The sequence below is a fragment of the Kitasatospora sp. NPDC059747 genome (assembly GCF_042732955.1).
Classification (GTDB): Bacteria; Actinomycetota; Actinomycetes; order Streptomycetales; family Streptomycetaceae; genus Kitasatospora.
Map to the genome: position 1 here is coordinate 30,406 of NZ_JBHWGV010000011.1, position 55,351 is coordinate 85,756.

A 55,351-nucleotide genomic window follows, 5' to 3' on the forward strand; every position below is an offset into this window, starting at 1 on the left:
CACCCCCGGCCCCCGTCTCTACGCAACACCGGCCCCCGGGGCGGCGGATGCGAGGGCTCGGAGGTGATCGTCCTGGCAGCTGCGACGGGCCGCCAGAAGGACCGTCAAACCCGGCCTGACCTGCGGTTTTCCGATCGGTAAGGTGGGGATTGGACACGGCCGGAAACTCCCCCGCCCCCGCCCGGGGGGCACGATCGGAAGGCACCCCTCATGAGCCTCAGCATCCGCAACCAGCTGCCCGGCACCGTCAGCTCCGTCACGACCGGCGAGGTGATGGCCACCGTCAAGGTCCGCCTCGACTCCGGCCAGGAGCTCACCGCCGCGGTCACCGTGGACGCCGTCAAGGACCTCGGGCTGGGTGCGGGCAGCTCCGTCCAGGCCCTCGTGAAGTCCACCGAGGTCGCCCTGGCCACCGGTCCGGTCGCCGGACTGAGCATCCGCAACCAGATCCCCGGCACGGTCACCGAGGTCGCCACCGGCGGCGCGATGGCCGGGGTCAAGGTCGACGTCGCGGGCGGCGCGCTGACCGCCGCGATCACCGCCGACGCCGCCGCCGACCTGGGCCTCGCGGCCGGCTCGTCGGTCGTGGCCCTGATCAAGTCGACCGAGATCTCGCTCGCGACCGCCTGAGCGGCCGCCACCCGGGGCAACCGTCCGGCGCTTCCTCAGGACGCGGACTCGCCCAGCGGGCCCAGCCAGACGTCGGTGACCCCGCTGACGTAGCGGGCTCCGCAGTGGTCGTCCGGGACGACCAGCTGCGGGCCCGCGGCGTCCAGCGGGGCGCCGTCCATGCTGGTGGCCAGCAGGATCTCCTGGCCGCCGAAGTCCGGGTCGATCTCGGCCCACGAGACGACCGCCCGGTGCCCGTCCGCGCCGCCGACCGACAGCAGGAAGCGCAGCCGCTGCTTGCGGCCGCTGAAGTCGATCCGGGGCCGGGCCGCGCGCAGCACGTCCCACAGGGCCGGGCCCTCGTAGCCGTGGCGCTGCTCGCCCTCCGTCCGGCAGTCGAAGCTCACCTCGACGCGGTGCGCGGGGAGGGTGCGCAGCTCGTCGACGGTCAGCTCGGCGGGCCGGTCCAGGTGCCCGTGCAGCCGGACGGTGGGTCTCGCCGGGGTCATGTGCTCGCCCTCCTCCCGGGCCGCGCCGCCGCAGCCCGGGTGGAGGATTACCCGAACGGGATCCGTGGCATTCGCACATGCGGCGATGAAAGGAACCTTTCAGCCGCATCTGCGATGGATGATGCGCCTCAGGGCCAGCAACTGCAATCGTCCGGACGGCCGGTTCCACACCCTGCCGCCACCGCCCGCACTGGATGATCCCACGAGAAGAACCACCCCTCCGCCACTTGCATTTACGATGCCCATGCGAATGTGAACCTTGCACATGCGAGAGGCGGCGAAAAATGATCGTCGGTGACCTGCTGCACCTCGACAACCTCGACATCCGGCTGGCCTGGGGCACGCCGGACCTCCTCGACCGCCCGGTCACCGGCATCAGCTCCACCGACCTCCAGGACCCGGCCCGCTACCTCCAGCCCGGCGAGCTCGTGCTCACCGGCCTGGTCTGGTGGCGACCCGCCGATGCCACCGGCGCGCTGCGCTTCGCGACCGCGCTGCGCAGCGCCGGCGTGGCCGCCCTGCTGGCCGGCGAGGGCACCCACGGCAGCATCCCCGACAGCCTCGCCGAGGCCTGCCGCACGCACGGCATCCCGCTGCTCGCGGTGCCCGCGGGGACCAGCTTCCGCGCCGTCACCGACCGCGTCTACCTGCGGCTCTGGGGCGACCTGCGGGCCGGCTCGCAGGACACCGCGGCCATCCCGGAGACCGTCCGGCACGACCTGCTCGACCTCATCCACGCGGGCGCCGAACCCGGCGAGGTGCTGGCGCACGCGGTCGGCCGGCTCGGCGTGCCGGACTGCTCGATCGCCACCGCGGGCGGCCGGCCCGTCGCCGCCACCGCCACCCCGGTGCCGTCCGTCGTGCGCGGCGACGCCGGACTGCCGGTCGGCCCGCAGGACGGCTCGCCGTTCGACGGCTGGCGGCTGCGCCCGCACACCCGGGCCGCGGCGGCCGAACCGATGCTGCGCGCGCTGGCCGACCTGCTCGCCCCGCTCGCCGTGCGCGACCGCGCCGCCGCCGACGCCCGGCACAGGGCCGCCGGACGGCTGCTGGACGCCCTCGCCGGGGACGGCGGCCTCGCCGAGCCGCTCGCGGCCTGCGAGCTGGGCGACGCCCGGGCGCTGGTGACGGTCACCGCCCGCATCGACGACGCACGGGCCGAACCGGACGGCGACGGCAGCGCACCGGCCGCCTGGGCCGCACACGCGCTGGCCGAGGCGCTGCACCCGCTCGGCGTGCCGTTCGCGGCCGGGACGGACCGGGCCGGCCGGGCCGCCGCGCTGGTGGCCGCGCCGGCCGAGCGGGTCGCCGAGCGGCTGCGCCGGGCCCGGCCGGGCCTCCAGGCCCGGCTCACCGGGCGGCGCGCCCTGCGGGTCGGGGTCGGCCCGGCCGCGCCGCCCGACCCCGCGGCCCTGCGGGCGGCCCTGGTGCAGGCCCGCTACGTGCTGGAGGGCTCGGCCGGACCGGTCGCCAGCGCGGTCGAGCTCGATTCGCTGGCCGGGCTGCTGCGCGGCATCCCGGCGGAGGTGACGGCGGCCTTCCACACCCGGCTGCTGGCGCCGCTGGCCGCCCACGACCGGGAGAACGGCGTCTCCCTGCTGGGCACGCTCGCGGTGTTCCTGGACCACGACGGCTCGTGGGCGCGGACGGCGGAACAGCTCCACATCCACGTGAACACCGTCCACTACCGGATCCGCCGGATCGAGGAGCTGACCGGGCGCAATCTGGCCCGCCTCCACGACCGGCTCGACCTGCGGGCGGCGCTGCTGTGCGCCCCGGAGCCGGCCACGGTCCCGGCACAGGGATCGGGGACGGGGTCAGGGGCGGGGACTGCCGTGGGCGCGGGTGCCGGCACGGGTGCCGGCGCCGGCGCGGCCCGGGGCTCCGGTCCGGTGGTTACGGGACGTCGTCGAGCCGCAGCCGGGCGCTGACCTCGCCCAGCCCCTCGGCGAGGACGGCGAGCTGCTCGTGGGTGAGCACGTCGATCAGCAGCTCGCGGACCAGGGCGACGTGTCCGGGTGCGGCCTGGCGGACCGCCTCGCGCCCCCGGTCGGTGAGTTCGGCCATCACGCCGCGCACGTCGCTCGGGCAGGAGCGGCGGCCGACCAGGTCCATCCGCTCCAGCTGGGTGACCTGGTAGGTGAGGCCGCTCTTGGAGGTGACCAGCTTCTCGGCCAGCTCGGTCATCCGCAGCGAGCCGGCCGGGGCGGCGGAGAGGTGCACCAGGATCTCGTACTGGGTGTGCGAGAGACCGGAGTCCTCCTTGAGCTGGCGCTCCAGCCGGCGGTTGAGCAGGTTGCTCGCGACGACGAAACCCCGCCAGGCGGCCATCTCGTGCTCGTCGAGCCAGCGGGGCTCACGGGGTGCGGACATGGGGCTCAGCCTACTCCCGTTGTTCAAATTCGAACGAAGGTGTACCGTCGGTCGGTAGAGGTTCAAATTTGAACTATCCCGGATCGAGCCGGATCGAGGAAGAGGAAGTCGCCATGAGCACCGCGGCCCCCGAGCGCATGCCCGCCCTGTACCTCTCGCACGGCGCGCCGCCGCTCGCCGACGACCCGGTCTGGCCCGGCCAGCTCGCCGCCTGGTCGGCCGACCTCCCCCGCCCCGAGGCGATCCTGATGGTCTCCGCGCACTGGGAGGAGGCCCCGCTCGCGCTCGGCGCCGTCGACACCGTGCCGCTGGTCTACGACTTCTGGGGGTTCCCCGAGCACTACTACCGGGTCCAGTACGCCGCGCCCGGCGCGCCGAAGCTCGCCGAGCGCGTGCGCAAGCTGCTGCGCACCCCCGGCACGCCCGTCCAGGACATCCCGGACCGCGGCCTCGACCACGGCGCCTACGTCCCGCTCGTCGAGATGTACCCCGAGGCGGACGTCCCCGTCCTCCAGGTCTCCCTGCCCACGCTCGACCCGCAGCGGCTGATGGAGATCGGCCGCCGGCTCGCCCCGCTGCGCGACGAGGGCGTGCTGATCGTCGGCAGCGGCTTCTTCACCCACAACCTGCGGGCGCTCAGCAGCGACGGACGGATCAGCTCGGTCATGGCCGAGTTCGACGACTGGGGCCGGCGCGCGCTCGCCGCGCACGACCTCGACGCGCTGCTCGACTTCGAGCACAAGGCCCCGGCCGGGAAGCTGGCGCACCCGCGCACCGAGCACTTCGCGCCGCTGTTCGTCACGCTCGGCGCCGGCGAGGCCGACCTCGACAGCCAGCGCAGCGTGATCGACGGCTTCTGGATGGGGCTCGCGAAGCGCTCGATCCAGCTCGGGTAGTCGCCGGGGTCTCACAGCGCGCAGCAGGTGAAGCGCTCGCCGATGTGCTCGGGCTGCTCGATCTCGTCGACCAGGGCGACCGCGTAGTCCGGCACCGAGATCCGGCTGCGGCCGGCCGCGTCGGCGAGCAGTTGCTCCAGGCCCGTCCGGTAGCGGCCGGTCCGCTCCCCCGGGCCGATCTCGGCGGCCGGGCTGAGCACCGTCCAGCGGACGTCGGAGACCGTCCGGTAGTAGTCCAGGGCCTCGCCGTGCGCGTGCATGATCTGCAGGACCGGCCCCGGCAGGCCCGGAGCGTCCCAGACCCGCACGCCCGGCGCGGTCTCCAGGCTGCCCGCCCCGCCGACCGCGATCAGCCGCGGCGCGGCGCCGCCGAGCGCGCGCAGGCCCTCGACCAGCGACCGGGCGGCGGGCTCGATCAGCGCGGCGTGCCCCGGCCCGTCGCCGCCGCCCACGGCGCTCACCAGGACGTCCCGGCCGGCCGCGACCCGGGCCACGTCCGCCGGGTCCAGTACGTCGCCGCGCTCGACGGCCGTCACGTCGCCCCGGTACCGGCCCGGATCGCGCACCACCGCCGCGACCTCGTGCCCGCGCGCCCGCGCCTCCGCGACGACGGCGCTGCCGATGGTGCCGTTCGCGCCGATCACGGCGATTGTGGCCATGGGGTACCTGCCTGTCCGTTCGGTGGCGGTGTGCGGTGTCCTGACATTCCGTCAAGCACCGGCGATTATCGGCCAACCGGTCGCCGGGGAGCGTCGCGACAGCCCGGGCGGAGGCCGGAATTCCGCCGCGGACCCGAACCCGGCCGGGCGGTCGGTAAAGACTTCGGATGACTCCAGGCCAATACGTCGACCACTGTCGAAATTAACCGACCGGTCGGCCGGTCGGCGCCCTTCCACCGGGCCGGACGCGACGCCGCACGGGAACTCCCCGCCGCCTTGCGGGCTTTCGGCCAACCCCGCCGCAAGGCCTGGTCCGCACGGACGTGACGGCGCACGATCGAAGGGACCGGAGCGACGCGACAACGCTCCTGTTACCCATGCGACTTGTGCGACTGAGGAGACTCGACATGCAGAAGAAGTGGGCACTTCGTGCGGCTACCCTCACCATCGGCGCCGGCGCCGCGCTCGGCCTCGCGGTCGGCACGGCCAACGCCGCGTCCCTGATCCAGTGGGGCTCCACCGGTCAGCCGGTGGTGTGCGTCCAGCAGGCCATGAACTACCTCGACAACGCCGGCCTGTCGGTCGACGGCCAGTTCGGCCAGAACACCTACAACGCGGTGTACGCGTACCAGGGCTCGAAGAGCAACCTGCAGCAGGACGGCCAGGTCGGCCCGCTGACCGGCGGCGACATCAAGGCCGACATCTACAACTCCTACCGTGCGGCGCACGGCTCGGGCGACTACAACACCCAGCAGGTCCTGGGCTCGTGGATGAGCAACTGCAACAGCCAGATCCCCGGCTGACCGTCGCCACTTCCCCGGCGATGAGCGGCTGACCGAGGCTGGTTCCGCACCGTGCGCACGGTGCGGAACCAGCCTCGACCGGCATCTCGACCGGTATCAGGCCTCGCCGGTGGCGACGCGCTGGGCCTGGCTGCGCTCGACGCAGAACTCGTTGCCCTCGGGGTCGGACAGGACGGCCCAGCCGCGCCCGTCCGCCGTGCGGCGGTCGTCGACCATCCGCGCGCCCAGGGCCAGCAGTCGCTCGACCTCCTCCTCCCGGGAGCGGTCCTGCGGCTGGAGGTCGAAGTGGATCCGGTTCTTCACCGACTTGCCGTCCGGCACCTGGATGAACAGCAGCGCAGCCCCCGCGGACTCCACCAGCACCTCCGGGTCCCCGGGGTTGTCGTCCTTGCCGAGGGTGCCGTCCAGCACCTCGGCCCAGAAGCCCGCCAGAGCGTACGGGTCAGCACAATCGATCGTCACGTGTCGTACCAGAGAAGCCATGCCCCCTACTCTGGCCCCGGCCGTTCGAATCCGTCCAGCCGATTCCTGGAGTGCCGGTGGCCGTCGAGCGGGAACTCCGGGGGCAGAGCCGTCAGCACCTCCCGGAACGCGTACCCGCTCTTCTCCGCCACGCGGCACGAGGCGGCGTTGTCCACCTGGTGCAGCAGGTCGATCCGGGCCAGGCCCTCGTCGGCGAACGCGGCGAACGCCCAGGCCGTCAGCGCCTCCACCGCACGCGGTGCGACGCCCCGGCCGCGGGCGGCGGCGGCCGTCCAGTAGCCGACCTCCGCCCCCTCGCCGCCCGGGGTGCCGCGCTTGAGCACCACGTTGGCGACCAGGTCGGCCCCGTCCGCGTCCAGGACCGCGAAGCTGTAGCGGGTGCCCTCCGACCAGCCGCGGAGCTGCAGCTCCAGCCAGCGCGCGGCCTGGTCGGCGTCGTCCACCGGGACGCGGGTGAAGCGGCGCAGCGTCTCGTCCCGGTAGGCCTCGACCAGCGCGGGGGCGTCCCCGTCCTCGAAGGGGCGCAGCAGCAGGCCGCCCGCCGCCGGGAGGGCGGTGGGGGCGAGGGTCACCGCAGTCCCTCCCAGCCCCAGCGGGGCGTCGGGCCCGGGTCGCCGAGGTCGGTGCCGGCCGGAGAGGCCGAGACGTCCTCGGCGATCCTCGTGCCCCAGTCGAAGTACTCCAGCACCCGCCGGCGCAGCAGTTCGTCGTCCGGGAGCTCCTTGCCGACGGCGGCGGCCATCAGCTCCATCCAGCGCAGGCGCTGCTCCTCGGTGATGGCGAGGCCGAGGTGGGCGCGGAGCAGCGACTGGTGGCCGCCGAGCTCCTCGGTGTAGCGGACCGGGCCGCCGAAGACCTCCGCCAGCCACACGGCGACGTGCTCGATGTGCGTGGTGGTGAAGTGCTCGAAGACGGGTGCGAGGAGGGGGTCGGCGAGGACCCCCTCGTAGAAGGTGTTGCTGAGTCTGCGCAGCGCTTCGATGCCGCCGACGGCCTCGTAGAGGCTGTCGGGCCGCTGGTCGTCGCTCATTGGTGCTCCCCGTTGTGGTGGTGACCGTGCGTCGGGACTTTCCTAGCAGGTCCGGCACAACTCCTCGGCGGTTCTCCGCATTCCGCGCTTGACGTTGTCGTTGGCGTCAGGGTCGGAGGGTGGGCGCATGAACACCGAAGAGGAAGCAGTGGAGCGGCGCGTCGTCCTCGTCACCGGGGCCGGAACGGGGATCGGACGGGAGACGGCGCGGGCGTTCGCCGCCCGGGGCGCGCGGGTGGTGGCGGTCGGACGGCGGCCGGAGCCGCTCGCCGGGACCGCCGCGACCCACCCCGGGCTGATCCGGCCGCTGGCCGCCGACATCACCGGCCCGGACGCGCCGGAGGCGATCGTCGCGGAGACGGTGGAGCGGTACGGTCGGCTGGACGTCCTGGTCAACAACGCCGGGATCGTGCGCGCCGGGCAGGCCGTCGGCGACCACGACAGGGCGGGCGTCGAGGCGCTGCTCGCCACCAACCTCGTCGCCCCCGTCCTGCTCGGGCGGGCCGCGGTGCCGGCGCTGGCGGCGAGCCGGGGCGTCGTGGTCAACGTCAGCACCGCCGTCGGGCAGCGCGGGTGGCCGTCCAACGCGGTGTACGCGGCGAGCAAGGCCGCACTGGAGACGGTGACCCGAAGCTGGGCGGTCGAACTGGCGCCGCGCGGCATCCGGGTCGTGGCGGTGGCGCCCGGGGCGATCGACACGCCGATCGGCGAGCACGCGGCGTTCGGCCCCGAGCAGCGCGCCGCCGTCCGCGCGTGGCAGATCGCGCACACCCCGCTGGGCCGGATCGGCCGGCCGGCGGAGGTGGCCTGGGCGATCGTTCAACTGGCCGAGCCGCAGGCGTCGTTCGTCACCGGAGTAGTGTTGTCGGTCGACGGGGGCGCGCTCGTGGCATGACGCGCGACGGGCGGAGCCATCGGGGGCGGTGCGTGGTGCGGATCGGGGAACTGGCCGAGCTGACCGGCACGACGGCCCGCGCGCTGCGGCACTACGAACAGGCCGGGCTGCTCACCGCCGGGCGCGCGCCGAACGGCTACCGCGAGTACGGGGAGGCCGACGCCGTCCGGGTGCACAACATCCGCGCACTGCTCGGCGCCGGGCTCACCCTGGACGACCTCCGGCCCCTCCTGGGCTGCCTGGACGGCGACGTCATGGCACAGCCGCCGTCCGCGCGGGTCCTCGGGATCGCCCGCGACCGGCTGGCCGTCCTGGAACGGCGGATCGCCGCCCAGACCGAGGCCAGGGACCGGCTGCTCGCCGCGCTGGCGGCGGCGGGGAACGCGGTGGCGGGCAAGGCGGTCACGGGGAACGCGGTGACGGGCAACGCAGTCACGGGGAACACGGCCGTCGGCGCCACGGCCGTCAGCACCGCGGCCGCGGGGCCGCGTTCGGACGGGTGACACCCCCGATCGGGGGTGTGCAGGGAACGGTCCGGAGAGGACAGTGGGCGCATGCAGATTCCACTCTCCGTGATGGACTTCCTCGACCGGGCCGAGCTCGTCTACGGCGACCGGGTCGGGATCGTCGACGAACCCGTGCAGCCGGCCGCCCCCTGGGGCGAGCTCGACTACCGCCGGATCGCCGAGCTGGCCCGGGCCCAGGCCGCCGGGCTGGACCGGCTCGGCGTCGGGCCGGGCGAGCGGGTCGCGATCGTGTCCCACAACTCCGCCCGGCTGCTCACCTCCTTCTTCGGGGTGAGCGGGTACGGCCGGGTACTGGTGCCGGTGAACTTCCGGCTCAAGGCCGAGGAGGTGGCGTACATCGTCGAGCAGAGCGGCGCCTCCGTCCTGCTCGTCGACCCCGAACTCGCCGACGCGCTGCACGGGGTGGTGGCCAAGCACAAGTTCGTGATCGGGGCCGACAGCGACGCCGTCCTCTACGACTTCGACAACTCCCCCCGCCGGTACGCGATCTCCGAGAACGACACCGCCACCATCAACTACACCAGCGGAACCACCGCCCGCCCCAAGGGCGTTCAGCTCACCCACCGCAACATCTGGCTCAACGCGACGACCATGGGCCTGCACTACGGCGCGAGCGACCGCGACGTCTACCTCCACACCCTGCCGATGTTCCACGCCAACGGCTGGGGGCTGCCGTTCGCCCTCACCGGCCTGGGCGCGCAGCACATCGTGCTCCGCAAGGTCGACGGCGCCGAGATCCTGCGCCGCATCGACCGGCACGGCGTGACCTTCCTGTGCGGCGCGCCCGCGGTCGTCCAGATGGTGCTGGACGCGGCGGCCGACTGGGACGGCCCGGTGCCCGGACGCGACCGGGTGCGGATGATCGTGGCCGGCGCCCCGCCGCCCACCTCCGTCGTCCAGCGTGTCGAGGCCGAACTGGGCTGGGAGTTCATGCAGCTCTACGGCCTGACCGAGACCTCCCCGGTGGTCACCGTCAACCGCACCCGCGCCGAGTGGGACGCCCTGCCCGCCGCCGAACGGGCGGAGAAGCTCGTGCAGGCCGGCGCCCCCTCCCTCGGCACCCAGCTGCGGGTCGACCCGTCCGGCGAGGTGCTCGTCCGCTCCAACACCGTCCTGGACGGCTACTGGCAGCAGCCCGAGGCGACCGCCGAGGCCCTGCGGGACGAGTGGTTCCACACCGGCGACGGCGGCTTCCTCACCGACGGCTACCTCACCATCTCCGACCGCAAGAAGGACGTCATCATCAGCGGCGGGGAGAACGTCTCCTCGATCGAGGTGGAGGACTGCCTCTACGCCCACCCGGCGGTGGCCGAGGCCGCGGTGATCGGCGTGCCGGACGAGAAGTGGGGCGAGACCGTCAAGGCGCTGGTGGTGCTCCGGGAGGGGCACGGCGGCGTCACCGCGGCCGAGCTGATCGCGCACTGCAAGCAGCGGCTGGCCGGCTACAAGTCGCCCACCTCCGTGGAGTTCCGGGACGAACTGCCGCGCACCGCCACCGGGAAGCTGCAGAAGTTCCGGCTGCGCGAGCCGTACTGGAGCGGGCAGGAGCGGCAGGTCAACTGAGCGGCAGGTCGACTGAGCAGGCAGGTCGACCGAGTCGGCGGGGCCGCGGGCGGTCCGGGTCAGCCGAGCAGTCCCGACTCCCTGGCCGCCACGGCGAGTTCGGTCCGGTTGCGGACGCCGAGCTTGTGCATGGCGGACTTCAGGTAGCCGGTCACGGTGTTGCAGGTCAGCCCCAGCCGGGCGGCGATCTCCGGGTTCGTCCGGCCGGTCGCCGCCCAGCGCAGCACCTCGTGCTCGCGCGGGGTCAGGGGTCGCGCGGGGGCGGCGGCCCGGCCCTTCCCGGCGGGGCCGGGCTCCGCGCGGCCCCAGGCGGCGGCGCCGGCGAGTGCCCGGGTGGCGGTCGCCGCCAGCTCGCCGACGGCCGCGATCCTGACGTCCCCGAACGGCACGACGGCGCGCAGCGACGCGTACACCACGCCGTGCACGGTGCCGCCGTGCAGCAGGGGCACCGTGAGCATCGCGTACAGGCCCTCGGCGCTGACGGCCGCGTCGTGGTGGTGCGAAATGGTGGTGGCGGCCCGGTAGTCGGGCACCCAGCTGGGAGCCCGCTCGGCGAGCGCGCGCCCGCCCAGTCCGGTGCCGGCCGGGACGGGACGGTCGTGCAGCAGGTCCGCCCTGGTGCCGGCCCAGTGCCGCAGCACCAGTCCGTCCTCGCCCGCCCGGTGCCCCGGCAGCGCCACCGGCAACGGCTCCGGCACGCCCACCAGGCCGACGTCGGCGCCGCACTCCGCCACCACCCGGCGGGCGAGGTCGCCGAGCACGGCGTCCCTGACCAACTCGGCGGCGCGCGCGCCGAGCCCGGGGTCGTCCGGGGGCGCGGCGGTGAGGGTCTCCGCGGCCCCTGTCATCGCGAGACTGCCCTTCGCATCGCGTGCATCGCGAGATTGTCACACGCGGCACGGGCGCTGGCGAGGGTTCCGGTGTGCGGGTCCGGCAGCGTTGATTCGGCGGAGTGGCGGGCGTGGCGGCCGCGCCCGGCGTAGGGTGCGGCCGTGGCCGTGGATTACCGGCGGGTAATGCGCCGGGACCGGAGGAAGGGGAACCGATGACGGATCCGAACGCCCCGCAGGATGCCTCGAAGGACGCCCCGCAGGACGCCCCGCAGGACGGCCCGCAGGACGGCCCGCAGGACGTCCTGCGCGGCCTGCTCGCCGACCTCGGCGCCGAGAGCGCCGTCCTGGACGCGCTGGTGGCCGACCTCCCCGCGGCCGACTGGGCCCGCCCCACACCCGCCGAGGGCTGGACGGTCGCGCACCAGATCGCCCACCTGGCCTGGACCGACGACTGGACGGTCCGCGCCGCCCGCGACGGCGAGGCCTTCACCGCGGCCGCCGGCGCCGCCTTCGGCGACCTCCGCGCGGCCGGCCGCGACCCGGTCGACGAGGGCGCGGTCGCGGGCGCCGCCGAGGAGCCCGCCGCCCTGCTCGCCCGCTGGCGCACCGGACGCGACGCGGTGCACACCGCGCTCGCCGGCACCCCGGCCGACGTCAAGCTGCCCTGGTTCGGCCCGCCGATGAAGCCCGCCTCGATGGCCACCGCCCGCCTGATGGAGACCTGGGCGCACGGCCAGGACGTCGCCGACGCCCTCGGGGTGACCCGCGAGCCCTCGGCCCGCCTGCGGCACATCGCCCACCTGGGCCTGCGCACGCTCGGCTTCGCCTTCACCCTGCACGGCCGCCCCGCCCCGCAGAGCCCGGTCCGCCTCGAACTGACCGCCCCCGACGGCACGTCGTGGACCTTCGGCCCGGCCGACGCCACCGACGTGGTGCGCGGCCCGGCACTGGACTTCTGCCTCCTGGTCACCCAGCGCCGCCACCACGACGACCTCGCCCTCACCGCCACCGGCCCGACCGCCACCGCCTGGCTCCCCATCGCCCAGGTCTTCGCCGGCCCACCTGGCAAGGGACGCGGGCCGGCCTCCGGCGCCTGAACGGCCCGGGGTGGTTTCGCGCATAGACTGCGAGGCCGCCGAACGCACCTACCGGAGGAGGCACCATGAGCTTCTACGAGCGGCACCGCGAATTCGTCGAGGAGGTGCTGCGCACGGCCCCCGACGGCGTCCGCGTCGAATGGTCCGGCGACACGCTGATCATGCAGGCGGCTCCGCCCAACATTCACCAGCTGAGCATCATGCTCGTCCAGCGGCAGTTCGAGCGCCACGTCCCGGACGACTACGGTTTCAGCGGCTACACCACGCTGACCACCCCCGACATGACGAAGGGACGCAGCCCTGATCTGACCTACCTTCCGATCGCCTCCCTGGCCCGGCCGGGCAACAGCACCCCCGCCGAGGAAGCGCTCGTCGCGGTCGAGGTGGTCTCGCCGTCCAACCCCGGGAACGACTGGGTGGACAAGCTCCGCGACTACGCGGTGATGGGCATTCCGCTCTACCTGATCATCGATCCGCGGGAGGGCACGGTCACGCTGTTCTCCGAACCGAACCACGACCGCTACCACGCGCGGCACGACCGGAAGTTCGGGGACAGCATGCGAATTCCCGAGCCGTTCGACTTCGACCTGGACCTGAGCGGGCTCGTGCGCTACCCCGACTGAGTGGCCCGAGGACTCTGAGGCCTCAGAGACCGATCCGCAGTGGTGTGAGCCGGGTGGCGATCAGGTTGGTGGCGCCGCGGTCGCGTTCGATGTGGCCGTGGACGAGGAGGCCGGCCCGGTCGAGGGCGGTGCGGCGCTGGGACTCCCAGACCGGGCGGTTGCAGATCACGTTGATCAGACCGGTCTCGTCCTCCAGGCTGAGGAACAGCACCCCGCCGGCCGTCGGCGGCCGCTGCCGGTGGGTGACCAGGCCGCCGACCACCACCGCCGTCCCCGGTGGGACGTCCGGGAGTTGGGCCGCGGAGAGCGCGCCGCCGCGCTCCAGGTGGGCGCGCAGGTGCTGGAGCGGGTGGCTGGTGGCGGAGGTGCCGGTGGCCCACAGGTCCGCGATGGTCTCCTCGACCGGACTCAGGCCGGGCAGTTCCGGCGCCTCCGTGCCGGGGGTGGTGCCGGGCAGCAGATCGGCCGATATTCCGGCGAACGCGCCTGCCGACCACAGAGCCTGACGTCTCGTCAGCCCGAAGCAGTCGAACGCACCGGCCGTCGCCAGCGCCTCCAGCACGGGTGCGGTCAGGCCCGTCCGGCGGGCGAAGTCCTCCAGGCCGGCGTACGGCTGCCCGGCCACGATCGCCTCGGCCTGCGGGGAACCGATGCCGCGAACCGTCTCCAGCCCGAGCCGGATCGCCGGCTGCGGACGGCCCGCCGTCAGCGGAGGCTCCGGCGTCGGCCCCCGGTACGGCTCCAGGCCGGGCCGCGCCCCGCTCGCGTTGACGTCCACCCCGCGCACCCGCACCCCGTGCCGCCGCGCGTCCGAGACCAGGCTGAGCGGCGAGTAGAAGCCCATCGGCTGGTTGGCCAGCAGGGCGCAGGCGAAGGCCGCCGGGAAGTGGTACTTGAGCCAGGCGCTCGCGTACACCAGGTAGGCGAAGCTGATCGCGTGGCTCTCCGGGAAGCCGTAGTTGGAGAACGCCTCGATCTTGCCGTAGACGTCCTCGGCCACCTCGGGCGGGATGCCGCGCTCCGCCATGCCGGTCAGCAGCCGCTCGCGCAGCCGGGCGACCCGCTCGTGCGACCGCTTGGCCCCCATCGCCTGCCGCAGCAGGTCCGCCTCCGCGGGCGTGAACCCGGCGCAGTCGATGGCGAGTTGCATCATCTGCTCCTGGAACAGCGGCACCCCGAGCGTCTTCCCGAGCGCGTTCTCCATCAACGGGTGCGGGCAGCCCGCCGGTTCGGCCCCAGCCCGCCGGCGCAGGTACGGGTGGACGGAACCGCCCTGGATCGGGCCGGGGCGGATCAGCGCCACCTCGACCACCAGGTCGTAGAAGTGGTCCGGCTTGAGCCGGGGCAGCGTCGCCATCTGCGCCCGCGACTCGACCTGGAACACCCCGACGGTGTCGGCCCGCCGCAGCATCGCGTACACGCCCTTGTCGTCGTCCGGGATGGACGCCAAGTCGTAGCGCAGGCCGTGGTGTTCGGCGATCAGGTCGCACGCGTCGTGCAGCGCGGCGAGCATGCCGAGCCCGAGCAGGTCGATCTTCACCAGTCCGGCCCCGGCCGTCGACTCCTTGTCCCACTGCAGGACCGAACGCCCGGGCATCCGGGCCCACTCGGTCGGGCAGATCTGGCCGATCGGCTCCTTCGTGAGCACCATGCCGCCCGAGTGGATGCCCAAGTGGCGCGGCAATCCGTGGAGTTGCTCGGCCAGCGACAGCACGTCGGCCGGGATGACGGCGTCCGCGCCGGGCGCCGAGCGGAAGTCGGTCTGCCGGCTGAACGCGTCCACCTGCCCCTGCGGGTAGCCGAGCACCCGGGCCGCGTCGCGGATCGCCAGGCGGGGCCGGTAGGTGATCACATTGGCCACCTGGGCGGCGTGCTCGCGCCCGTAACGGCGGTAGACGTACTGGATGACCTCCTCGCGGCGGCGGTTCTCGATGTCCAGGTCGATGTCGGGAGGCCCGTCCCGGGCGGTGGACAGGAAGCGCTCGAACAGCAGCTTGTAGTGGATCGGGTCGACGGCGGTGATCCCGAGGGCGAAGCAGACCGCCGAGTTGGCCGCCGACCCCCGGCCCTGGCACCAGATGTCCTCGCGGCGGCAGAAGTCCACGATGTCGTGCACGATCAGGAAGTAGCCGGCCAGGTCGAGGTCCTCGATGACGTCCAGCTCCTTGGCGAGCTGGCGCCGGGCGGCGGCGTTGCCCGCTCCGAATCGGGCCGGGCCGCCGGCCGCGACCAGGGCGCGCAAGTGGCCGATCTCGCTCCCGCCCTCGGGGACGGGGTAGCCGGGCAGCTCCGGATCCAGCTTCGCGAAGTCGAAGGCGCAGCTCCGGCCGAGCTCGGCGGTCGCCCGCTGCACCCCGGGGAAACGCGCCAGGCGGGCCGCCATCTCCCGCCCCGAGCGCAGGTGCGCGGTGCCGGACGCCTGCGTCCAGCCGGCCGCGTCCTGCAGCGTGCGGCGCTCGTGCAGCGCGGCCAGGCTCTGCGCGAGGCGGCCCTGGGCCGGGCCGGCGTGATGCGCGTTCGTGGACGCGACGACGGGCAGGCGCAGCCGGGCCGCGAGCGCGGCGAGGGCGTCGTTGCGCCGGTCGTCGCCGGGCAGGCGCTGGTCGATCAGCTCGACGTGGACGTTCTCGCGGCCGAACAGCTCGGTGAGGGTGTGGAGTTGGCGTGCCGGGCTGCCGGGGGCGGGCGGAGGCGCGAACGGGGCGGCGGGCGGGGGCGCGAGCGTAGGCGTGAACGGGGTGGTGGGCGGATTCGCCGGCGGAGTGGCGGACAGGGCGGCGGGCACCCGGCCGAGGCGGCAGCCGGTGAGCACCGCCCAGTGGCCGTCGTGCGCCCCGGCCAGCGCCTCCACGTCGTACGCCGGCCGGCCCTTCGCGCCACCGGCCATCTGTGCGGCGGCGATCGCGGCGGAGAGGCTGCGGTAGCCTGCGGGGTCGCGGGCGAGAATGAGCAAGTGCTCGGCACGGCCCCCCTCGTGACGGATCGTCAGTTCTGCGCCGAAGGCGGTGGCCAGCCCCGTCCCCCGGGCGGCCTCGGCGAGCCGGACGGCACCGTACAGACCGTCGTGGTCGGTGAGCGCCAGCGTCTCCACGCCCAGCCGCAGCGCCTCGGCGACCAGATCCTCCGGGTCGCTCGCGCCGTCGAGGAAGCTGAAGGCGGAGTGCACGTGCAACTCGGCCCAGGGCTCGCTCGGGCGGGGGGCGGGACGGGGAACGTCTCCGTCGCGTCCCTCTCCGTTCCGGGCCTCCTCCCCGTTCCGGGCCTCTTCTCCGTTCCGGGCCTCTCTGCCTCGGGCCTCCCCGTCTCGGGCCTCCCCGTCTCGGGCCTCCCCGTCCCGGGTGGGGCGGTGCAGCGGGACGACCTTGTCCGACGCTTCGCCGGTCATGCGGCGGCGCAGTTCGCTCCAGGGGACGGTGGGGTGGCTGGTGAAGCCCATCGGGGATCGCCTTCGTTCTCGTGCTCTCGCTCCCCCCTCGGGTCGGTTCGGTGGCCGCTAGTCGTAGCCGGCCTCCAGGTACCACCCACCCCCCTCCACGGTCAGCAGCAGCGCCCGGCCGCCCACCACCACCTGGAACCGCGCCCGGCGGCGGGCCAGCGACTGGTCCCACCAGTACTCGACCGCCGGCCACGGCCCGGTCCAGCCGTCCACCCGCTCCTCCCGCCCCCGCACCACGACCACGGCCGGCCGGCCCGACACCCCCGCCCGGCCGTCCACCGCCACCGGCCGCCCGTCCTCGTCCAGCACCCGTACCGGCACCGGCTCCCGCAGCACCACGGCCGGCCACACGTCCAGCAACCGCCCGGGCCACGGCGCACCGGCCGGCGCCGCCGCCTCGTACGGCTCGCCCCACGGCACCCTGACCGCCTGCTCCGCCGGACCACGCCCGCCCCCCGGCTCGATCCGCCGCAGCCCGGCATGCCCGAGCACCGCCTGCACCCGCGCCACCGCCCGCTCCACCCGGTCGTCCGCGACCGCCTGACCCCACAGCGCCAACTGCCGCCCCTCGTCGGGCGACAGGCCGTCGGGGGCCAGGCGGAGGAGGACGAAGCCGGTGTCGGGGGCGGGGGGTCGGGTGGCGGGGCCGACGGACCCGCGGGTGGGGTCGACGGACCGGACTGGGCCGGCGTCGGAGCGGGCGTGGCCGGCGTCGGGGTGGGCGAGGCCGGCGTCGGAGCGGGCGTGGCCGGCGTCGGGGCCGCCCGGCCGAGGTCCGGAGCTGCCGCCGAAGCGAGCGCCGCCGGCGGCCGGAGCGTCAGCGGGACCGCCGGGCCTGGTTCCGGGGCCGGAGGTGCCATCGGGTCGGGCCCGAACGGCGGTGTGGCCGTCGGGTCCGGCCGCGCCGCTGTCCCGTCGGGGGTGGTCGGTGCCGGAGGTGCCATCGGGCCAGGTCCGGTCGGCGGCGTGGCCGGGTGCGGGGGTGAAGGCGCCAGCGCTCTGCCAGGCCTGGAGCTGCCAGCGGACCCGCTCGGCCAGTGCCGTCGCCGAAAGCCGGCCCTCGTGCCGCCACAGTCGCGACGCCGTCCGGCCGTCCGCGCACTCCACCTCGACGGCCACCCGCTGGCAGGTCAGTCCCGCCGCGGCCAGTCGCCGGTGCAGTTGCTCGGCCAGCGTGCGGGCGACGAACACCAGTGGTTCGGCCAGTGTCTCCGGCGGGTCGAAGCGCTGCTCGACGGCCAGGTCGGGCCCCTCTCCGCGCGGCACCAGCGGGCGCGGGTGGAGGCCCCGGGCGAGCCGGTGCGCGGCCGTCCCGGTGGGGCCGAACCGGTCCGCGACGGCCTCCGGCGGCAGCGCGGCGAACGCCCCGACGGTGGGCAGCCCGAGCCGCCCCAGCAGCTCCGCCAGGTCCTCGTCGCCGAGCGCGCTCACCGGGTACGGCGCGAGGAACTCCGCCGTCCGGCCGGCCGGCACCAGCACCCCGGCCCTGGCCGCCAGCACGGCGGCGAACAGGCCGTCCGCCACGCCGACCTGGGCGTGGGGGGCGGTGGCCGTCGCGGGTTCCGCGTCCCGGCGCACGGGTTCTGCGTCCCGACGCACGGGCACCGCGTCCCCACCGGGGACGGCGTCCGGGACCGGCTCCTCGGCCAGCGCCGCCGCGACCGCCGTCCGGACCTTCGACGCCAACGCCTCCTCGCCGCCGAAGTAGCGGCCCGGCCCCTTCACCGGGATGGCGCACAGGCCCGGACGGATCACCTCCACCCGGGGCGTGAACCCCGCCACCGCCGCGACCACCGGCTCGAACCGCCGTGTCTCCGCCTCCGGATCCCGGTCACGCAGCTCCAGCGCCGGGCAGAGCCGCTGCGCCAGCTTGAGCCGCTGCCCCTGCCGCACCCCGGCCGCCCGGGCTCCCGCCGAGCACGCGAGGATCCGCCCGCCCTCGGTCACCGCCACCGGGTCGTCGCCCGTGACGGCCACCACCGGCCAGTCCGGGCACCACACCACCAGCACGCGCGGCGTGCCTCCGCCCGCCATCTCACACCACCGCCACGCGCTCGGCGGCCTCGCCGACCTCGCCGATCTCGCCGATCTCGGCCGACTGCGCGACCTGCACGACCTGGGCAACCTTGGCAACCCGCGCAGCCTGAAGGGCAGCAACGGGCTCGGCGGGACGGCGGCGCCCGCGCGGGTGCACCTCCCCGAGCGGATGCACCGCCCCGGCGGCGCCGGACGCGCCAGGCAGGCGGCGCACACGTCCGAACGGCTCCGTCCCGACGACCGCTCCGGCCACCTCCCCCAGCGGGTGCACCCCGTCGGAGGCGTCGGCCGCGCCGTTTTCGAACGCGTCCGTCTCCCCTGCGCCCCCCGCGGGCTCGCCGACCGGGCGGGCCGCGCCGTGCTCGTCCGGGAGCCAGAGGCGGGCGGTGCGGCCGGGGGCGGCCGAGCCGCGGCCCTCGGCCACCACCTCCACCTGCCGCCCGGCGAGCTGCCCGTACCCGTCCCCCAGTCCGAACCAGCGCCCGGAGCGCACGCCCAGCCGCAGGGCAGCCCCCGGCCACGGTCCGGCCACCAGCAGCACGCAGCCGCTGCGCCGCAGGACCGCCGCCAGCCGGGCGGCCAGGCGGGGCGGGACGGGGCCGTCCGGGCGGAGCATCACCAGTTCGACGGCGCCGGCCAGCACCGACACCACCTCGGCCCAGTGCGGCCCGGGGTCGTCCGCGACCAGCAGTCGCCGCAGGTCCAGCCCGTACCCCTCGGCGGCGGCGAGCCCCAGGTCGGGCAGGCCGACGGCCGCCGCCCAGCCGCCTCCGGTGTCCTTCGCCCCGGCGGCGAGCGCCAGGAGCAGCCCGGCGTCCCCGCCCGCGACGGACACGGCGGTGCCCCGGCGCAGCCCGCCTTCCGGCAGCAGCTCCCGCAGGGCGGGCACCACCGGCAGCAGTCCCCGTTCGGCGGCCGTGGCCTCCGTCGGCGCAGCCGTCGGCACCACCGGTCGGAGCGTGGGCCGCCCTCCGGTGGATTCGAAAACGGGTTCGATAACGAGCACACCCCCAGGATCGAACATTCGTTCGCAAAGATTCAAGTCCGAATAGGCCACCCCATCCGTCACGCTCCGTATTGCCGGGGGCATAACAAGCAGCGCCGAAAGGCGAGGTGAGAGCCGTGCGCACGGCCTCCGCGCCCTGCAAGCCTCAGATCGGGAGCCCGACGATCCCCCACCCGCGCCGCTCGGCCTCGCCGACCACTTCCCCCCACCCGGACAGCAGCCCCGCGAAGTCGTCGAAGCCCTCGATCCTGCCACCGGGGGAGGCCGCGAGGCGGTCGTACGGCTCCCGCACCCTCGGCAGGACCGGGACGATCTCCCGCCAGCGGCGGCTGAGCCGCGCCGTTTCAGCCGGGCCCCACGCGATCAGCGGCCCGGACCGCAGAACCGGGTCGTCGGGCGGGAAGACGCCGGCCTCCACCTGTTCGGTGTCGGTCTCGATCTCGGGCCCCCACCAGATCAGCGCCCCGAGGAAGTCGTCCAGCAGCGCCCGCGGCTCGCGTCCCACGCCGCGCCGGGCGTGGTCCCAGCCGTCCGCGGCGCAGAAGTGCGACTTGTACGAGCCGCTGATGCCAGCGAACTCGAACCGTCCCAGCCACGACGGGCCCGGCTCGAACCACACCCAGCCGGCGTGGACGACGCGGTCGTCGTCCGGGTACGCCGCGTCCTGGAGTGCGTCCGCCCGGTCGTCCGGCGCGATGCCCATGAGGTGGTCCCAGTCGACGACCAGGACCGTGATGTCAACACCCATGCGGCGAGGCTAGGGCACGCCGACGGGCCGCCAGACGAACACCTCGGTGGCCGGCTGACGGACCGAGAAGCGGCCCGCCGCGGAGGCGCGGGCCAGGAGCCTGCGCAGGTCGGCCTCGAACGCCGCCCGCCCGGGGCCGAACAGGTGCGGCGCCGAGAAGGACATCGAGAACACCCCGGCCACCACGTCGTCCACCGTCCGCTCCAGCACCAGCCCGCCGGGGACGACCACGCGCTCCGGGCCCGCGAAGCCCGCCCGGGCGAGGACGGCGGACTCGTTGCCGGGAGTGCCAGCGGCCAGGAGACCCCGGCCCGCACGCCGGACCGGGCCCAGGTAGCGGCGGACGAGCTCGCCGATCGCCGCGTCGGGGACGGGCGGGTGCGGGAGGCCTTCGGCGGGGCGGGGGTCGCGAAACTCCGCGCCAGGTTTCAGGTCCGGCTTCAGGTCCGAGACGTGCACGAGCGCTCCGCCGGGACGCAGCATGCCGCGGACGGTCGCCGCCACCAGGTCGCGGTCCATCCAGTGGAAGGACTGGCCGAACGTCGCCACCGTGAACGTTCCCAGCCCGGCCGGAAGTTGCTCCGCCCGGATTCGCAACCAGGTGCTGCGGCCGGCCACTTCGGCCGCCTTCGCCGCCCGACGGGCCGCGGCGATCATCCCGGCGTCCGGATCCACCCCGGCGACCTCCTCGAACCGGTGCGCCAGCAGCAGCGCCAACGTCCCCGGCCCGCAGCCCACGTCGAGCAGCCGCCCCCGGCCGTCCAGCCGCAGCACCCCGGCCAGCGCGTCCGCCAGGCCGGGCGCGTAGGGCAGCCTGCCGCGCTCGTAGTACGCGGCCGTGCCCGCGAACAGCGTCTCGTCCCACGTCCAGCCGTCGATCATGGCCGCCGCCTTCCAGGGTTCGCCCGCCTCGGATCCGCGGATGTGACGCTACGCCACATCCGTCCGGCGAAAACCGGTGGACAGCCCCGGGGCCGTCCACAGACTGGTCCCATGACCGCCACCGACCCCAAGGCCGATCTCCGCGTCTACCTCCAGGACGCCCGCGACGTCCTGCTCTGGAAGCTCGACGGCCTCTCCGAGTACGACCTCCGCCGCCCGCTCACCCCGACCGGCACCAACCTGCTCGGCCTCGTCAAGCACCTCACCGGCGCCGAGGCGCTCTACTTCGGCGACACCTTCGGCCGCCCCTTCCCCGAACCCACCCCGCTCTGGATCACCGGCGCCGCCGAACCGAACGCCGACCTCTGGGCCAGGGCCGACGAGACCACGGAGGACGTCGTCGGGCGCTACCGCCGGGCCTGCGCGCACGCGGACGAGACGATCGAGGCGCTGCCCCTCGACGCGGTCGGCCAGGTGCCGTTCGGCGCACGGTCGAAGCAGACGCTCCACCGGGTCCTGGTCCACATGGTCTCCGAGACCCACCGGCACGCCGGCCACGCCGACCTCGTCCGCGAACTCGTCGACGGCGCCACCGGCCAGCGCCCCGACGGCGCCAACACGGCTCCGGGCGACGCCCCTTGGTGGGCCGCCCACCACGCCCGCGTGGAGCGCGCCGCGCGGGACGCCGCCGGGCTCAGCTGACCTCGGCGTCCGCAGCGAGCCTGAGACCGGCGGCGGCGAGGCGCCGGGCCGTGGTCACCCGCAGCAGCCGGCTGCCGAGCAGGCTGTACATGGCCAGATGATTCTCGTCGATGCCGCTGACAGTGCTGGCGCCGACGTCGGCGTCGGCGTCGTCGGTCATGTGGCGCTCCATCAGTGGGCATGGGTGCGGGTGTGCTTCCACAGGCCCCTCACCCTGATCGGGGTACGAAACGGGATTTGATGGGCCATTGCCTACGTCCGCCGAGCGCCGGCTACACGTACCGGCGCGCCGTCGCGACGAAGGCGTCGATCGACTCCCGGCTGCCGTCCCGCCGGGCGGTGACGTCCTGCCGGTCCACCGCCCGGTCGATCCTGCCGATCCGCTCGAAGGCCTCCCCGGCAACGGCCAGAAGCTCGGGCTCGTCAACGAGCAACTGGAGCTGGAACAGGGCCCGCTGCGCCCCGGAGCGCGTCTCGAACGACCGCTTGCGCAACTCGACCTCGTCCTCGGCGTCACGCCCCTCGTGCACGCAGAACCAGTGGTGCAGTGCGGCCTGCCGGTACTCCACGAGCAGTCCGGCGTACGAGCCGAAGGTCTCCAGCCGCTCTTGCCGACCGCGCTCCAGGCGGGCGTTGTACTCCGTGCGGAGTGCGGCGCGCCGCTGGAAGACGTGCGTCACCGTCGACCCCAGGAGCGTGCCGAGCACCGCGATGATGCTCGTGACCATGGCATTCATGCCGCATATGCGACCAGACGCCCCAGGGGCACCGACCACGGAGGTGGACGGGGTTCACGGCACCCCGCTTGCGGGCAAGCCACCCTCCAGCCGTATCCCCAACCTCACGGGACAGAACACCTAGGCTTCCCGGCATGACGATGCAGGGCGTGGAACTGACCGCCCGCTGCGACGCGTGCGGGGGCACGGCTACGCGGTGGGTGCGGCAGTTCGTCCAGGAGCGGGGGCCTAGGCAGGGGCGAGGCCCGGGCTGGGAGCTGTGGTGGGACTCCGAAGGGTCCTGCCGGGACTGCGGCGCCGCCTGGTGCGAGCACGCGGGGCCGGAGCCGGCGCCGGAGGCCGTCCGGGAAGCGCTGCTGACCGCGCACGGGCCGTTCCGGCTGCGGCCGGTCGGGGCTTCGGTCGATGCGGTGGCGGCACTGCGGGTGTTCCGGACCTTTCGGGCTTCCCCGGTGCTCCCGGAGGGCGACGGGGCCGTCTCGCTCGGTCGGGGGCGTGAACTGCTCGGCGAGTTCCGTGATTTCGGCCTGGTCGGGACGGAGGTCGAGATGACCGTCCTGGGTCTGCTGCTGCTGGATCACGGCGTTCCGGCCGAGGTGTCGACCGGCCCGGGGCGGGCATACCGGTACGTAGGACCGCCGGAGTTGTGGGGTGGCGGCGGACCGGGTGGGCAACTGGTGCGGACGGAGCCCGAGTTTGCCGACTGGCTGGGCGAACGGACCGCCGCGGAGCTCGCGGAACCGTTCACCTTCGTCGTCGACCTCGCCGGCTTCCTGCGCCTCGCCCCGCGCCGCAGTGAGCACGTGGTCTGCGCGGGCGGCGAGTTGGTGCTGAGCGCCGGGGAGGTCCGTTTCGAGCGGGGTGACGACGCGGGCTTCGACGGCTGGACGGCCGAGGAGGTCAGCAACCAGTCCACCGGGTACTGTCCGGACGTCGTGTCCTGGCCTGCCGTCGCCACGGCGCTGGAGCGGATCGGCGTGCGCCGCCCGGGCGGCTTCACGCACGGGATCGTGTTCCGGCGCTGCCCGGGCTGCCGGGGCGTCAACGTCGTCCGCGAGGGCTCCTTCGTGTGCGTGTTCTGCGACGGCGACCTGCCGGTCCGGTGGAACGTGGACGACGGATCACGGGTGTAGTGCGGGCCCGGTGCGGGGGTGTCGGCGGCGGCCGTTAGGGTCGGGGTGGTCAGCCGGGGTGGTCGGGGGTCGTACGGGGAGGGTGGTGGGCTCGTGGGGCACGGGCTGGTGATGGCCGGGGAGCTTCCGGCCGGGGTGGTGCACACGGGGAGCCGGGAGTTCCTGGAGCGGGAGGGCCTGCCGCGGACGGGGGCGTTCCTGGACTTCGGGCGCTTCGGGGACGGACCGCTGGAGTCGGTGGAGCTGTCGTCGTCTGCGGAATCGTCCGCCTTGGCGGAGGCCGCCGGGGCCCCGGCCATTGGAGCCCAGGCGGCCGGGCCGCTGTTCGTGCTGGGCGAGACGGAGTACTGCGCACCGTTCGCGCGCGCCGGGAACACGGTGCTGCTGGACGGCGTCACCGGCGAGGTGTTCCTCGCGAAGCCGTCGGGCGAGCACCTGGACCGCGACCTCTTGGCCTCCGACCTGCCCGCGCTGGCCGCGATGGTGCGGGAGGTCGAGTCGGTGGCGGAGACCGCCCGCCGGCCCGAGGCGCTGGACGGGCGGCGCGGTCCGGCCGTCGTGGCCGAGGTGATGGCGGCGGCGGACCGCCGGCTGCGGGAGCTCGACCCCGGGCTGTTCGGCCGCTCGGACGTCCCGCCCGCGCACTGGGGCACGACGCTGCTGGTGCGGGCCCTGGGCTGGGGCGCGCTGCCCGGCGGCCCGGACGGGCCCGCGTACGAGATCGGCGCGGACCTGGTCGCGGAGATCGCGACGCTGACGGACGAGGGCCTGGTGCATCGCTACCGCCCCGAGGAGCTGCCGCCCGGCCTCGTGCACGAGCCGACGCGCCGGCTGCTGACCGGGATCGGCCTGCCGCTGGGCGGGGCGATGTTCGGGGTGTCCGAGGAACCGCTGGTCACCATGGGCGAGGCGTACCCGGAGTACTTCGACGGCGAGGAGGAGCGCCCCTACCAGCGCGACTTCGTCGCCCTCGGGCACTGGCCGACGGACCTCGTGATCGCGCTGGACGGCGCGACCGGCCTGCTGGAGCTGCCCGACTGGTACGACGACGGCGAGCCCGAGGCCTACCTCAACCGCGACCTCTCCGCCCTGCTCTACTCGCTGTGGACGTACGAGCGCATGCGCGCCGAGTGGGAGCGCTGGGACTACGGCCTGGGCCGCGACACCTGGGCGGTGTTCGACCCGCAGTCACTGCTGAGCACCGCCGTCGACGGAGTGGTCGAGGCCCTCGACCCGGAGGCGTTCGCGCCCGGGCGGTCGTGGCGGCTGCTCGCCGAGGACGCGCACATGGGCGGCCTGCTGGGGTGAACCCGGGCCTGGGGCGGCTGCTGGGGTGAACCCGGGCCTGGGGCGGCTGCCGTCACGGGATTCGCGGCCGCCCTGCGGGAGCGGCCCCGCGGCGGTGCGAACACGAAAGGTGGCCGCCCCGCCGCACGTCCTGCTCCGCGCCCTGCCACACGCTGCGCCGCACAATCCGAGGCACACCCTGCGGCGAACCGGTCGTGCCTGCTCGCAGGCCGGTACGCTGCCTCGGTGACGAACATCCGTACGGCGACCGCGCGAAGACGGGCGGTCCTGCTCGGCGTCGGCGCGGCACTGTCGCTCGTCGGCGCGGGCGTCGTGTACGGGGTGCTGTACGCACGGTCACTGGACTTCGCGGAGCGCTGCGAGCGGGGCCTGGTGACCGGCAGCGGACAGCTGCTGGAGACGGGCGCCTCGTGGCTCCCGCCCGACGCGTGGTGCCGGTTCGAGGACGGGAGTGTGTCCACCACGCCGTTCTGGGCACTGCTGCTCTTCTACGCACTGCTGACGACGGCAGTGTGGGCCCTGACCGCCCTGGCGCGGGTCCGCCGTCCGCACCCGCTGCCCGGGGCTGAGTGGCAGGTGGGACACGGGCGGGGCTGGTAGACGCCGACGGAGCTGGTAGGCGCGGACGAATTCCTCCTTCAGACGTTTTGGAGAACGTTTTTGACGTCTCGCCAGGTGCGCCGGTGGTGCGGCTCGGCAGGCGGTCCCCACACTCGTGCGGACGGCGGACCGCTCGAAGCGGCGCCCTGAAACGACGCCCTGAAACGACACCGCTGCCACGAAGCAGCGTCGCCGACTTGAAGTTGCCGCAACGGCAGCTCCTACCGTCGTGACCAGGGCCGGAGGAACCGGCCCGGGAACGGCGAACGTACGGGAACACAACCTGGAGGAGGCGGCCATGGCCTGGCCGATCGCGGAGGTCGCCCGGATGTCGGGCGTCACCGCCCGGACCCTGCGGCACTACGACGAGATCGGGCTGCTGCCCCCGGCGTGGATCGGCTCCAACGGTCACCGCTACTACGAGGAGCGGCAGTTGCTGCAACTGCAGCAGATCCTCGTGCTGCGGGCGCTGGGCGTCGGGCTGACCGAGATCGCCCGGATCCTCGGCGAGCAGGTGGACGAGCTGGAGGCCCTGCGCGGCCACCACCACTGGTTGGTCGCCGAGCGGGACCGGCTGGACGGCCTGGCCACCATCGTCTCCCGCACGATCGCCGAACTGGAACGATCCAGGAAGGACGGCACACCCATGACCAGCATCAACCGCCCGGAGAACCTGTTCGAGGGCATCCAGCCCACGGACGTCGCGGAGAGCCTCCGCGACTTCCCCGAGCACGCGGAGGCCGCCTTGCGGGCGACCGCCACGATGTCCCCGGCCGAGGTCGAGGCCGGCCAGCGCGAACGGACCGCGCAGATGATCCGGCTCGCCGAGTTCATGACGGACGGCCTCCCGGCCGACGCCGAACCCGTGCAGACCAAGATCGACACGGAGTACCGGGCCCTCATCGCGCTCCGACCGGTCCCCGTCGAGGAGTACCTCGCGATCGCCCGGTCCTGCGTGGAGCACGAGCAGTGGCACGCCGTCTACGAGGCCGTCGCCCCTGGCCTGGCCGCCTACCAGCGGGCCGCCATGGAGGCCTACGCGGCGGCGCGGCTCTCCTGAGCCGGTCCTGCGGGTAACAGCCGGTCGGGGCGGCCGGTGGAAGGCCACGACTGATCAGGACGGTCAGGGCGGTCGATGATGGCCGGTCAGGGCGGTCGGCGCGGTGGGGCGGTCTGGGGCCGGTCTGGGGCGGTCGGTGGCGGTCGGTGGCAGGCCACGACCGCGGGACGCTGCTCGGGCCGGGCCGCCGCTCCGGCCGCCCCGAGCAGCGACATCCCGGCCCGGCGGCGGCCTCACTCGGTGCGCAGCGCCGTGACCGTCCGGGTGCGGGCCGCCCAGGTCGCGGGCAGGAGGGCGCCGATCAGCGCCAGCACCAGGCCGCCGAGTATCAGCGGCCCCACCACCGAGGGGGCGAACACGGCCAGGTCCGCCTCGGGCACCCCGACCCCGGCGGCGCTCGCCGTGGCCGGCATCACCCAGTGGTGCACCAGGATCCCGATCGGCACTCCGACCAGCCCGGCCACCAGCCCGCTCCCGCAGACGGAGGTGAGCACCATGCCGACCGTCTGCCGGGGCGACATCCCGAGCGCCTTGAACACCCCGAGGTCGTGCACCCGCTCGCGGGTGTCCAGCAGCACCGTGTTGAGAACGCCGAGGCCGGCCACCGCGATCAGCAGCAAGGTCAGTGTCCCGGCCAGGGTGTTCATCGCGAGGACGACGAGGTTGAGGTGCGTCCCACCAGGCTCGGCGCCGAGCCCCAGTGGCCGGACGGCGGCGTCGAGCCCGTCCGCGTACGCCTTGGCATCGGTGCCGGCGGTGAGGTCGATGTGGTAGGCGATCGCTTCGGCGTGGACGGGCGAGCCCAGCGCGGTCGGCGCGGCCCGGTCGACGAAGACCAGGTCGTTGGTGGCCAGCACCTCGCCGGTGATCCGCACCGGGGTGGAGCGCCCCTGGTCGGTGAGGGTGATGGTGTCGCCCACCTTCGCCTGGTTGGCCCGGAGGTAGCCAGAGCCGACCACCGCCTCGCCGGGGCCATTGAACCAGCGGCCCGAGACCATCTGGTAGCCGCTCCAGGAGGCGTCGCCGGAGAAGGCCACCACTTCGGAGCGGGCGGTGTTCCCGGCCACCGCAACCGAGGTCGGAACGGTGCTGTACCAGGCCCGGGTGCCGGGGCGGGTGTCGATCGCCCCGGCCACGGCTGCCTCGTCCACGTGGTCGGGGGCCTTCACGGAGCCGTCGATCGGGGCCTCCACCACGACCTTGCCCGCGTGCTCGGCCGTCAGGCCCTCCTGGAAGCCGGTGAGCGAGAGCGTGAGGCCGACGCAGAGCGTGACCCCTGCGGTGCCGAGCACCACGGCGGCGGCGGTGGTCGCCGAGCGGCCCGGTCGGTTGAACGGACTCGCCAGCCCGAGGCTCAGGGCGCGCGGCAGCGGCAGTCGGCCGATCAGCCGCTGGACCGCGGCCACCGGGCCCGAGCCCGCCGCACCGCCGCCGCGGGCCGTGGCCCGCTTGGCGCCCGGCGCCGTGCGGCCGACCGCGAGCGCCTCGACCGTGCGCAGCCGGCCGGCGCGCAGGGCGGGCACCAGTGCGGTGGCCACCACGGCGGCCAGGGCGACGGCCGGCACCGCGAGGTCCACCCAGAGCGGTATGCCGAGCAGGCCGCCGTGCAGGGCCTTGTGGGCCAGCCCGAGGACGGGGACGGAGAGCACGTTCCCGCCGAGCACGCCGAGCGCGGTGCCGATCCCGGCGGGGATCAGCGCCTGGCCGACGTAGGCGCGAGCCACTTGGGCCGGGGTGAAGCCGAGCGACTTGAGGATGCCGATCCGCCGGGTCGCCGCGCTGACGGCGCCACTGACCACCACCCCGATGATCAGCACCGACATGGCCAGGCCGAGCACCCCGAAGGCCGTCACGAACGGGACGAAGGTCGCCGCCGTCCGGTTGGCCTCCGCCTGCGCCGGTCGGTAGGAGGTGGCCGTGGTGAGCGCGCCGGGCGGCGCCGCGGCGACGAGCGCGGCGACGAGCGCGGCGTGATCCGCATCGACCTCGGCGTCGGTGGCGGCGTGGGCGAAGCGGTAGAGGTACTGCTGGGCGGGCACCATACCGGGCGCGGTCAGCGCGGGGACCTGCCCGGGGGCGACCCAGCCGTCCGCGCTCCAGGAGACGGAGGAGGCGATGCCGACGACCTTGAGGGTCGGCCGGCCTGGCAGGTCGGGGAAGGCCATGCTGTCGCCGACGGCCAACGGCGAGTGGCCGTCCAGGAACACCACCTCACCGGGGCCCGCGACCCACCGGCCCATCAGCATGTGCAGGTCGTCCATCGGACCGCCCTGCTCCCGGCCGACCAGCGTCAGTGGCGGGAGCGGGCTCCCGGGCGGCGGGATCCGGGTGTCCGGCCCGGACCGCGCCTGCACCGTGACCGCCGGGTAGGGGCCGGCCGAGGCCGTCACACCGGGGACGTGCTCGGTCGCCGCGAGCTGCGCGGGACTCGCCTTGGCCGGGTCGTACAGCACGTTCAGGTGTGCGCCGCGCTGGTCGGCGAAGGAGCGCTGGTAGGGCCCCTGCGCGGCGACCAGCAGCCCCATCGCGAGGATGCACGCCGTCACGGACATCATCGTGGTGAGGACCATGACGAGCGTCTGCACCCGCTTGCGCCCGACCCCGGCCCGAACCACCTTGCTCAGCGCGCTCATGCGCCCACCTCCCTTCCGTCGGCAGGGGCGATCGCCCACCCGCGCCGTCCCGTTCTCCGCTCTCCTCCGGCCCCCGGTCGGGGGTGACCCCACCGCCGGCTCACCGCACACCTCCGGTGACGGGCGCCGCGGTGTCCCGGACGAGTCGGCCGTCGAGCAGTTCGATCGTCCGGCTCGCGCAGGCGTCGGCGAGCGCGGTGTCGTGGGTGACCAACAGGATCGTCTGGCCCTCCGCGTTGAGTTCGGTGAGCAGGCTCCGGACGTCGGCGGCCGAGGCCGAGTCGAGCGCCCCCGTCGGCTCGTCGGCCAGCAGGAGCGGCGGACGGTTCATCAACGCCCGGGCCACCGCGACGCGCTGGCGCTCGCCGCCGGAGAGCCGGCCGGGGAAGGCGGTGGCGTGCCGGGCCACCCCGAGCCGCTCCAGCAGCTCACCGGCCCGGGCCCGGGCCTTCTCCCGCCGCATCCCGGCCAGTTGGGCCGGGAGCAGCACGTTGTCCTCGACGTTCAGGTCGTCCAGGAGGTTGAAGAACTGGAAGACCATGCCGATCCGCGTCCGTCGGTACTCGGCCAGCGCGGCCTCGCCGAGCTCGTGCACGGCGACGCCGTCCACCACCACGCCGCCCTCGCTGGGCCGGTCGAGCCCGGCGATCAGGTTGAGCAGCGTCGACTTGCCGCTGCCGGAGCGGCCGAGCACGGCCAGCGCCTCGCCGGCCCCCACCTCGAGGTCGAGCCCGGCCAGCGCGGCACGGGCGGCGTCGGATCGGTCGTACGTCTTGCCGACGCCGCGGATCTGGATGATCGGCGTACTCACGGGCCCTCCACTGCTCGGGGTCCGGCACCGGAAGGCCGGTGCCGACTGACGGAACACGACGCTACGAACCGGGGCCCGGGTCCGGACAGCTGTCTAGGCGGCGTCTCTGAGGTGTATTCAGATACACCTGGTTTTCGGGGTTCAGACCTAGAGCGCCGCAGGTGGACGGCGCTGCAGACTGGCTGCCGACCGATCGACCGGGGGGCTTGCGGGCCGCCATACGGAGAGGAGGCGCGGGATGAGGACCGATGCCGGGACGAACACGAACGTGGTGACGCGGGCCACCGCGCGGGCAGAGGGCGCCGTCGTGGCCGGCGTACGGGCGCTCTACGCGGTCACGCTGGGCGTGACCGGGCTGGTCTCGCTGGCCGCCGGGCCGGTCCTGCTGGCCGCCGCGCTGCTCGGCCCCGACGACTCGGGCGGGCGCTCGCCGGGCGGGCCGCTGATCCTGCTCGTGCCGCTCGGGCCGGTGGCCCTCTGGGCCCTCTGCTGGGCCACCGGGGGCGGGGGCCGGGCGGTCGGAGCCGCCCTGGCCGCACCGGGCGCGCTCGCGGTGATGGCCACCCACCTGTACGGCGGCGCGGCGCCCGGCGGCCGCTCCGGCTCGCTCTGGCTGGCCCCGGCGATGCTCGTGTTCGGAGTGCTCGGCGCGCGCTGGGTCGCGGCGGAGACCAGGCGCGTCGTCGGGAAGTGGAGCGGCCGCCCGGTCCCGGTGCCGTACCGCCGCGCCGCCGGCACCGATCCGTGGCAGCGGCTGCTGTCCGGCGGCTGGCTGACCGACCCGGCGACCTGGCGGGACCTCGCCTGGACGGCCCTCAGCGGGCTCGCCTACCTGTTCACCGCCGCGTTCGTCGTCCTCGCCCCGGTCTCGCTGGAGGTCCTGGGGCGCAACGGCCCCCTGGTCCACCTGGGAGTCGTCTACATGATGGGGCTCTGGGTCGCTCCGGTGGCCGCCCTCTGGGCCGCCCCTCCGGTCCTGCGGCTGCACGAGCGGGCCGCGCGCCTCCTGCTCGGGCCCTCCCGGCGGGCCGAACTGGCCCGCCAGGTCAGCCATCTGACCCGGACGAGGGCGGACACCATCGACGCCGGCGCCGCCGAGCTGCGCCGCATCGAGCGGGACCTGCACGACGGGGCCCAGGCCCGGCTGGTGGCGCTCGGCATGCTGCTGACCGTCGCCGACCAGCTGGTGGAGGACCCGGTGGCGCTGCGCCCCCTGCTGGCCGAGGCCCGGCTCTCCTCGGTCAAGGCGCTCGGCGAGCTGCGGGACCTGGTCCGCGGCATCCACCCGCCGGTGCTCGCAGACCGTGGCCTGGCCGACGCCGTCCAGGCCACGGCACTGGACCTGCCCCTGCCGGTCACCTTCGCCGGCGCACTGACCGGCCGCCCCCCGGCGCCGGTCGAGTCCGCCGCCTACTTCGCGGTCAGCGAGCTGCTGGCCAACGTGGTGAAACACGCGGGCGCCTCACACGTGTGGATCGAGATAGGGCACAGTGACGGGTTGCTGCGGATATCGGTGACCGACGACGGGCGCGGCGGCGCCGACCCGTCCCGGGGCACCGGCCTCAGCGGTACCGAACGCCGACTGGCCGCGTTCGACGGGGTGCTCGCGATCAGCAGCCCGCCGGGCGGTCCGACCATCGTGAACCTGGAGATCCCGTGCGCGTTGTCATCGCCGAAGACCTCTTCCTCCTCCGGGACGGGTTGACCCGGTTGTTGGAAGCCAACGGCATGAAAGTCACGGCAGCCGTGGAGACGGGTGAGGACCTGCTCGCCGCGGTGGCCGCCGACCGGCCGGACATCGCCGTGGTCGACGTACGGCTCCCGCCCGGCTTCACCGACGAGGGGCTGCGCGCTGCCCTGGCGGCCCGTCAGGCCCACCCGGGGCTGCCCGTGCTGGTGCTCTCCCAGTTCGTCGAGCAGCTGTACGCCCGCGAGCTGCTGGCGGGCGGCAGCACCGGGGGCATCGGCTACCTGCTCAAGGACCGGGTGATGGACGGCGCCCAGTTCATCGACGCGGTACGGCGGGTCGCCCAGGGCGGCACCGCGATGGATCCGGAGGTGATCACCCGACTGCTCACCCACAACTCCTCGGCCGGCCCGGTCGCGACCCTCAGCCCGCGCGAGCGGCAGGTGCTCGCGCTGATGGCCGAGGGCCGCTCCAACGCCGCGATCGCCCAGCAACTGGTGATCACCGAGCGCGCGGTCGCCAAGCACACGGCGTCGATCTTCGTCCGGCTCGACCTCCAGCCCTCGGACGACGACAACCGGCGGGTGCTGGCCGTCCTCGCCTTCCTCAACAACGGGGAGAAGAACTGAACGACCGAGAAACGAACCACCGAGAACCCGACGGCCGGCGACCCGACTGCCGCCGATCCGACCGCCGGCGACCCGACGACCAGATGTCCGACGACCGAGCACCGGGCGCCTGAGGACCGCCCGGCCGAGAGAACGGCTCCTTGACAAGAGCACAGAGAAGTAGAGAAGTGGGGACGAGCCCTCCGCCGCAGGGGGCTCGCCCGACACAGAACGGGTCATTTAGGCTGGTGACGTGCTCATCCTTGTTCGTCGTCGCCACGTGGACCTGCTCCGCGTGACGAGCATGTCCTGTCGACGCTCCGGCTGAACCTCGCGCCACCACCCTCAGGGCGGCCCCAACCGGGCCGCCACCACCACCCGGCACCCGGAGCACGCGCCGCACCAGGCCACCGCTCCGCCCTCCCCCGGTCGACCACCGGGACCGGCCGGGACGAGACCCAGCGGATGTCACCCATGACGCAGCAGCACACCCTGTCCCACCTCCAGTCACTCCCGGTGATCGACCTCTCGCTCGCCGACGGCGGTCCCGAGGACCGCCGCCGCCAGCACGACGAGCTCCGCGGCGCCCCCCCCCCCCGCCGGGGGGTGGCACCCCCAGGCCCCCGCCAAAAACCCCCCCCCACACCCCCGCGGACCCCCACCAAGGCGGGCCGGGTAGCGCCCCCCCCCGCCCCCACAACCCCCGCCCCCCCCACACTCCCCCGGGGCCACCCCAACCGGCCCCCCCCGGGGGGGGCCCCCCGCCCCCCCCCCGCCTGCACGACGAGCTCCGCGCCGCCGCCACCGGCGTCGGCTTCTTCCAGCTCGTCGGCCACGGCATAACCCCGGCCGAGACGGCCGCTCTCACCGAAGCGATGCGGGCCTTCTTCGCCCTCCCCGAGGCCGACCGGCTCGCCGTGAGCAACCTGAACTCCCCCCACTACCGCGGCTACACCCGCACCGGCGACGAGCGCACCGGCGGCAGCCAGGACTGGCGCGACCAGCTGGACATCGGTGCCGAGCTGCCCCCGCACGTCCCCGGCCGGGGCGAGCCGCCGTACTGGTGGCTGGAGGGTCCGAACCAGTGGCCCACGGCGCTCCCCGAGCTGCGCACCGCGGCCCTCGGGTGGATCGACCGCCTGGGCTCCGTCGCCCGCCACCTGCTGCACGAACTCCTCACCGCGATCGGGGCCCGCCCCGACTTCTACGACGCCGCCTTCGCCGGCCACCCCCACCTGCGGCTCAAGCTCGTCCGCTACCCCGGCACCGCCCCGGACGGCGCCGGCCAGGGCGTCGGCGCGCACAAGGACTACGGCTTCATCACGCTGCTCCTCCAGGACACCGTCGGCGGGCTCCAGGTCGAGCGCCCGGACGGCACCTTCCTCGACATCCCGCCGCTGGAGGGCGCCTTCGTCGTCAACCTCGGCGAGCTGCTGGAGGTCGCCACCGACGGCTACCTCAAGGCCACCAGCCACCGCGTGGTCAGCCCGCCCGGAGCGCACGAGCGCTACTCGGTGCCGTTCTTCTACAACCCCCGCCTCGACGCCCACATCGAGCCGCTCGACTTCCCGCTCGCGCACCACGCCCCCGGCGCGACCGAGGACCCGGACAACCCGCTGTTCGCCGAATTCGGGCAAAACGAGTGGAAGGGGTACACAAGGGCCCATCCTGAGGTCACCCGCCGCCACCACCCCGGCCTGGCGGAGACCGCCTCCCGCTGAACCGGCCGTCGCCCCGCCCCGCCGGTCGCGTGCCCCAGAGCGGCAACGTCCCAAAACAGCAGGGCCCCGGAGCGGCAGTGTCCCGGATCGACAGTGATCCGGGTCGACAGCGCTCAAGGACGCGGTGGACCGGCGGGGCGGGCACTGTCACACTGCTGCTGTTACAGCATGAGTGTGCCAGCGCAGCGGGAGGCGGCGGATGGGGGAGCACGGGGCCGTGGCGGGTGAGGTCCGGCTGACGGTGGACGAGCTGGCGGCGCGGGCCGGGGTCACGGTGCGGACCGTCCGGTTCTACGGGACGAAGGGGCTGCTGCCGCCGCCCGAGTTGGGGCCGCGCCGCGTCGGGCTGTACGGCGTCACGCACCTGGACCGGCTGGGGCTGATCGAGGAGTTGCAGCGACAGGGGCTGACGCTGGCCGCGATCGAGCGCTACCTCGCCCGTCTGCCGGAGGACAGCACGCCGCTGGACCTCGCCATCCACCGCGCGCTGGTGGCCTCCTGGACCCCGGAGGCTGCCGAGGAGGTCGGACGGGAGCAACTGGAACGCCGGGCCGGGCGCGAGCTGTCCGAGGAGCAGGTGGACCGGCTCCTCGCGATGGGGGCGCTGGAACGGACGGCCGACCCGGAGGTGTTCCGGGTGGATCCGGGGCTGCTCCCGCTGGGGGTGCGCATCCTGGACGTGCCGATCCCGCTGGAGACGCTGCTGGCCGCCCGGGCCGTGGTGCTGGAGCACAGCCGGGCCACGGCCCGGGAGTTGCACCGGCTCTTCCGGGAGACGGTGTGGAAGCCCTATCGGGAGAGCGAACCCGCACCGGACGATCTGGTGCGGATGAAGGCGCTGACCGACCACATCCAGCCGATGGTGGCGCAGGCGCTCGTGACGGCGTTCCAGCGGTCGCTGCGCGAGGAGTTGGGTGAGGCCGTGCGTGACACGGCCCCACCCGCCCAGGACTGACGGATCCGTCGGCGCACCCGGGGGGCGCACCTCGGGAAGCGCCCGCGAGGCGGAGGACCTCCGCCTCAGGCAGCGCACCTCAGGCGGAGACCCCCGGCAGAGTCCTCAGCCGGAGACCCCTGGCAGAGTCCCCGGTCGGAGTCCTCAGTCGGAGAACGTCCGCCCCTCCGCCGCCATCCGCTCCAGCAGCGCGGGCGGCGCGAACCGCTCGCCGTAGGCAGCGGCGAGCTCGCGGGCCCGGGCCGCGAAGCCGGCCGGGCCGCCCTCGTAGCCGTTGATGTACTGGAACACACCGCCGGTCCAGGCCGGGAAGCCGATGCCGAGGATGGAGCCGACATTCGCGTCGGCGACGGAGGTCAGGACGCCCTCCTCCAGGCAGCGCACCGAGTCGAGCGCCTCGCTGAACAGCATGCGCTCCTTGAGGTCCTCGAAGGGCACCTCGGCGTCGGCGCGGGTGAAGTGCTCGCGCAGCCCCGGCCAGAGCCGCCCGCGCCGGCCGTCCTCGCCGTACTCGTAGAAGCCGGCGCCGCCGCTGCGGCCGGGGCGGCCGAACTCGTCGACCATACGGTCGACGACCGCGTCGGCCGGGTGCGGCGTCCAGGTGCCGCCGACCGCCTCGGTGGCGCGGCGGTACTCGTCGCGGATCTTGCGGGGCAGGGTGAGGGTGAGCTCGTCCACCAGCGAGAGCACCTTGGCGGGGTAGCCGGCCTGGGCCGCGGCCTGCTCGATGCTGGCGGGCTCGATGCCCTCCCCGACCATGGCGACGCCCTCGTTGAGGAACTGGCCGATCACCCGGGAGGTGAAGAAGCCGCGCGAGTCGTTGACGACGATCGGGGTCTTGTCGATCTGCCGGACGAGGTCGAAGGCGCGGGCGAGGGCCTCGTCGCCGGTCTGCGGACCGCGGATGATCTCTACCAGCCGCATCTTGTCGACCGGCGAGAAGAAGTGCAGGCCGATGAAGTCGCCCACGCGCTGCACGCCTTCGGCGAGCACGCCGATGGGCAGGGTGGAGGTGTTGGAGCAGAGCAGCGCGTCGGGGGCGACGACGCCCTCGATCTCCTGGAACACCTTGTGCTTGAGCTCGGTGTTCTCGAAGACGGCCTCGATCACCGCGTCGCAGCCGGCCAGGTCGGCCGGGTCGCCGGTGGGGGTGATCCGGGCGAGCAGCTCGTCGCGCTTGGCCTCGGTGGAGCGGCCCCGGGCGACGGCCTTGTCCAGCAGGCCCGCGCTGTAGGCCTTGCCGCGCTCGGCGGCCTCGACGCTGACGTCCTTGAGCACGACCTCGATGCCGGCCTTGGCGCACGCGTAGGCGATGCCCGCGCCCATCATGCCCGCACCGAGCACGGCGACCTTGCGGACCGTCCGCTTCTCGACGTCCTTCGGGCGGCCGGCGCCCGAGTTGACGGCCTGCATGTCGAAGAACAGGGCCTGGATCATGTTCTTGCTGGTCTGTCCGCAGGCCAGCTCGGTGAAGTAGCGGGCCTCGATCACCATGGCCGTGTCGATGTCCACCTGGGAGCTCTCGACGGCGGCGGCGAGGATGTTGCGCGGGGCCGGGTAGGGCGCGCCGGCCAGCTGCTTGCGCAGGTTGGCCGGGAAGGCGGGCAGGTTGGCGGCGAGCGCCGGGGTCGACGGGGTGCCGCCGGGGATCTTGTAGCCCTTGACGTCCCAGGGCTGGACGGCGGTCGGGTTGGCCGCGATCCAGGCCCGCGCCTTCGCCGTCAGCTCCTCCGGGGTGGCGGCGAGTTCGTGGACGATGCCCTGCTCCAGCGCCTGCGCCGGGCGGTACTGGCGGCCCTGGAGCAGCACCTTGAGCAGGGCGTCGGCGATGCCGAACAGCCGCACCGTGCGGACCACCCCGCCGCCGCCCGGCAGCAGGCCGAGGGTCACCTCGGGCAGGCCGATCCGGCTGGCGGGGGTGTCCAGGGCGATCCGGTGGTGGCAGGCGAGCGCGATCTCCAGCCCGCCGCCGAGGGCGCTGCCGTTGACGGCCGCGACGACCGGCTTGCCGAGGGTCTCCAGGGTGCGCAGCGCGCGCTTGAGCCGCATCGACTTCTCGAAGACGGCGGCGGCGTCCTCGGGGCGGGCGGCGGAGAGCATCCGGAGGTCTCCCCCGGCGAAGAAGGTCTTCTTGCCCGAGGTGACGACGACGCCGCGCAGCTCGTCCGAGGCGGCGAGGCCGGCCAGCCGCTCGACGACGGTGTCGAAGTCGGCGGTGAAGGCGTCGTTCATGGTGTTGACGGACTGGGTGGGGTCGTCGAGGACGAGGGTGACCACGCCGTCCTGGTCCTGCTCCCAGCGGATGGTGGTGGTGTCGCTCATGAGGTCAGGGTCTCCGGGGATCCGAGGAACGGGGAGGTCAGATGCGCTCGACGACGGTGGCGATGCCCATGCCGCCGCCCACGCACAGGGTGACGAGGCCGTAGCGCAGGTCGCGCCGCTCCAGTTCGTCGATCACGGTGCCGATCAGCATCGCGCCGGTGGCGCCGAGCGGGTGGCCGAGCGCGATCGCGCCACCGTTGACGTTCACCTGGTCGTGGCGGAAGCCGAGTTCGCGGATGAAGCGCAGTGCGACGGCGGCGAAGGCCTCGTTGATCTCGACGAGGTCGATGTCGGCGGCGGTGAGCCCGGCCTTGGCGAGGGCCTTGCGGGTGGCCGGGGCGGGGCCGGTGAGCATGATGGTCGGCTCGGAGCCGGAGACGGCGGCGGAGACGATCCGGGCGCGGGGGCGCAGCCCGTACCGCTCGCCGACCTCGCGGTTGCCGATGGCGACCAGCGCGGCGCCGTCCACGATGCCGGAGGAGTTGCCGGCGTGGTGGACGTGGTCGATGGCCTCGACCCAGTGGTACTTCTGCAGCGCGACGGCGTCGAAGCCGCCGGCGTCGCCGATCTGGGCGAAGGAGGGCTTGAGGCCGGCCAGGGTCTCGACCGTGGTGCCGGGGCGGATGAACTCGTCGCGGTCCAGGACCACCAGGCCGTTGCGGTCGCGCACCGGGACGACCGAGCGGTCGAAGAGGCCGTCCGCCTGGGCCTTGGCGGCGCGGGCCTGGGACTCGGCGGCGAAGGCGTCCACATCGGTGCGCGAGAAGCCCTCGATGGTGGCGATCAGGTCGGCGCCGATGCCCTGCGGGGCGAAGTTGGTCTCGTAGGCCGTCATCGGGTCGGCGAACCAGGCGCCGCCGTCGGAGGCCATCTTCACCCGGGACATGGACTCCACGCCGCCGGCCAGGATCAGGTCCTCCCAGCCGGAACGGACCTTGGCGGCGGCCAGGTTGACGGCCTCCAGGCCGGAGGCGCAGAAGCGGTTCTCCTGCACGCCGGCGACGGTGTCGGGCAGGCCGGCCGCGATGGCGGCGATCCGGGCGATGTCGGAGCCCTGGTCGCCGATCGGGCTGACGACGCCGAGCACGATGTCGTCGATCGCTGCCGGGTCCAGGTCGGGGAAGCGGCCGCGCAGCTCGTGGATCAGGCCGACGACCAGGTCGATCGGCTTGGTGCCGTGCAGCGAGCCGGTGGCCTTGCCCCGGCCGCGCGGGGTGCGGATCGCGTCGTAGACGTACGCTTCGGTGGTCACGGTGGGAACGCCTTTCGGGGCTTCAGGACTTCGGGACTTCAGAGCTTCGGGGCTTAGGGGATTCAGGGCTTAGGGGCCGGAGGACGAGGAGAACCGGGAGATCCGGGAGGGCCGGAGGCCGGACGGAAGGGCGTCAGCCGAGGATGGAGCGGCCGACGATCTCCTTCATGATCTCGGTGGTGCCGCCGTAGATGGTCTGGATGCGCCCGTCGGTGAACGCCCGGGCGACCGGGAACTCACTCATGTACCCGTACCCGCCGTGCAGTTGGAGGCACCGGTCGGCGGTGCGCTTCTGCAGTTCGGTGGCCCACCACTTGGCCATCGAGGCGTCCGCCGGGGTGAGAGCGTAGCGATTGTGCTCGGTGATGCAGCGGTCGACGAACGCCCGGGTGACGGCGCACTCGGTGGCGAGCTCGGCGATCTCGAAGCGCACGTGCTGGAGCTTGGCGAGCGGACGGCCGAAGGCCTCGCGCTGCTTGACGTAGTCGGTGGTGATCTCGACCAGGTACTCGGCTCCGGCGATCGCGGCGACGGCGATCGCGAGGCGCTCCTGGGCGAGGTTCTGCATCAGGTGGACGAAGCCGCCGTTGAGCTCGCCGAGCAGGTTCTCCTTCGGCACCCGGACGTCCTCGAAGAACAGTTCGGCGGTGTCCTGGGACTTCTGGCCGATCTTGTCGAGGTTGCGGCCGCGCTCGAAGCCGGGCGTGCCGCGCTCGACGACGAGCAGGCTCAGGCCGTGCGCGCCGCCCTCGGGGGTGGTGCGGGCCACGACGATCACGAGGTCGGCGAGGATGCCGTTGGAGATGAAGGTCTTGGCGCCGTTGAGCAGGTAGTGGTCGCCCTGGTCGACCGCCTGGGTGCGGATGCCCTGGAGGTCGGAGCCGGTGCCGGGCTCGGTCATCGCGATCGCGGTGATGATCTCGCCGCTGCAGAAGCCGGGCAGCCAGCGGCGCTTCTGCTCCTCGGTGGCGAGCGAGGTGAGGTAGGGGCCGATGATGTCGTTGTGCAGCCCGATCGCCAGCCCGGGGACGCCCGCGCGCGCGAACTCCTCGGCCAGCACCGCGGCGTAGCGGAAGTCCGGGGCGCCGCCGCCGCCGAACTCCTCCGGGGCGGCGATGCCGAGCAGCCCCTGCCGCCCGGCGGCGAGCCAGGCGGAGCGGTCGACGATGCCGGCCTTCTCCCAGCGGTCGTAGTGCGGCAGGACCTCCTTGGCGAGGAACGACCGGACGGTGTCCCGGAAGTCGTCGTGCTGCTCGGTGAAGATGTCGCGCTGCAACGCTACGCTCCTTGTTCTGCTGCGGAGTTGTCCGGGTCGGGGCTCAGGAGGGGCACGTCCCAGTCGCGGGCCACCTCGGCGGTGTGCGCGCCGGGCCTGGCCGGCGGGCGGCGCAGCGAGCCGGGGGTGGCGGAGAACCGCGGGGCGGGGGCGGGCTGGGTGACGCCGTCCGCCTCGACGTAGGTGCCGCGCGCCGCCAGGTGGGCGTCGGAGACGGCCTGGCGCAGCGTCAGGACGGGTTCCACGCAGGCGTCGGAGCCGGTGAAGACGGCCTCCCACTCGGCGCGGGTGCGGGTGGCGAAGCGTTCGGCGATCAGGGTGCGCAGTTCGGGCCAGCGGGCGAGGTCGTGCTGGCCGGGCGCGTCCGGGCCGAGGCCGAGCAGGCGGGCGAACTCGGCGTAGAAGCGCGGCTCCAGCGCGCCGACGGCGAGGTGACCGCCGTCCGCCGCCCGGTAGACCGCGTAGAAGGGGGCGCCGCCGTCGAGCAGGTTCACGCCCCGGCGGTCCTGCCAGTGGCCGGCCGCGAGCAGGCCCCACAGCATGCTGCCGAGGTGCGCGGCGCCGTCCACGATCGCCGCGTCGACGACCTGGCCGGTGCCGGTGGCGCGGGCGTGGTGCAGGGCGGCGAGCAGGCCGACGACGAGGTAGAGGGAGCCGCCCGCGTAGTCGCCGAGCAGGTTCGCGGGGATCCCGGGCGCCTCCTCGGCCCCGCCGGGGGCGGCGACCAGCCCGAGCACGCCGGCGACCGCCGCGTAGCCGATGTCGTGTCCGGCCTGCGCGGAGCGCGGCCCCTCCTGCCCCCAGCCGGTCATCCGGCCGTACACCAGCGCGGGGTTGCGCGCGAGGCAGGCGTCCGGGCCGACGCCGAGCCGCTCGGCGACCCCGGGCCGGTAGCCCTCGATCAGCAGGTCGGCCCGCTCGACGAGGTCGAGCACCCGGGCAGGCCCGTCCGGGGACTTGAGGTCGATCAGCACCGAGCGCTTGTTGCGGTTGGTGACGTCCCGCGCCGGGTCGATGCCGAGCGGCGAGGGGTCGGGCCGGTCCACCCGCACCACGTCGGCGCCGAGGTCCGCGAGCAACATGCCGGCGAACGGCCCGGGGCCGATCCCCGCGAGCTCGACCACCCGCACACCCGCCAACGGACCGCCACCCGAGGCCTGGGAACCACTGGTGTCACGCACTGGCTGCAGAACCCTTCGGGGTTTGACAGTAAAGCTGTAACACTCGCGATGATAGAGAAGCGACCCGCCGGTAACAAGACCTCGACACCCCAACCCCCCCGTGCCGCGACGACCACGGAGAGTCCCTCCGCCCGCTGACGGCGCTACCCAATAACGTCTTCGCGCTGCGAGGGGCACCCCCTCCGCACCGGGAAAATGTGAGCCACGCAGGGGGAACCCGGACTTCACCACCCGGCCGGGGGCGAGGCGGTCGGATGTGAGCCGATTCCGTGAGGCGGACGACGGGGGTAATGGTCTAGGGTGCACTGGATCTATTACGGATGACACGGGGGAACCGTCATGACCGTTGCCGGACGCACGATCGTCACCGAGACCGGACGGCTGCTGCTGACGCGGCCGCAGGACGACGACGTGGAGGCGGTGTTCGCCGTTCACGGGGATCCGGAGACCAACCGGTACAACCCGCACGGGCCGCACCGGGAGCGCTCGGAGAGCCGGGCGATGCTGGACGGCTTCGTGGCGCAGTGGACGCGGGACGGGGTCGGGTACTGCACGGTGGCGACGCGCGAGGAGCCGGGGGTGGTGATCGGGTTCGCGGGGGTGTGCTTCCACACGCTGGACGACGAGCCGGTGTTCAACCTCTACTACCGGTTCCGGCCCGCCGCCTGGGGGCTCGGGTACGCGGCCGAGGCGGCCCGGGCCGCGCTCGCGGAGGCCCTGCCCCGGTTCCCCGGCCTGCCGGTGACCGCGCTGATCCGTGCCGACAACCTGCCGTCGCGGCGGCTGGCCGAGCGGCTCGGGCTGGTCCCGGACCCGGACGGCAGGGTCGACCACGAGGAGCGCCTGATCCACCGGATGCCCTGAGACCCCACCCCGCCCCACCCCGCCCCTTCACCTCCCCTCACCCTCCCTCTCCCCCCTCCCCCTCCCCCTGGCGCAGGACCCCGTTGCCGGATCCCCCGCCAGGGGGAGGGGGATCGTTTCCAGGACCGACGTGCCGCCCCCGCCCCCGGCGCGACCGTAGGGGCATGAGGAACAAAGAGGATGTGGTGCGGGGCGTCGCGGCCGGAGTCGCGATGGCCTCGACGGTGCCCTACCTGACGCTCAAGTCGCTCTGGCTGAGCGGGTCCGAGGTCGGCGTGCGCGACCCGGGCTCCATGGACAAGCTCTGGCTGCTCAACCTCATCACCTTCGGGATGGACGCGATCGCCCTGGCACTCGCGCTCACCTTCGTCCGGCCGTGGGGCCGACGGGTGCGGGCCGGGCTGGTGGCGTTCCCGATGTGGGTGGCGACCGGGCTGCTCGGAACGATCCTGGTGGCCGTGCCGGTGACACTGATCGCCGGGCTGGTGCTCGGCCCGGAGCACCAGAACGCGGCGCAGCAGGCCGACGACGGCCTCGCGGGCTGGGTGTTCGGGCTGGTGTACGGCGGGTTCTCGGTGCAGGGCGTGGCACTGATCCTCGCCTTCGTCCTGTACGCCCGCCGGCGCTGGGCGGGCCTGCTGCACGACCGGATCGGCGACCTGCCGGACTCCCCCACGCTCGTCGTGCAGCGCGTCTTCGCGGGCGTGGCCGCGCTGCTCGGGCTGGGCGTCGCGGTGGTCCGGGCGTACTGGGCGGCGGGCGGGACGGTCGGGCTGCCGCTGCAGTGGGCCGAGGAGCGCAGCAGGTCGATCGCGACGATGGACGCGGTGACGGCGCTGATGGCGGTGGCCTCCGCCGGTGCCCTGCTGGTGCTGGTGTTCCGGATCGGGCCGGGGCGGCGGCTGCGGACGCCGTTCGCGGTGGCGTGGACCGCGGCCGGGTCGGTCTTCGCCTGGGGCGCCTGGCAGTTGGTGGCGTTCGGAAGCACGACGACCGTCCCGGACCTGCCTCACGCGGTGCCCGGGCTGATGGTCCTGGTGGAGGCCGGGCAGGTCGTGGCCGGCCTGCTGGCCCTGGCGGCGGGCGCGATGGCGCTGACCGAACGGGCGGCGGCCGCCGCCGCAAGGCCGTCGCCTGCCGTAGAGTCGCGCGCGTGACCACGGGGGCGGGCAGGTGAAAACGGGCGCGCGGGCGCAGCGGCAGGGGCGGATCCGGCGGACGGCGGAGACGCTGTTCGGACGACGGGCACGGCTGCGCTGGGTGCACCTGGTACTCGGCGGCGCCCTGCTGATGCCGTACTGGCTGCTGTCGCAGGTACTGTTCGGGGCGCTCAACAACAACCAGTCCCACCTGCGCCAACTCCTGCTCCAGCTCCTCTCGGTGGGCACCTCGCTGCCGATGGCCGCCGTCACCGCCCTGCTGCCGACCGTCCGCACGCTGGAGAGCGCGGCGGCGCGGGCCCTGTGCACGCCCGACCGGCCCGAGGCGCTGGCCACCGGCCCCGCCCGGTCGTGGGCGGCCCGGCGCCGCGCGGCCGGCTGGTACGTGCTGCACCTGTTCCTCGGCGGGGTGGTCGCCGGGATGACGCTGGCCGGGGCGCCGTTCGCGGTCGTGCTCATCTTCGACTTCCCGGGGGTCAACGACCTCACCCACTACTGGGAGCGGGGCTTTCCCGGCTGGATGCTCACCGGCGTCGCCCTCGGCCTGGCCGTCCTGGCCCTGATCGCCGGCACCAACGCGGCGTGCGGCGCGCTGCTCGCGCGTTGGGCGCCCGTCCTGCTCGGCCCGACCCCCGAGGAACGGCTGGCCGTGGCCGAACGCCGGGCCGCCGTGCTCGCCCAGCGCAACCGGCTGGCCCGGGAACTGCACGACTCGGTCGGGCACGCGCTGAGCGCCGTCGGCATCCAGGCCTCGGCGGCGGCCAGGGTGCTGCGCAGCGACCCGGACTTCGCCGCCGAGGCGCTGGCCGCGATCGAGGAGACCGCGCGGGCCGCCGTCGCCGAACTCGACACCGTGCTCGGGCTGTTGCGCGAGGAGGAGACCGGAGACGGACCCGCCGGCCCCACCCTGACCGGGCTGGACGACCTGCTGCGTCAGCTCGCCCGCACCGGCGTGCGGGTCGACGCCGAGCTCTCCCCCGGCCTGGACCGGCTCCCGCCGGCGGTCTCCCGCGAGGCGTACCGGATCGTCCAGGAGGGCCTGACCAACGTGCTGCGGCACGCCGGGCCCGCGCCGGCCGCGCTGCGGGTGGCCCTGGCCGACGGCCGGGTGGACATCGAACTGACCAACCCCTTGGGCTCCGCGCGCCCCAGCCGCCCCGGCGGCGGGCGCGGGCTGCGCGGCATCGGGGAACGGGCGGCGGCGCTGCGCGGCGGCAGCGAGGCGGGGCCGACCGGGGACGGCACGGCGTGGCGGCTGGCCGTCTGGCTGCCCGCCGGCCGGTAGGAACGGATGGAACGCCGGCCGATCAGCCACCGGACACCGGACATCGACCACACACCCACCGGACGCCGACCGATGCGAACCGACACCGACCGACGCCGACCGAGCGCCACCCAGACGCCAACCGAACGCGAACCAACGCCGACCGAACGCCGACCGAACGCCAACCAACCGACGGGGAAGACGAGATGACGGGGAACATCCGCGTGGTGATCGCGGACGACGAACGGCTGGTCCGGATGGGCCTGCGGGTGGTGATCGACGCCGAGCCGGACCTCGACGTCGTCGGCGAGGCGGCGGACGGCGCCGAGGTCGTGCCACTGGTGCGCGAACTGCGGCCGGACGTCGTGCTCATGGACGTCCGGATGCCCGGCATCGACGGGATCCGGGCGACGGAACAGCTGGTCGGCGGGATGGCCGAGCCGCCGCGGATCCTCGTCGTGACCACCTTCGAGCACGACGACCACGTGTACGACGCGCTGCGGGCCGGTGCCGCCGGGTTCCTGCTGAAGCGGGCGCGGGCCGAGGAGATGGTGCAGGCGGTGCGGCTGGTCGCCCGCGGGGACTCGCTGCTGTTCCCGGCGGCCGTCCGGGAGCTCGCCCTGCGGCACGCGCCCGCGGCCGCCCGCGGCGCCGCCGCCCCGGACCGGGGGCCGATCGGGCGGCTGACCGAGCGCGAGGCCCAGGTGCTGCGGCTGATGGCCACCGGGCTGAACAACGGGGAGATCGCGCGGGAGCTGGTCGTCAGCCAGGAGACGGTGAAGACCCACGTCGGCAGCGTGCTCGCGAAGCTCGGCGCCCGGGACCGCACCCAGGCGGTGATCGCGGCGTACGAGTCGGGATTCGTGCTCCCCGGCTGAGCCGCTCGGGGTTCGCGCTCCCCGGCTGAGCCGCTCAGCGCCCTCCACGCAGGAACGATTCTTTCATCCGGCCACTACCTGCGAGTAGAGTGCTTCGATCCCCTGCCCGTCCGATACCTCCCGTATCGCCTGAAACGAACTGGTGGCCGCATGTCAGTCCGGACCCGCCCGGCGCTGTGGTGGCGCATGGGCATCGCGCTGTCGGCATTCCTCGGTCTGACGCTCGGCAACGCGTCGCTCGTGTACTTCACCGTACAGAGCAACGTCATCGTGCTCGGCTACTTCATCGGCGCGGCCTACTGGATGCTCAAGCGCGGCACCGTGGACGCGCCCGCGCCCAGACTGCGCGGCGCCGCCACGCTGTACATCGTCATCACCGGGCTGGTCTCGCACATCCTGCTCCAGCACGGCGCCAACCCGCTGCCGGGGCTCGTCGACGGGCCGGACAAGCTGGCGCACTGGTCGTCGTTCTTCCTGCACTACGTGACGCCGTTGATGGTGGTCGCCGACTGGCTGCTGCTCAAGCCCCGCAACGCCTCCGCCTGGCGGGACATCCCGCTCTGGCTGGCCTTCCCGCTCGGGTACGCGGCGATCGTGCTCACCCGCAACGCGCTGTTCGCCGACTTCCCGCTGAAGTACCCGTACTTCTTCTTCGACCCGACGACCAAGGGATACGGCTACGTGTGGGGTCAGATCGGCATGCTGACGGTCGAGTTCGTCGTGCTCGGCGCGGCCGTGGTCGGCCTGGACCGGCTGGGCACGCTGGTCGCGGGCAAGCTGCGGCCCGCCGCCACCGAGGCGTAGCACCGAACCCCGGCGGCCGGTCGATCACTCGTGGGATCCGCCCACGCGTGCTCAGATCCGCCAGGAGCGGATCCGGTCGGCCGCCGTGTAGACGTCCGCCCGGCCCTCGGCGACGTCCCGGGCCAGCTCCACCAGCGCCCCGTACGGAGGGTCGACGCCCTCGCCGGCGGCATGCATGTACGCGGCCGTGGTCATGCAGGCGTACAGGTTGTTGCGCACCGGGAGCGGCCGCAGCAGGACGATCGTGTGCATCAGCGTCGCGGCGCACCACGCGGCGTCGGCCTCGTGCCCGAGCTGCGCGGTGTTGACCCGGTGTCGCGCGACGGCGGCCTGGAGCGCCGAGTAGTCCCGCACGCTGAGGTCCTCCGGCGAGGCGTGCTCCTGGACGTCCAGCAGCCAGCGCAGATCGACGTGCAACACCGTCACGCCCGCCCCCTCACGCGGCGGGCGCGTCCTCCGGGAACGCCGCGTCGAACTCCGCGCGGTGCTCCTTCCAGAAGGACACCGCGTGATCGACGAAGACCCGCCGCTGCTGCTCCCGCACGCTCAGGTCGTGCACGTACGCCTTGACACTCTTCCCGTCCGCGGCCGCCGCCGCCCGGATCGCGGCGAGCTCGTGCTCGGTGTACTCGATGTTGAGCGCTGGCATGACCCCGATGCTACTGGCTCCCAAGGCAGTTGAACACCGGACCGCACCACGGCGCGGAAGGACGGCTTCGACGGTCCGGGCGTCCCGCCGGACCCGCGGGTGCCGGTGTTCACCCCCGACGAGCGGGCCGGGCTCAAGGACTCGGCCCTGAGCCCGGCCCGCCGTGTGCTGTCGGACGAGGAACAACATCGGTGGGCGGGAGCAGGCCACGGCTACATCGGGGCCACCGCCCTCAGCTCCCCGTCCAGCTCCAGCCACCGCGTGAGACCGAGGCCGCGCAGGAACGGCAGGTCGTGGCTGGCCACGATCAGCGCGCCCTGGTAGGCGGCGAGCGCCTGGGTGAGCTGGCGGACGCTGGCGAGGTCCAGGTTGTTGGTCGGCTCGTCGAGCAGCAGGAGCTGCGGCGGCGGGTCGGCCAGCAGCAGGGCGGCCAGGGTGGCCCGGAACCGCTCGCCGCCGGAGAGCGTGACGGCCGGCTGGTCGGCCCGCCCGCCGCGGAACAGGAAGCGGGCGAGCCGGGCGCGGATCGCGTTGTCCCCGGCGGCGGGGGCGAACCGCTTGACGTTCTGCGCGACGGTGAGCCCGTCGTCCAGCAGGTCGAGCCGCTGGGGCAGGTGGCGCAGCGGCACCGGCGTGGTGACCTCCCCCGCCGGCGGGACGAGTTCGCCCGCGATGGTGCGCAGCAGGGTGGTCTTGCCGCTGCCGTTGCCCCCGACCAGCGCGATCCGCTCGGGGCCGCGCAGGTCGAGGTCGGCGGTGGCGCCGTTGGGCAGCCGGACCTTCTGCAGGGTGAGCACGGTGCGACCGGCCGGGACGGCGGTGCGCGGGAGGTCGATCCGGATCTCGGCGTCGTCGCGGACCGCCTCCTCGGCGGCGGTGAGCCGCTGCTTGGCCTCCTCCAGCCGCTCGGTGTGCATGCCGGTGAGCCGGCCCGCCGTCTCCTGGCCCTGGCGTTTGAGCATGCCGGCGAAGATGTGCGGGTCGTTGCGGGTGACCGAGCGCTTCTTGCCGTAGCTGGCGCTGCGGTCGAGCCGGATGCGGGCGTCGGCGAGGTCCCGCTTCTGGCGCTGGACGTCGGCCTCGGCGTTGCGCAGGAGCCGCTCGGCCGTCTCCTGCTGGGCGGCGAGCGTGCGCTCGTACTCGGTGAAGTTGCCGCCGTACCAGGTGATCCGGCCGTCGCGCAGGTCGGCGATCTGGTCGACGTGTTCGAGCAGTTCGCGGTCGTGGCTGACGATCAGCATGACGCCGCGCCAGCCGGCCACCGTCTCGTAGAGCCGCTCGCGGGCGGCACGGTCGAGGTTGTTGGTGGGCTCGTCGAGCAGGAGGACGTCGGGGCGGCGCATCAGCAAGGCGGCCAGCCGCAGCAACACGGCCTCGCCGCCGGAGAGTTCGCCGGTGGTGCGGTCGAGGTCGAGCCGCTGGAGGCCGAGCTTGTCGAGGGTGGCGCGGGCGCGCTCCTCGACGTCCCAGTCGTCTCCGACGGCGTCGAAGTGGTGCTGGGCGGTGTCGCCGGACTCGATGGCGTGCAGGGCCTCGCGGGCGGCCCGGACGCCGAGCGCCTCGTCCACGCGCAGGGCGGTGTCGAGTGTCAGCCCCTGCGGCAGGTAGCCGAGTTCGCCCGCGACGCGGACGGTGCCGCCGGAGGGCGTGAGGTCCCCGGCGATCAGCCGCAGCAGCGTGGACTTGCCGGCGCCGTTGAGCCCGATCAGGCCGGTGCGGCCGGGGCCGACGGCGAGCTGGAAGCCGTCGAGGACGGACTTGCCGTCGGGCCACTCGAAGTCGAGGTCGGTGCAGAGGACGGCGGTGGTGGGTTGTGCCATGGTCGGCCTCCCGGTTGGTTGCTGGTGGAGAAACGGGGTGAGCAACACGGGGAGACACCGCGGGTGCGGAAGGGCGCGAAAGGGCTCGGCGGAAAACGGCGGGAAGCGGCGGAGAACGGCAGAACGCGGCGGAGGACAGCTGAGAAGAACGCCGCACGAGCCGTGGGGAACCACAGGGGCCGTGACCGAGGTCGCACACCATGACGCACACCGCGCGGCGAAGCGGCCTGCGCGGCGGGGCGGTGTCCTGGGACCTCAGTAGTTCAACGGCCTGCTCCTGTTCGGGTGACTGACGGACACGACGCTACGGACCCCGCGCACCGCTCCGCAACCGAATTTCCGTACGCCCCGCGGACCGGCGTCGGAGCCGCGGGACCGGCGCCGGCGAAGGCGGCAATGCCGAGGTGCCGATCCGGTGCCGATCCCGTGACAGCCTCGTCGCAGTCGGGGGCGGACGTGAGAAAGCCCTTATGCGGCATGGCAGACTCCTCACCTGCCATACCTGCGGCCCTCGCGGCCGTACCCGCGGATCGGGCCGTATGGCGTTCATTCACAGGGGGAACAGAACACGATGTCATCGATATCCCGGACCACCCGTGCCGCCCTGGGCGCCTCCGTCGTCGCGCTGACGATGGTGCTGGCCTCGGCGTGCGGCCCGGACAACAGCGACAGCTCGACCGGGGCGCAGACCGCGGCGCCCACCACCGCTGCCGCGGCGGGCGACACGGCCAAGCCGGGCGCCGCGCCGATCAAGCTCCCGACGGTCGACGAGATCAAGAAGTGGAAGCCCGAGGACTGGGAGAAGTGGGCCCAGGCCAACGTCATCACCCCGGCCGTCAAGGGCTACTGGGACCTGCAGAAGATCCTGAAGGCGAAGCCGGTCAAGCCGGGCCTGGGCAACCAGCCCACCGGCCAGCCGACCGCCCCGGCCCCGACCGGCGCCGCGCCGGCACCGGCCCAGCCGACCTCGCAGGCCCCGGTCCAGCCGCCGGCCGACGGCGGCAACGACCCGAAGCCGGCCCTGGTCCAGATGAAGCCGGTCCAGCACCCGTTCGCGAAGAACCTGAACGTCAACGGGAAGCTGTTCTTCATGGACGGCACCCAGGAGTACGTCTGCTCCGGCACCGTGATCTCCGACCCGGCCAACCCGGGCAAGAGCAACCTGGTGTGGACCGCGAGCCACTGCCTGCACGGCGGCAAGGGCGGCAAGTCGCACACCGACATCGTCTTCGCCCCGGCCTTCAACAGCAACGGCGTGCTCAGCGGCGGCAAGCAGGGCTCGCTGGCGCAGGCCGAGCCGTTCGGCGAGTGGGGCGCCACCGCCGGCATCGTGTCGCCGACCTGGGCCGGCGAGGCCGACCCGGAGAGCGGCGGCCCGTGGAGCCAGTACGACTTCGGCATCGTCCGGGTCGCCAACCCGGACGGCGGCGGCAAGTCGCTGGAGGAGACGGTCGGCGGCTCCGTGCCGGTCTGGTTCAACGCCCCGCGCGACCAGATCACCGCGGTCAGCAGCTACGGCTACCCGGCCGCCAAGCCGTTCGACGGCATGGAGCTGGACCACTGCGACGGCCCGAAGCCGGCCCGCCGCACCATCGACCCGTCCCGCCCGGCCATGCTGACCTCCGGCTGCAACGGCACCGGCGGTGACAGCGGCGGCGGCTGGTTCGCGATGAAGGACGGCAAGCAGGTGCTGGTCTCGGACACCTCCATCGGTGGCGAGGACAACACCTGGGAGGCCGGGCCGTACCTGGACGACGTCGCGGCCAAGGCGCTGGACTACATCTCGAAGAAGACGAAGTAGCACCGCGCAGGAGCACCACGAAGTGGCACCGCGCGGGAGCAAGCCGAGCGCCTGAACGCATGAACGTCCAGGCGAGTGAGCACCGGGGCCGTGGCTGGGAACAGCCGCGGCCCCGGTGTTTTCCGCCCGGGGCCCGCGGCTCCGTAGAATCGGCCCCATCATGAGCGCCACACTCGTAGTCAAGGACCTCAGCGCCGGCCACGGCGAACGCACCCTCTTCTCCGGCCTGGACCTGGTCGTCGCCCCCGGCGACGTGATCGGCCTGGTCGGCGTGAACGGCGCCGGCAAGTCGACCCTGCTGCGGCTGCTGGCCGGGCTGGACACCCCCGAGGCGGGCTCGCTGCGGCTCAGCCCGGCGAGCGCCAACGTCGGCCACCTGCCGCAGGAGCCGGAGCGGCGCGAGGGCGAGTCGGTGCGCGACTTCCTGGCCCGGCGCACCGGCGTCGCGGCCGCGCAGGCCGAGCTGGACGCGGCCACCGAGGGCCTGGTCGAGGGCCGCCCGGGCGCCGACGACGCGTACGCGACCAGCCTGGACCGCTGGCTCGACCTCGGCGGCGCCGACCTGGAGGAGCGCGCCGAGGAGGTCGCCGACTCGCTCGGCCTGAAGGTCTCGCTCGACCTGCCGATGACGGCGCTGTCCGGCGGCCAGGCCGCCCGGGCCGGCCTCGCCTCGCTGCTGCTCTCCCGCTACGACGTCTTCCTGCTCGACGAGCCCACCAACGACCTCGACCTGGACGGCCTGGAGCGGCTGGAGGCCTTCGTGAAGGGCCTGCGCGCCGGCACCGTGCTGATCAGCCACGACCGCGAGTTCCTGGCCCGGACGGTCACCAAGGTGCTGGAGCTGGACCTGCACCAGCAGCAGGTCAACCTGTACGGCGGCGGCTACGAGGCGTACCTGGAGGAGCGGGCGGTGGCCCGCCGGCACGCCCGCGAGGAGTACGAGGAGTACGCCGACACCAGGTCCTCGCTGGAGGCGCGCGCCCAGATGCAGCGCAACTGGATGGAGCACGGCGTCCGCAACGCCCGCCGCAAGAGCGGCGACAACGACAAGAACGCCAAGGCGAAGCGCACCGAGTCCACCGAGAAGCAGGCCTCCAAGGCCCGGCAGACGCAGCGGATGATCGAGCGGCTGGACGTGGTCGAGGAGCCGCGCAAGGAGTGGGAGCTGCGGATGGAGATCGCCACCGCGCCGCGCTCCGGCTCCGTCGTCGCCACCCTGCGCGCGGCCGTCGCCCGCCGCGGCGACTTCTCCTTCGGCCCGGTGGACCTGCAGATCGACTGGGCCGACCGGGTCGCGATCACCGGCGCCAACGGCGCGGGCAAGTCCACGCTGCTGGCCGCCCTCCTCGGCCGGCTCGAACTCGACGGCGGCAGCGCCGTACTGGGCTCGGGCGTCGTGGTCGGCGAGGTCGACCAGGCGCGCGGGCACATCTTCAAGAACGAGCACAGCCTGGGCGGGGAGCCGCTGGTGGAGGCGTTCTCCGCCGCCGTGCCGGAGCTGTCGCCGGAGGACGTGCGCACGCTGCTCGCCAAGTTCGGCCTCAAGGCGGTGCACGTGCTGCGCCCGGCCGCCACCCTCTCCCCCGGCGAGCGCACGCGCGCCGCGCTGGCGCTGCTCCAGGCGCGCGGGGTCAACCTGCTCGTGCTGGACGAGCCCACCAACCACCTGGACCTGCCCGCGATCGAGCAGCTGGAGTCCGCGCTCGCGTCGTACACCGGCACGCTGCTGCTGGTCACGCACGACCGGCGGATGCTGGACACCGTCACGGTGAACCGGCGCCTGGAGGTCCGGGACGGACGGGTGCACGAGCTGTAGCAGCTGCACGTCCGGGCCGGGCGCAGCACGGCGCGCACGACACGCGGCACTTGGCGGTTCCGCCGGGATTGGTCTCGACCTCTTCCCGGCGGAACCGTCATGTGCTGTGCTGTCCGCCATGGTTGAGAGTGCAGAGAGCGCAGTGGCGGAGACGGCCCACCCGACCGTCCCGCACACCCCGATGACCGTGCCGGCCCACGAGGCCGAGGCCCGCAGCAGGTCGTTCCACGACGTGATGGCGCAGCGCCGCACCGTCCGCGACTACTCCACCCGCCCGATCCCGGACGGCGTGGTCGAGTGGGCGGTCCGCACCGCCAACACCGCGCCCAGCGGCGCGCACGTGCAGCCGTGGCGGTTCGTGGTGATCACCGACCCGGAGCGCAAGCGGCGGCTGCGCGAGGCCGCCGAGGCGGAGGAGCGCGAGTTCTACGCGCACCGGGCCTCGGAGGAGTGGCTGACGGCGCTGGCGCCGATCGGCACCGACTGGCACAAGCCGTTCCTGGAGGACGCGCCGGCGGTGATCGTCGTGTTCGAGGTGCACAAGGGGCCGGGCTCGCCGCGCCCGTACTACACGAAGGAGTCGGTGGGCATCGCGGTCGGGCTGCTGCTGGCCACGCTGCACCAGGCCGGACTGGCCACGCTGACCCACACGCCGAGCCCGATGAAGTTCCTGAACGAGGTGTGCGAGCGCCCGGCGGAGGAGCGCGCCGCGTACGTGATCCCGGTCGGCTACCCGGCCGAGGGGGCGCGCGTGCCGGACCTGCGGCGCAAGGAGCTCGACGAGGTGCTCGTGCGGCTCTGAGCGCTCCCGCGACCGCGGGGCCGCGGACGTCCGCCTCCCGCGTGCTTCCGGTCCACGGCGGACGCCGCTGGTGACAGGTCCTGGCCAAGGACATAATCGCCGTCATGAGCGACGCACAGCCACGGTCCTGTGACCACCACCCGGCGGCGCCGGGCGAGGCCACCGCCGGCCGGCCCCCGGAGCTGCTGCGGCTGGCCGGCGGCGTCTCGCTGCACCGTCGGCTCAGCACGCACACGGCCGCGCTCACCAAGGCCGTCCGCGCCAACCTGGACCACCTGCGGCCCTGGCTGGAGTGGGCGGCCGAGGCGCCGAGCCGGGCCAGGACGGCCCGGCTGACCAGGGCCGGAACGGCGGCCTGGGACGCCGGCACCGACTTCATGTACCTGGTCGGACTGGACGCCGAACCCGGCAGCGTGATCGGCGCGTTCGGCCTGCACGGCCGGATCGGCCCCGGCGCGCTGGAGATCGGCTACTGGGTGAGCGCCCGGCACGTCGGCCGCGGCATCGCGACCACCGGGGCCGGGGCGCTGACCTCGGCCGCGCTGGCGCTGCCCGGGATCGCCCGGGTGGAGATCCGCTGCGACCAGGCGAACGGCGCCAGCGCGGCCGTCCCGCGCAAGCTCGGCTACCGGCTGGAGCGGATCGCCGACGCCGCCGTCCGGGCCCCGGCGGAGACCGGACGGCAGCAGGTGTGGGTCAAGGAGCGGTAGGACCGGGCCGCTCAGTAGCGCCCGCCGGTCGCCGACGGGATCGCGTCCAGCTCGGCGAGGTCCGCCGCGGAGAGCACGACGTCGGCCGCGCCGGCGTTGTCCACCAGGTAGCGCGGGGTCCGGGTGCCCGGGATCGGGAAGACGTACCGGCCCTGCGCCAGCGTCCAGGCCAGCGCGACCTGCGCGGGCGTCGCGCCGATCCGCTCGGCGACCTCCCTGACCTTCGCGACCAGCGCCAGGTTCGCCTTGAGCGCGTCCTGCTGGAAGCGCGGCAGCCGGCGGCGGAAGTCGTCGGCGGGCAGCTCGGCGAAGGAGGAGATGCTGCCGGTCAGGAAGCCGCGGCCGAGCGGCGAGAACGGCAGGAACGCGATGCCCTGCTCCTCGGTGTACGGCAGGACGCCGGCCAGGGCGTCCCGGGTCCAGAGCGAGAGCTCGGACTGCACGGAGGCCACCGGGTGCACCGACTGAGCCCGCTTGATCTCCTCGACGGTCGCCTCGGACAGGCCGATCCGCCGCGCCTTGCCGGCCTGGACGACCTCGGCCAAGGCGCCCCAGGTCTCCTCGATCGGGACGGCCGGGTCGACCCGGTGCAGCTGGTAGAGGTCGACGTGGTCGGTGCCGAGACGGCGCAGGCTCTCGTCGATCGAGCGCCGCACGTGCTCGGGGCGCCCGTTGCGGTCCCCCTGACCGCTGCCGCCCGGGACGATGCCGACCTTGGTGGCGAGGAACGCGCGCTCGCGGTACGGGCCGGCGAGGGCGGCGCCGACCACCTCCTCGTTGGTGTAGGGCCCGTACATGTCGGCCGTGTCGATCAGCGTGACGCCGAGGTCCAGCGCCTGGCGGATCACCTGGACGGACTTCTCGTCGTCCCGGTTCCCCACGTCGTAGGCGTGGGTCATCCCCATGCAGCCGAGGCCGAGGACGCCGATCTCCGGACCGTTGAGTCCGAACGGGGCGGTGCGCATGATGACGGTTCTCCGATCTGGTGGCTCAGTTCCGGTGGCCCGGTTCCCGTGGCCCGGCGGGCCGTCCCGCTCAGCGGGCCAACGGGGAACAGCCTCCACCTTGGAGTGCACTCGAGGTCAAGCGCGGCACGGTTCCGGGCCCGTGCGGAACCGTGCGGAGCCGTCTCCTTAAACGCGTCCTAAAACCTGCTCACGGCGGGCCCCCGGGACCGGGGAAGTGCTTGACGTGCACAGCTGGTCTAGTCCAGTTTGATCCTCAGCACCCCACGCAGCTCCCCCGCACCGGACCACGCCCCCAGTCGGCCGCCCGCCCGCGCCCCCACCTGTGCGGCGCGGGCGGCCCACCGTCCCCGAGAGGCACCCCCATGCCCACCGCGCCCCACGACGCCCCCGCGCACCGCCGGTCCCCGGGCCGCACCAAGCTGTTGAGCCTCGCCGCGGCCACCGCGCTCGCGGCCGGCGGCCTCGCCGCCCTCGCCGGGAACGCCGGCGCCGCCGACACCAACCTGCTCGCCAACGCCGGCTTCGAGAGCGGCTCGCTGAACCCGTGGAGCTGTTCCGCCGGTACCGGAAGCGTCGTCAACTCCGGCGCCCACGGCGGCACCTACGCGCTCAAGGGCGCGGCGAGCGCGAGCGACACCGCGCAGTGCGGACAGACCGTCAGCGTGCAGCCCAACACGACGTACTCGCTGAGCGCCTGGGTGCAGGGCCAGTACGTGTACCTCGGCGCCACCGGCAACGGCGTCACGGACCCGGCCACCTGGACCCCCGGCGGCACCGGCTGGCAGCAGCTGTCGACCGGTTTCACCACCGGCCCGAGCAC

General features: G+C 74.1%; 51 protein-coding genes and 1 pseudogene (1 of these 52 cut by a window edge). 28 read left to right on the plus strand and 24 right to left on the minus strand.

The features are described 5' to 3' along the window. Nucleotides 1-210 precede the first annotated feature (210 nt). Nucleotides 211-630 carry a molybdopterin-binding protein gene (locus tag ACFV4G_RS07265; RefSeq protein ID WP_380437417.1) on the plus strand — a complete coding sequence of 140 codons (420 nt, stop codon included), beginning with the start codon at nt 211-213 and terminating at the stop codon, nt 628-630. Between the two features lie 35 nt (nt 631-665). Here ACFV4G_RS07265 and ACFV4G_RS07270 read toward each other — a convergent pair whose 3' ends face one another. Then, complete coding sequence (locus tag ACFV4G_RS07270; protein WP_380437419.1) at nt 666-1,118, minus strand: molybdopterin-dependent oxidoreductase; 453 nt, start codon at nt 1,116-1,118, stop codon at nt 666-668. A 284-nt stretch (nt 1,119-1,402) separates the two neighbouring features. Between ACFV4G_RS07270 and ACFV4G_RS07275 the strand changes: the two genes are divergently transcribed. After that, a complete protein-coding gene (locus tag ACFV4G_RS07275) occupies nt 1,403-3,049 on the plus strand; it encodes a PucR family transcriptional regulator (protein ID WP_380437421.1) in 1,647 nt (548 codons plus the stop codon). Here the strand turns inward: ACFV4G_RS07275 and ACFV4G_RS07280 are convergent. After that, entirely contained in the window at nt 3,015-3,491 is a 477-nt protein-coding gene (locus ACFV4G_RS07280) for a MarR family winged helix-turn-helix transcriptional regulator (protein WP_380437423.1), read from the minus strand. The genes ACFV4G_RS07275 and ACFV4G_RS07280 overlap by 35 nt on opposite strands. Nucleotides 3,492-3,604: 113 nt before the next feature. Between ACFV4G_RS07280 and ACFV4G_RS07285 the strand changes: the two genes are divergently transcribed. After that, a complete protein-coding gene (locus tag ACFV4G_RS07285) occupies nt 3,605-4,387 on the plus strand; it encodes a dioxygenase (RefSeq protein ID WP_380437425.1) in 783 nt (260 codons plus the stop codon). Nucleotides 4,388-4,398: 11 nt separating this feature from the next. Here the strand turns inward: ACFV4G_RS07285 and ACFV4G_RS07290 are convergent, their stop codons facing one another. Then, on the minus strand, nt 4,399-5,046 hold the full coding sequence (locus ACFV4G_RS07290) for an NAD(P)-dependent oxidoreductase (RefSeq protein ID WP_380437427.1): 648 nt from the start codon (nt 5,044-5,046) through the stop codon (nt 4,399-4,401). 407 nt (nt 5,047-5,453) lie between these two features. Here ACFV4G_RS07290 and ACFV4G_RS07295 point away from each other — a divergent pair, with 407 nt between their 5' ends. Then, nucleotides 5,454-5,849 carry a peptidoglycan-binding protein gene (locus ACFV4G_RS07295; protein WP_380437429.1) on the plus strand — a complete coding sequence of 132 codons (396 nt, stop codon included), beginning with the start codon at nt 5,454-5,456 and terminating at the stop codon, nt 5,847-5,849. Between the two features lie 96 nt (nt 5,850-5,945). Here the strand turns inward: ACFV4G_RS07295 and ACFV4G_RS07300 are convergent, their stop codons facing one another. From ACFV4G_RS07300 to ACFV4G_RS07310, 3 genes are read right to left on the minus strand one after another with little or no spacing between them, the layout of a single operon-like run. After that, nucleotides 5,946-6,332 (minus strand): VOC family protein, encoded by a 387-nt coding sequence (locus tag ACFV4G_RS07300; RefSeq protein ID WP_380437431.1) that lies wholly within the window; start codon nt 6,330-6,332, stop codon nt 5,946-5,948. A gap of 5 nt (nt 6,333-6,337) precedes the next feature. Next, nucleotides 6,338-6,904 (minus strand): GNAT family N-acetyltransferase, encoded by a 567-nt coding sequence (locus ACFV4G_RS07305; protein WP_380437433.1) that lies wholly within the window; start codon nt 6,902-6,904, stop codon nt 6,338-6,340. Further along, on the minus strand, nt 6,901-7,362 hold the full coding sequence (locus tag ACFV4G_RS07310) for a group II truncated hemoglobin (RefSeq protein WP_380437435.1): 462 nt from the start codon (nt 7,360-7,362) through the stop codon (nt 6,901-6,903). Before ACFV4G_RS07310 ends, ACFV4G_RS07305 begins: the two co-directional genes overlap by 4 nt. 127 nt (nt 7,363-7,489) lie before the next feature. Here ACFV4G_RS07310 and ACFV4G_RS07315 point away from each other — a divergent pair, with 127 nt between their 5' ends. From ACFV4G_RS07315 to ACFV4G_RS07325, 3 genes are read left to right on the plus strand one after another with little or no spacing between them, the layout of a single operon-like run. Then, nucleotides 7,490-8,257, plus strand: a complete 768-nt coding sequence (locus ACFV4G_RS07315) for an SDR family NAD(P)-dependent oxidoreductase (RefSeq protein WP_380437437.1) — start codon at nt 7,490-7,492, stop codon at nt 8,255-8,257. 35 nt (nt 8,258-8,292) lie between these two features. Further along, on the plus strand, nt 8,293-8,760 hold the full coding sequence (locus ACFV4G_RS07320; RefSeq protein WP_380437570.1) for a MerR family transcriptional regulator: 468 nt from the start codon (nt 8,293-8,295) through the stop codon (nt 8,758-8,760). 51 nt (nt 8,761-8,811) lie between these two features. After that, nucleotides 8,812-10,347, plus strand: a complete 1,536-nt coding sequence (locus ACFV4G_RS07325) for an AMP-binding protein (RefSeq protein WP_380437438.1) — start codon at nt 8,812-8,814, stop codon at nt 10,345-10,347. Between the two features lie 59 nt (nt 10,348-10,406). On the opposite strand, the gene ACFV4G_RS07330 is transcribed toward ACFV4G_RS07325, so the two are convergent. Then, nucleotides 10,407-11,195, minus strand: coding sequence for a LuxR C-terminal-related transcriptional regulator (locus ACFV4G_RS07330; protein ID WP_380437439.1), 789 nt, complete (start codon nt 11,193-11,195; stop codon nt 10,407-10,409). 197 nt (nt 11,196-11,392) lie between these two features. On the opposite strand from ACFV4G_RS07330, the gene ACFV4G_RS07335 reads away from it, so the two are divergent. Together ACFV4G_RS07335 and ACFV4G_RS07340 are read left to right on the plus strand one after the other, a co-directional pair. Further along, a complete protein-coding gene (locus ACFV4G_RS07335; RefSeq protein WP_380437441.1) occupies nt 11,393-12,277 on the plus strand; it encodes a TIGR03084 family metal-binding protein in 885 nt (294 codons plus the stop codon). Nucleotides 12,278-12,342: 65 nt separating this feature from the next. Beyond that, entirely contained in the window at nt 12,343-12,900 is a 558-nt protein-coding gene (locus ACFV4G_RS07340; RefSeq protein ID WP_380437443.1) for a Uma2 family endonuclease, read from the plus strand. A gap of 22 nt (nt 12,901-12,922) precedes the next feature. Here the strand turns inward: ACFV4G_RS07340 and ACFV4G_RS07345 are convergent, their stop codons facing one another. The 5 genes from ACFV4G_RS07345 to ACFV4G_RS07365 form a co-directional block, all read right to left on the minus strand. After that, nucleotides 12,923-16,336: an error-prone DNA polymerase gene (locus tag ACFV4G_RS07345; RefSeq protein WP_380437445.1), complete on the minus strand. Its 3,414-nt coding sequence runs from the start codon at nt 16,334-16,336 to the stop codon at nt 12,923-12,925. Between the two features lie 57 nt (nt 16,337-16,393). Then, entirely contained in the window at nt 16,394-18,370 is a 1,977-nt protein-coding gene (locus ACFV4G_RS07350) for a hypothetical protein (RefSeq protein WP_380437447.1), read from the minus strand. A 1-nt stretch (nt 18,371) separates the two neighbouring features. After that, nucleotides 18,372-19,322, minus strand: coding sequence for a hypothetical protein (locus ACFV4G_RS07355; protein ID WP_380437449.1), 951 nt, complete (start codon nt 19,320-19,322; stop codon nt 18,372-18,374). A gap of 202 nt (nt 19,323-19,524) precedes the next feature. Next, a complete protein-coding gene (locus ACFV4G_RS07360) occupies nt 19,525-20,127 on the minus strand; it encodes a hypothetical protein (protein ID WP_380437451.1) in 603 nt (200 codons plus the stop codon). A gap of 9 nt (nt 20,128-20,136) precedes the next feature. Next, nucleotides 20,137-21,009 carry a class I SAM-dependent methyltransferase gene (locus ACFV4G_RS07365; protein WP_380437453.1) on the minus strand — a complete coding sequence of 291 codons (873 nt, stop codon included), beginning with the start codon at nt 21,007-21,009 and terminating at the stop codon, nt 20,137-20,139. 111 nt (nt 21,010-21,120) lie between these two features. Between ACFV4G_RS07365 and ACFV4G_RS07370 the strand changes: the two genes are divergently transcribed. Next, nucleotides 21,121-21,711 (plus strand): DinB family protein, encoded by a 591-nt coding sequence (locus ACFV4G_RS07370; protein WP_380437455.1) that lies wholly within the window; start codon nt 21,121-21,123, stop codon nt 21,709-21,711. Here the strand turns inward: ACFV4G_RS07370 and ACFV4G_RS07375 are convergent. Both ACFV4G_RS07375 and ACFV4G_RS07380 read right to left on the minus strand, forming a co-directional pair. Next, nucleotides 21,704-21,871, minus strand: coding sequence for a hypothetical protein (locus tag ACFV4G_RS07375; RefSeq protein WP_380437457.1), 168 nt, complete (start codon nt 21,869-21,871; stop codon nt 21,704-21,706). The genes ACFV4G_RS07370 and ACFV4G_RS07375 overlap by 8 nt on opposite strands. A gap of 112 nt (nt 21,872-21,983) precedes the next feature. Next, a complete protein-coding gene (locus ACFV4G_RS07380) occupies nt 21,984-22,448 on the minus strand; it encodes a hypothetical protein (protein ID WP_380437459.1) in 465 nt (154 codons plus the stop codon). A 134-nt stretch (nt 22,449-22,582) separates the two neighbouring features. Here ACFV4G_RS07380 and ACFV4G_RS07385 point away from each other — a divergent pair, with 134 nt between their 5' ends. From ACFV4G_RS07385 to ACFV4G_RS07400, 4 genes are all read left to right on the plus strand, one after another. Then, nucleotides 22,583-23,581 carry a hypothetical protein gene (locus tag ACFV4G_RS07385; RefSeq protein WP_380437461.1) on the plus strand — a complete coding sequence of 333 codons (999 nt, stop codon included), beginning with the start codon at nt 22,583-22,585 and terminating at the stop codon, nt 23,579-23,581. Between the two features lie 93 nt (nt 23,582-23,674). Then, nucleotides 23,675-24,889, plus strand: a complete 1,215-nt coding sequence (locus tag ACFV4G_RS07390; protein WP_380437463.1) for an SUKH-4 family immunity protein — start codon at nt 23,675-23,677, stop codon at nt 24,887-24,889. Nucleotides 24,890-25,114: 225 nt separating this feature from the next. Further along, nucleotides 25,115-25,489, plus strand: a complete 375-nt coding sequence (locus ACFV4G_RS07395; RefSeq protein ID WP_380437465.1) for a hypothetical protein — start codon at nt 25,115-25,117, stop codon at nt 25,487-25,489. A gap of 298 nt (nt 25,490-25,787) precedes the next feature. Next, entirely contained in the window at nt 25,788-26,549 is a 762-nt protein-coding gene (locus ACFV4G_RS07400) for a MerR family transcriptional regulator (RefSeq protein ID WP_380437467.1), read from the plus strand. Nucleotides 26,550-26,782: 233 nt separating this feature from the next. Here ACFV4G_RS07400 and ACFV4G_RS07405 read toward each other — a convergent pair whose 3' ends face one another. After that, entirely contained in the window at nt 26,783-29,182 is a 2,400-nt protein-coding gene (locus ACFV4G_RS07405) for an FtsX-like permease family protein (protein ID WP_380437469.1), read from the minus strand. A gap of 100 nt (nt 29,183-29,282) precedes the next feature. Next, a complete protein-coding gene (locus ACFV4G_RS07410; RefSeq protein ID WP_380437471.1) occupies nt 29,283-29,993 on the minus strand; it encodes an ABC transporter ATP-binding protein in 711 nt (236 codons plus the stop codon). 238 nt (nt 29,994-30,231) lie between these two features. Between ACFV4G_RS07410 and ACFV4G_RS07415 the strand changes: the two genes are divergently transcribed. The 4 genes and pseudogenes from ACFV4G_RS07415 to ACFV4G_RS07430 all read left to right on the plus strand — a co-directional run bounded on the left by ACFV4G_RS07415 (nt 30,232) and on the right by ACFV4G_RS07430 (nt 34,964). Then, nucleotides 30,232-31,698: a histidine kinase gene (locus tag ACFV4G_RS07415; RefSeq protein WP_380437473.1), complete on the plus strand. Its 1,467-nt coding sequence runs from the start codon at nt 30,232-30,234 to the stop codon at nt 31,696-31,698. Then, the gene (locus ACFV4G_RS07420) at nt 31,650-32,309 is read left to right on the plus strand and encodes a response regulator transcription factor (protein WP_380437475.1); all 660 of its coding nucleotides are present in this window, start codon (nt 31,650-31,652) and stop codon (nt 32,307-32,309) included. Before ACFV4G_RS07415 ends, ACFV4G_RS07420 begins: the two co-directional genes overlap by 49 nt. A 755-nt stretch (nt 32,310-33,064) precedes the next feature. Continuing rightward, nucleotides 33,065-34,009 (plus strand): annotated as a pseudogene (locus tag ACFV4G_RS07425) (isopenicillin N synthase family dioxygenase); the annotation flags it as partial. Nucleotides 34,010-34,208: 199 nt separating this feature from the next. Then, the gene (locus tag ACFV4G_RS07430) at nt 34,209-34,964 is read left to right on the plus strand and encodes a MerR family transcriptional regulator (RefSeq protein ID WP_380437477.1); all 756 of its coding nucleotides are present in this window, start codon (nt 34,209-34,211) and stop codon (nt 34,962-34,964) included. A gap of 144 nt (nt 34,965-35,108) precedes the next feature. Here ACFV4G_RS07430 and ACFV4G_RS07435 read toward each other — a convergent pair whose 3' ends face one another. The 4 genes from ACFV4G_RS07435 to ACFV4G_RS07450 all read right to left on the minus strand — a co-directional run bounded on the left by ACFV4G_RS07435 (nt 35,109) and on the right by ACFV4G_RS07450 (nt 40,995). Continuing rightward, on the minus strand, nt 35,109-37,286 hold the full coding sequence (locus tag ACFV4G_RS07435; protein WP_380437479.1) for a 3-hydroxyacyl-CoA dehydrogenase NAD-binding domain-containing protein: 2,178 nt from the start codon (nt 37,284-37,286) through the stop codon (nt 35,109-35,111). Nucleotides 37,287-37,323: 37 nt separating this feature from the next. Next, nucleotides 37,324-38,538, minus strand: a complete 1,215-nt coding sequence (locus tag ACFV4G_RS07440) for an acetyl-CoA C-acetyltransferase (RefSeq protein WP_380437481.1) — start codon at nt 38,536-38,538, stop codon at nt 37,324-37,326. A gap of 133 nt (nt 38,539-38,671) precedes the next feature. After that, nucleotides 38,672-39,814 carry an acyl-CoA dehydrogenase family protein gene (locus ACFV4G_RS07445; RefSeq protein ID WP_380437483.1) on the minus strand — a complete coding sequence of 381 codons (1,143 nt, stop codon included), beginning with the start codon at nt 39,812-39,814 and terminating at the stop codon, nt 38,672-38,674. Nucleotides 39,815-39,816: 2 nt separating this feature from the next. Then, nucleotides 39,817-40,995, minus strand: coding sequence for a CaiB/BaiF CoA transferase family protein (locus ACFV4G_RS07450; RefSeq protein ID WP_380437485.1), 1,179 nt, complete (start codon nt 40,993-40,995; stop codon nt 39,817-39,819). A gap of 339 nt (nt 40,996-41,334) precedes the next feature. On the opposite strand from ACFV4G_RS07450, the gene ACFV4G_RS07455 reads away from it, so the two are divergent. From ACFV4G_RS07455 to ACFV4G_RS07475, 5 genes are all read left to right on the plus strand, one after another. Beyond that, the gene (locus tag ACFV4G_RS07455; RefSeq protein WP_380437487.1) at nt 41,335-41,859 is read left to right on the plus strand and encodes a GNAT family N-acetyltransferase; all 525 of its coding nucleotides are present in this window, start codon (nt 41,335-41,337) and stop codon (nt 41,857-41,859) included. Between the two features lie 164 nt (nt 41,860-42,023). Then, nucleotides 42,024-43,016: a hypothetical protein gene (locus tag ACFV4G_RS07460; protein ID WP_380437489.1), complete on the plus strand. Its 993-nt coding sequence runs from the start codon at nt 42,024-42,026 to the stop codon at nt 43,014-43,016. Between the two features lie 16 nt (nt 43,017-43,032). Beyond that, nucleotides 43,033-44,304, plus strand: coding sequence for a histidine kinase (locus ACFV4G_RS07465; RefSeq protein ID WP_380437491.1), 1,272 nt, complete (start codon nt 43,033-43,035; stop codon nt 44,302-44,304). Nucleotides 44,305-44,489: 185 nt separating this feature from the next. Then, the gene (locus tag ACFV4G_RS07470; RefSeq protein ID WP_380437493.1) at nt 44,490-45,161 is read left to right on the plus strand and encodes a response regulator; all 672 of its coding nucleotides are present in this window, start codon (nt 44,490-44,492) and stop codon (nt 45,159-45,161) included. A 150-nt stretch (nt 45,162-45,311) separates the two neighbouring features. After that, nucleotides 45,312-45,965 (plus strand): Pr6Pr family membrane protein, encoded by a 654-nt coding sequence (locus tag ACFV4G_RS07475; protein ID WP_380437495.1) that lies wholly within the window; start codon nt 45,312-45,314, stop codon nt 45,963-45,965. 51 nt (nt 45,966-46,016) lie between these two features. Here ACFV4G_RS07475 and ACFV4G_RS07480 read toward each other — a convergent pair whose 3' ends face one another. The 3 genes from ACFV4G_RS07480 to ACFV4G_RS07490 form a co-directional block, all read right to left on the minus strand. Continuing rightward, nucleotides 46,017-46,391, minus strand: coding sequence for a toxin Doc (locus ACFV4G_RS07480; protein WP_380437497.1), 375 nt, complete (start codon nt 46,389-46,391; stop codon nt 46,017-46,019). A gap of 10 nt (nt 46,392-46,401) precedes the next feature. Further along, nucleotides 46,402-46,614, minus strand: a complete 213-nt coding sequence (locus ACFV4G_RS07485; protein ID WP_380437499.1) for a hypothetical protein — start codon at nt 46,612-46,614, stop codon at nt 46,402-46,404. Nucleotides 46,615-46,826: 212 nt separating this feature from the next. Continuing rightward, on the minus strand, nt 46,827-48,434 hold the full coding sequence (locus tag ACFV4G_RS07490; protein ID WP_380437501.1) for an ABC-F family ATP-binding cassette domain-containing protein: 1,608 nt from the start codon (nt 48,432-48,434) through the stop codon (nt 46,827-46,829). A 571-nt stretch (nt 48,435-49,005) separates the two neighbouring features. On the opposite strand from ACFV4G_RS07490, the gene ACFV4G_RS07495 reads away from it, so the two are divergent. The 4 genes from ACFV4G_RS07495 (at nt 49,006) to ACFV4G_RS07510 (ending at nt 53,563) form a co-directional block, all read left to right on the plus strand. After that, entirely contained in the window at nt 49,006-50,235 is a 1,230-nt protein-coding gene (locus tag ACFV4G_RS07495; RefSeq protein ID WP_380437503.1) for a trypsin-like serine peptidase, read from the plus strand. A 160-nt stretch (nt 50,236-50,395) separates the two neighbouring features. Further along, complete coding sequence (locus ACFV4G_RS07500) at nt 50,396-52,051, plus strand: ABC-F family ATP-binding cassette domain-containing protein (protein ID WP_380437505.1); 1,656 nt, start codon at nt 50,396-50,398, stop codon at nt 52,049-52,051. A gap of 118 nt (nt 52,052-52,169) precedes the next feature. Then, nucleotides 52,170-52,853: a nitroreductase family protein gene (locus ACFV4G_RS07505; RefSeq protein ID WP_380437507.1), complete on the plus strand. Its 684-nt coding sequence runs from the start codon at nt 52,170-52,172 to the stop codon at nt 52,851-52,853. 104 nt (nt 52,854-52,957) lie between these two features. Next, a complete protein-coding gene (locus ACFV4G_RS07510) occupies nt 52,958-53,563 on the plus strand; it encodes a GNAT family N-acetyltransferase (RefSeq protein WP_380437509.1) in 606 nt (201 codons plus the stop codon). An 11-nt stretch (nt 53,564-53,574) separates the two neighbouring features. Here ACFV4G_RS07510 and ACFV4G_RS07515 read toward each other — a convergent pair whose 3' ends face one another. Next, nucleotides 53,575-54,528 (minus strand): aldo/keto reductase, encoded by a 954-nt coding sequence (locus ACFV4G_RS07515; protein ID WP_380437511.1) that lies wholly within the window; start codon nt 54,526-54,528, stop codon nt 53,575-53,577. 365 nt (nt 54,529-54,893) lie between these two features. Here ACFV4G_RS07515 and ACFV4G_RS07520 point away from each other — a divergent pair, with 365 nt between their 5' ends. Beyond that, nucleotides 54,894-55,351, plus strand: the 5' portion of a protein-coding gene (locus ACFV4G_RS07520) for a carbohydrate binding domain-containing protein (protein WP_380437513.1). The gene runs 1,060 nt beyond the window's last position; 458 of the gene's 1,518 nt are visible here — the first part of the coding sequence; its start codon is at nt 54,894-54,896; its stop codon lies off the right edge, out of view.

What these genes read in the sequence shown, in the direction of transcription:
- ACFV4G_RS07460 (WP_380437489.1), top strand. Translation starts at nt 42,024, where the DNA reads ATGAGGAACAAAGAGGATGTGGTGCGGGGCGTCGCGGCCGGAGTCGCG.
- ACFV4G_RS07360 (WP_380437451.1), bottom strand. Translation starts at nt 20,127, where the DNA reads ATGGGTGTTGACATCACGGTCCTGGTCGTCGACTGGGACCACCTCATG.
- ACFV4G_RS07430 (WP_380437477.1), top strand. Translation starts at nt 34,209, where the DNA reads ATGGGGGAGCACGGGGCCGTGGCGGGTGAGGTCCGGCTGACGGTGGAC.
- ACFV4G_RS07345 (WP_380437445.1), bottom strand. Translation starts at nt 16,336, where the DNA reads ATGGGCTTCACCAGCCACCCCACCGTCCCCTGGAGCGAACTGCGCCGC.
- ACFV4G_RS07280 (WP_380437423.1), bottom strand. Translation starts at nt 3,491, where the DNA reads ATGTCCGCACCCCGTGAGCCCCGCTGGCTCGACGAGCACGAGATGGCC.
- ACFV4G_RS07290 (WP_380437427.1), bottom strand. Translation starts at nt 5,046, where the DNA reads ATGGCCACAATCGCCGTGATCGGCGCGAACGGCACCATCGGCAGCGCC.
- ACFV4G_RS07375 (WP_380437457.1), bottom strand. Translation starts at nt 21,871, where the DNA reads ATGACCGACGACGCCGACGCCGACGTCGGCGCCAGCACTGTCAGCGGC.
- ACFV4G_RS07330 (WP_380437439.1), bottom strand. Translation starts at nt 11,195, where the DNA reads ATGACAGGGGCCGCGGAGACCCTCACCGCCGCGCCCCCGGACGACCCC.
- ACFV4G_RS07275 (WP_380437421.1), top strand. Translation starts at nt 1,403, where the DNA reads ATGATCGTCGGTGACCTGCTGCACCTCGACAACCTCGACATCCGGCTG.
- ACFV4G_RS07490 (WP_380437501.1), bottom strand. Translation starts at nt 48,434, where the DNA reads ATGGCACAACCCACCACCGCCGTCCTCTGCACCGACCTCGACTTCGAG.
- ACFV4G_RS07385 (WP_380437461.1), top strand. Translation starts at nt 22,583, where the DNA reads ATGACGATGCAGGGCGTGGAACTGACCGCCCGCTGCGACGCGTGCGGG.
- ACFV4G_RS07325 (WP_380437438.1), top strand. Translation starts at nt 8,812, where the DNA reads ATGCAGATTCCACTCTCCGTGATGGACTTCCTCGACCGGGCCGAGCTC.
- ACFV4G_RS07495 (WP_380437503.1), top strand. Translation starts at nt 49,006, where the DNA reads ATGTCATCGATATCCCGGACCACCCGTGCCGCCCTGGGCGCCTCCGTC.
- ACFV4G_RS07340 (WP_380437443.1), top strand. Translation starts at nt 12,343, where the DNA reads ATGAGCTTCTACGAGCGGCACCGCGAATTCGTCGAGGAGGTGCTGCGC.
- ACFV4G_RS07380 (WP_380437459.1), bottom strand. Translation starts at nt 22,448, where the DNA reads ATGAATGCCATGGTCACGAGCATCATCGCGGTGCTCGGCACGCTCCTG.
- ACFV4G_RS07350 (WP_380437447.1), bottom strand. Translation starts at nt 18,370, where the DNA reads ATGGCGGGCGGAGGCACGCCGCGCGTGCTGGTGGTGTGGTGCCCGGAC.
- ACFV4G_RS07310 (WP_380437435.1), bottom strand. Translation starts at nt 7,362, where the DNA reads ATGAGCGACGACCAGCGGCCCGACAGCCTCTACGAGGCCGTCGGCGGC.
- ACFV4G_RS07435 (WP_380437479.1), bottom strand. Translation starts at nt 37,286, where the DNA reads ATGAGCGACACCACCACCATCCGCTGGGAGCAGGACCAGGACGGCGTG.
- ACFV4G_RS07515 (WP_380437511.1), bottom strand. Translation starts at nt 54,528, where the DNA reads ATGCGCACCGCCCCGTTCGGACTCAACGGTCCGGAGATCGGCGTCCTC.
- ACFV4G_RS07315 (WP_380437437.1), top strand. Translation starts at nt 7,490, where the DNA reads ATGAACACCGAAGAGGAAGCAGTGGAGCGGCGCGTCGTCCTCGTCACC.
- ACFV4G_RS07405 (WP_380437469.1), bottom strand. Translation starts at nt 29,182, where the DNA reads ATGAGCGCGCTGAGCAAGGTGGTTCGGGCCGGGGTCGGGCGCAAGCGG.
- ACFV4G_RS07505 (WP_380437507.1), top strand. Translation starts at nt 52,170, where the DNA reads ATGGTTGAGAGTGCAGAGAGCGCAGTGGCGGAGACGGCCCACCCGACC.
- ACFV4G_RS07485 (WP_380437499.1), bottom strand. Translation starts at nt 46,614, where the DNA reads ATGCCAGCGCTCAACATCGAGTACACCGAGCACGAGCTCGCCGCGATC.
- ACFV4G_RS07470 (WP_380437493.1), top strand. Translation starts at nt 44,490, where the DNA reads ATGACGGGGAACATCCGCGTGGTGATCGCGGACGACGAACGGCTGGTC.
- ACFV4G_RS07300 (WP_380437431.1), bottom strand. Translation starts at nt 6,332, where the DNA reads ATGGCTTCTCTGGTACGACACGTGACGATCGATTGTGCTGACCCGTAC.
- ACFV4G_RS07455 (WP_380437487.1), top strand. Translation starts at nt 41,335, where the DNA reads ATGACCGTTGCCGGACGCACGATCGTCACCGAGACCGGACGGCTGCTG.
- ACFV4G_RS07500 (WP_380437505.1), top strand. Translation starts at nt 50,396, where the DNA reads ATGAGCGCCACACTCGTAGTCAAGGACCTCAGCGCCGGCCACGGCGAA.
- ACFV4G_RS07400 (WP_380437467.1), top strand. Translation starts at nt 25,788, where the DNA reads ATGGCCTGGCCGATCGCGGAGGTCGCCCGGATGTCGGGCGTCACCGCC.
- ACFV4G_RS07295 (WP_380437429.1), top strand. Translation starts at nt 5,454, where the DNA reads ATGCAGAAGAAGTGGGCACTTCGTGCGGCTACCCTCACCATCGGCGCC.
- ACFV4G_RS07335 (WP_380437441.1), top strand. Translation starts at nt 11,393, where the DNA reads ATGACGGATCCGAACGCCCCGCAGGATGCCTCGAAGGACGCCCCGCAG.
- ACFV4G_RS07365 (WP_380437453.1), bottom strand. Translation starts at nt 21,009, where the DNA reads ATGATCGACGGCTGGACGTGGGACGAGACGCTGTTCGCGGGCACGGCC.
- ACFV4G_RS07370 (WP_380437455.1), top strand. Translation starts at nt 21,121, where the DNA reads ATGACCGCCACCGACCCCAAGGCCGATCTCCGCGTCTACCTCCAGGAC.
- ACFV4G_RS07265 (WP_380437417.1), top strand. Translation starts at nt 211, where the DNA reads ATGAGCCTCAGCATCCGCAACCAGCTGCCCGGCACCGTCAGCTCCGTC.
- ACFV4G_RS07475 (WP_380437495.1), top strand. Translation starts at nt 45,312, where the DNA reads ATGTCAGTCCGGACCCGCCCGGCGCTGTGGTGGCGCATGGGCATCGCG.
- ACFV4G_RS07285 (WP_380437425.1), top strand. Translation starts at nt 3,605, where the DNA reads ATGAGCACCGCGGCCCCCGAGCGCATGCCCGCCCTGTACCTCTCGCAC.
- ACFV4G_RS07415 (WP_380437473.1), top strand. Translation starts at nt 30,232, where the DNA reads ATGAGGACCGATGCCGGGACGAACACGAACGTGGTGACGCGGGCCACC.
- ACFV4G_RS07510 (WP_380437509.1), top strand. Translation starts at nt 52,958, where the DNA reads ATGAGCGACGCACAGCCACGGTCCTGTGACCACCACCCGGCGGCGCCG.
- ACFV4G_RS07270 (WP_380437419.1), bottom strand. Translation starts at nt 1,118, where the DNA reads ATGACCCCGGCGAGACCCACCGTCCGGCTGCACGGGCACCTGGACCGG.